General features: G+C 72.5%; 58 protein-coding genes, 3 tRNA genes and 2 pseudogenes (2 of these 63 running past the window's edge). 36 read left to right on the top strand and 27 right to left on the bottom strand.

The window, feature by feature from the left end; genetic code table 11:
* On the top strand, positions 1-700 hold the 3' portion of the coding sequence (locus ACZ8ZB_RS16530) for a nuclease-related domain-containing protein (protein ID WP_470738472.1). Its footprint begins 215 nt before the window's first position; 700 of the gene's 915 nt are visible here — the last part of the coding sequence; its start codon lies beyond the left edge, outside the window; its stop codon occupies positions 698-700.
* Here ACZ8ZB_RS16530 and ACZ8ZB_RS16525 read toward each other — a convergent pair.
* Positions 673-1,356 carry a YdcF family protein gene (locus ACZ8ZB_RS16525; protein WP_470738471.1) on the bottom strand — a complete coding sequence of 228 codons (684 nt, stop codon included), beginning with the start codon at positions 1,354-1,356 and terminating at the stop codon, positions 673-675. The two genes, ACZ8ZB_RS16530 and ACZ8ZB_RS16525, sit on opposite strands and share 28 nt — an antisense overlap.
* Positions 1,353-2,147 (bottom strand): GntR family transcriptional regulator, encoded by a 795-nt coding sequence (locus ACZ8ZB_RS16520; RefSeq protein WP_470738470.1) that lies wholly within the window; start codon positions 2,145-2,147, stop codon positions 1,353-1,355. Before ACZ8ZB_RS16520 ends, ACZ8ZB_RS16525 begins: the two co-directional genes overlap by 4 nt.
* Positions 2,148-2,306: 159 nt before the next feature.
* On the opposite strand from ACZ8ZB_RS16520, the gene ACZ8ZB_RS16515 reads away from it, so the two are divergent.
* From ACZ8ZB_RS16515 to ACZ8ZB_RS16450, 14 genes are all read left to right on the top strand, one after another.
* Entirely contained in the window at positions 2,307-2,636 is a 330-nt protein-coding gene (locus ACZ8ZB_RS16515; RefSeq protein WP_391141101.1) for an SCO3933 family regulatory protein, read from the top strand.
* Between the two features lie 2 nt (positions 2,637-2,638).
* A complete protein-coding gene (locus ACZ8ZB_RS16510) occupies positions 2,639-3,955 on the top strand; it encodes an FtsK/SpoIIIE domain-containing protein (RefSeq protein WP_470738469.1) in 1,317 nt (438 codons plus the stop codon).
* Between the two features lie 86 nt (positions 3,956-4,041).
* Complete coding sequence (locus ACZ8ZB_RS16505) at positions 4,042-4,194, top strand: hypothetical protein (protein ID WP_470738468.1); 153 nt, start codon at positions 4,042-4,044, stop codon at positions 4,192-4,194.
* A 5-nt stretch (positions 4,195-4,199) separates the two neighbouring features.
* Positions 4,200-4,379 (top strand): hypothetical protein, encoded by a 180-nt coding sequence (locus ACZ8ZB_RS16500; protein WP_470738467.1) that lies wholly within the window; start codon positions 4,200-4,202, stop codon positions 4,377-4,379.
* A gap of 68 nt (positions 4,380-4,447) precedes the next feature.
* The gene (locus ACZ8ZB_RS16495) at positions 4,448-5,086 is read left to right on the top strand and encodes a DUF2637 domain-containing protein (RefSeq protein ID WP_470738466.1); all 639 of its coding nucleotides are present in this window, start codon (positions 4,448-4,450) and stop codon (positions 5,084-5,086) included.
* Positions 5,087-5,102: 16 nt separating this feature from the next.
* Entirely contained in the window at positions 5,103-5,285 is a 183-nt protein-coding gene (locus ACZ8ZB_RS16490; protein WP_470738465.1) for a mobile element transfer protein, read from the top strand.
* A gap of 15 nt (positions 5,286-5,300) precedes the next feature.
* The gene (locus ACZ8ZB_RS16485) at positions 5,301-5,591 is read left to right on the top strand and encodes a hypothetical protein (protein WP_470738464.1); all 291 of its coding nucleotides are present in this window, start codon (positions 5,301-5,303) and stop codon (positions 5,589-5,591) included.
* Between the two features lies 1 nt (position 5,592).
* Positions 5,593-5,829, top strand: a complete 237-nt coding sequence (locus ACZ8ZB_RS16480) for a hypothetical protein (RefSeq protein ID WP_470738463.1) — start codon at positions 5,593-5,595, stop codon at positions 5,827-5,829.
* Between the two features lie 92 nt (positions 5,830-5,921).
* Positions 5,922-6,101: a hypothetical protein gene (locus ACZ8ZB_RS16475; RefSeq protein WP_470738462.1), complete on the top strand. Its 180-nt coding sequence runs from the start codon at positions 5,922-5,924 to the stop codon at positions 6,099-6,101.
* A 5-nt stretch (positions 6,102-6,106) separates the two neighbouring features.
* Positions 6,107-6,352, top strand: a complete 246-nt coding sequence (locus ACZ8ZB_RS16470) for a hypothetical protein (RefSeq protein WP_470738461.1) — start codon at positions 6,107-6,109, stop codon at positions 6,350-6,352.
* Positions 6,349-7,737, top strand: coding sequence for a replication initiator protein RepSA (repSA, locus tag ACZ8ZB_RS16465; protein WP_470738460.1), 1,389 nt, complete (start codon positions 6,349-6,351; stop codon positions 7,735-7,737). The genes ACZ8ZB_RS16470 and repSA overlap by 4 nt, the downstream gene beginning before the upstream one ends.
* Complete coding sequence (locus ACZ8ZB_RS16460) at positions 7,731-7,934, top strand: helix-turn-helix domain-containing protein (RefSeq protein WP_470741505.1); 204 nt, start codon at positions 7,731-7,733, stop codon at positions 7,932-7,934. The genes repSA and ACZ8ZB_RS16460 overlap by 7 nt, the downstream gene beginning before the upstream one ends.
* A complete protein-coding gene (locus ACZ8ZB_RS16455; protein ID WP_470738459.1) occupies positions 7,934-9,094 on the top strand; it encodes a tyrosine-type recombinase/integrase in 1,161 nt (386 codons plus the stop codon). Before ACZ8ZB_RS16460 ends, ACZ8ZB_RS16455 begins: the two co-directional genes overlap by 1 nt.
* A 267-nt stretch (positions 9,095-9,361) precedes the next feature.
* Positions 9,362-9,736: a hypothetical protein gene (locus tag ACZ8ZB_RS16450; RefSeq protein ID WP_470738458.1), complete on the top strand. Its 375-nt coding sequence runs from the start codon at positions 9,362-9,364 to the stop codon at positions 9,734-9,736.
* Positions 9,737-10,373: 637 nt separating this feature from the next.
* Here the strand turns inward: ACZ8ZB_RS16450 and ACZ8ZB_RS16445 are convergent.
* The gene (locus ACZ8ZB_RS16445) at positions 10,374-11,624 is read right to left on the bottom strand and encodes a hypothetical protein (protein WP_470738457.1); all 1,251 of its coding nucleotides are present in this window, start codon (positions 11,622-11,624) and stop codon (positions 10,374-10,376) included.
* Between the two features lie 767 nt (positions 11,625-12,391).
* Complete coding sequence (locus tag ACZ8ZB_RS16440) at positions 12,392-13,264, bottom strand: bifunctional DNA primase/polymerase (protein WP_470738456.1); 873 nt, start codon at positions 13,262-13,264, stop codon at positions 12,392-12,394.
* Between the two features lie 354 nt (positions 13,265-13,618).
* On the opposite strand from ACZ8ZB_RS16440, the gene ACZ8ZB_RS16435 reads away from it, so the two are divergent.
* From ACZ8ZB_RS16435 to ACZ8ZB_RS16420, 4 genes are all read left to right on the top strand, one after another.
* On the top strand, positions 13,619-13,942 hold the full coding sequence (locus ACZ8ZB_RS16435) for a hypothetical protein (RefSeq protein ID WP_470738455.1): 324 nt from the start codon (positions 13,619-13,621) through the stop codon (positions 13,940-13,942).
* A 277-nt stretch (positions 13,943-14,219) separates the two neighbouring features.
* Positions 14,220-14,786: a SigE family RNA polymerase sigma factor gene (locus ACZ8ZB_RS16430; RefSeq protein ID WP_470738454.1), complete on the top strand. Its 567-nt coding sequence runs from the start codon at positions 14,220-14,222 to the stop codon at positions 14,784-14,786.
* Between the two features lie 137 nt (positions 14,787-14,923).
* A complete protein-coding gene (locus ACZ8ZB_RS16425; protein WP_470741504.1) occupies positions 14,924-16,567 on the top strand; it encodes a long-chain fatty acid--CoA ligase in 1,644 nt (547 codons plus the stop codon).
* Between the two features lie 28 nt (positions 16,568-16,595).
* Positions 16,596-16,907, top strand: coding sequence for a hypothetical protein (locus ACZ8ZB_RS16420; RefSeq protein WP_470738453.1), 312 nt, complete (start codon positions 16,596-16,598; stop codon positions 16,905-16,907).
* A gap of 12 nt (positions 16,908-16,919) precedes the next feature.
* On the opposite strand, the gene ACZ8ZB_RS16415 is transcribed toward ACZ8ZB_RS16420, so the two are convergent.
* Positions 16,920-21,353: a hybrid sensor histidine kinase/response regulator gene (locus ACZ8ZB_RS16415; RefSeq protein WP_470738452.1), complete on the bottom strand. Its 4,434-nt coding sequence runs from the start codon at positions 21,351-21,353 to the stop codon at positions 16,920-16,922.
* Positions 21,354-21,627: 274 nt separating this feature from the next.
* Positions 21,628-22,113, bottom strand: coding sequence for an SSI family serine proteinase inhibitor (locus tag ACZ8ZB_RS16410; protein WP_470741503.1), 486 nt, complete (start codon positions 22,111-22,113; stop codon positions 21,628-21,630).
* A 206-nt stretch (positions 22,114-22,319) separates the two neighbouring features.
* On the opposite strand from ACZ8ZB_RS16410, the gene ACZ8ZB_RS16405 reads away from it, so the two are divergent.
* Positions 22,320-22,410, top strand: a tRNA-Ser gene (locus ACZ8ZB_RS16405).
* 189 nt (positions 22,411-22,599) lie between these two features.
* Positions 22,600-22,672: transfer RNA gene (locus ACZ8ZB_RS16400), tRNA-Arg, on the top strand.
* Between the two features lie 74 nt (positions 22,673-22,746).
* Here the strand turns inward: ACZ8ZB_RS16400 and ACZ8ZB_RS16395 are convergent.
* The 4 genes from ACZ8ZB_RS16395 to ACZ8ZB_RS16380 form a co-directional block, all read right to left on the bottom strand.
* Positions 22,747-24,135 (bottom strand): FAD-binding oxidoreductase, encoded by a 1,389-nt coding sequence (locus tag ACZ8ZB_RS16395; RefSeq protein ID WP_470741502.1) that lies wholly within the window; start codon positions 24,133-24,135, stop codon positions 22,747-22,749.
* A gap of 158 nt (positions 24,136-24,293) precedes the next feature.
* Positions 24,294-24,755 carry a potassium channel family protein gene (locus ACZ8ZB_RS16390; RefSeq protein WP_470741501.1) on the bottom strand — a complete coding sequence of 154 codons (462 nt, stop codon included), beginning with the start codon at positions 24,753-24,755 and terminating at the stop codon, positions 24,294-24,296.
* Positions 24,756-24,820: 65 nt separating this feature from the next.
* Positions 24,821-25,252: a DUF7144 family membrane protein gene (locus tag ACZ8ZB_RS16385; RefSeq protein ID WP_470738451.1), complete on the bottom strand. Its 432-nt coding sequence runs from the start codon at positions 25,250-25,252 to the stop codon at positions 24,821-24,823.
* 83 nt (positions 25,253-25,335) lie between these two features.
* Positions 25,336-25,812 (bottom strand): MarR family winged helix-turn-helix transcriptional regulator, encoded by a 477-nt coding sequence (locus ACZ8ZB_RS16380; protein WP_470738450.1) that lies wholly within the window; start codon positions 25,810-25,812, stop codon positions 25,336-25,338.
* Positions 25,813-25,909: 97 nt separating this feature from the next.
* Here ACZ8ZB_RS16380 and ACZ8ZB_RS16375 point away from each other — a divergent pair, with 97 nt between their 5' ends.
* The 6 genes and pseudogenes from ACZ8ZB_RS16375 (at position 25,910) to ACZ8ZB_RS16350 (ending at position 32,624) form a co-directional block, all read left to right on the top strand.
* Complete coding sequence (locus ACZ8ZB_RS16375) at positions 25,910-26,308, top strand: HGxxPAAW family protein (RefSeq protein WP_470738449.1); 399 nt, start codon at positions 25,910-25,912, stop codon at positions 26,306-26,308.
* A 143-nt stretch (positions 26,309-26,451) separates the two neighbouring features.
* Positions 26,452-26,601, top strand: a pseudogene (locus ACZ8ZB_RS16370) (amidohydrolase family protein); the annotation flags it as partial.
* Positions 26,602-26,775: 174 nt separating this feature from the next.
* The gene (locus ACZ8ZB_RS16365) at positions 26,776-27,516 is read left to right on the top strand and encodes a response regulator transcription factor (protein ID WP_470741500.1); all 741 of its coding nucleotides are present in this window, start codon (positions 26,776-26,778) and stop codon (positions 27,514-27,516) included.
* Complete coding sequence (locus tag ACZ8ZB_RS16360; protein ID WP_470738448.1) at positions 27,513-29,084, top strand: sensor histidine kinase; 1,572 nt, start codon at positions 27,513-27,515, stop codon at positions 29,082-29,084. The genes ACZ8ZB_RS16365 and ACZ8ZB_RS16360 overlap by 4 nt, the downstream gene beginning before the upstream one ends.
* Positions 29,085-29,098: 14 nt before the next feature.
* Positions 29,099-30,481, top strand: a complete 1,383-nt coding sequence (locus tag ACZ8ZB_RS16355) for a bifunctional glycosyltransferase family 2/GtrA family protein (protein ID WP_470738447.1) — start codon at positions 29,099-29,101, stop codon at positions 30,479-30,481.
* A pseudogene (locus ACZ8ZB_RS16350) lies at positions 30,478-32,624 on the top strand (glycosyltransferase family 39 protein). Before ACZ8ZB_RS16355 ends, ACZ8ZB_RS16350 begins: the two are co-directional and overlap by 4 nt.
* Before the next feature lie 52 nt (positions 32,625-32,676).
* On the opposite strand, the gene ACZ8ZB_RS16345 reads toward ACZ8ZB_RS16350, so the two are convergent.
* Both ACZ8ZB_RS16345 and ACZ8ZB_RS16340 read right to left on the bottom strand, forming a co-directional pair.
* Positions 32,677-33,147 (bottom strand): PPOX class F420-dependent oxidoreductase, encoded by a 471-nt coding sequence (locus ACZ8ZB_RS16345; RefSeq protein WP_470738446.1) that lies wholly within the window; start codon positions 33,145-33,147, stop codon positions 32,677-32,679.
* A gap of 9 nt (positions 33,148-33,156) precedes the next feature.
* Positions 33,157-33,513: an STAS domain-containing protein gene (locus ACZ8ZB_RS16340; RefSeq protein ID WP_470738445.1), complete on the bottom strand. Its 357-nt coding sequence runs from the start codon at positions 33,511-33,513 to the stop codon at positions 33,157-33,159.
* A gap of 203 nt (positions 33,514-33,716) precedes the next feature.
* On the opposite strand from ACZ8ZB_RS16340, the gene ACZ8ZB_RS16335 reads away from it, so the two are divergent.
* Positions 33,717-34,484 (top strand): ANTAR domain-containing protein, encoded by a 768-nt coding sequence (locus ACZ8ZB_RS16335; protein ID WP_470741499.1) that lies wholly within the window; start codon positions 33,717-33,719, stop codon positions 34,482-34,484.
* A gap of 8 nt (positions 34,485-34,492) precedes the next feature.
* Here the strand turns inward: ACZ8ZB_RS16335 and ACZ8ZB_RS16330 are convergent, their stop codons facing one another.
* The 3 genes from ACZ8ZB_RS16330 to ACZ8ZB_RS16320 form a co-directional block, all read right to left on the bottom strand.
* On the bottom strand, positions 34,493-35,314 hold the full coding sequence (locus ACZ8ZB_RS16330) for a YceI family protein (protein ID WP_470738444.1): 822 nt from the start codon (positions 35,312-35,314) through the stop codon (positions 34,493-34,495).
* A 108-nt stretch (positions 35,315-35,422) separates the two neighbouring features.
* Entirely contained in the window at positions 35,423-37,858 is a 2,436-nt protein-coding gene (locus tag ACZ8ZB_RS16325) for an MFS transporter (protein WP_470738443.1), read from the bottom strand.
* 85 nt (positions 37,859-37,943) lie between these two features.
* Positions 37,944-38,435 carry a MarR family winged helix-turn-helix transcriptional regulator gene (locus tag ACZ8ZB_RS16320; RefSeq protein WP_470738442.1) on the bottom strand — a complete coding sequence of 164 codons (492 nt, stop codon included), beginning with the start codon at positions 38,433-38,435 and terminating at the stop codon, positions 37,944-37,946.
* Between the two features lie 285 nt (positions 38,436-38,720).
* On the opposite strand from ACZ8ZB_RS16320, the gene ACZ8ZB_RS16315 reads away from it, so the two are divergent.
* Positions 38,721-38,915: a hypothetical protein gene (locus ACZ8ZB_RS16315; protein WP_381226741.1), complete on the top strand. Its 195-nt coding sequence runs from the start codon at positions 38,721-38,723 to the stop codon at positions 38,913-38,915.
* Between the two features lie 217 nt (positions 38,916-39,132).
* Here ACZ8ZB_RS16315 and ACZ8ZB_RS16310 read toward each other — a convergent pair whose 3' ends face one another.
* From ACZ8ZB_RS16310 to ACZ8ZB_RS16275, 8 genes are all read right to left on the bottom strand, one after another.
* Positions 39,133-40,035: an RNA polymerase sigma factor SigF gene (locus ACZ8ZB_RS16310; RefSeq protein ID WP_470738441.1), complete on the bottom strand. Its 903-nt coding sequence runs from the start codon at positions 40,033-40,035 to the stop codon at positions 39,133-39,135.
* 247 nt (positions 40,036-40,282) lie between these two features.
* Entirely contained in the window at positions 40,283-41,209 is a 927-nt protein-coding gene (locus ACZ8ZB_RS16305) for an RNA polymerase sigma factor SigF (RefSeq protein ID WP_470741498.1), read from the bottom strand.
* Positions 41,210-41,385: 176 nt separating this feature from the next.
* Positions 41,386-41,679, bottom strand: a complete 294-nt coding sequence (locus tag ACZ8ZB_RS16300) for a Dabb family protein (RefSeq protein WP_361746768.1) — start codon at positions 41,677-41,679, stop codon at positions 41,386-41,388.
* Complete coding sequence (locus ACZ8ZB_RS16295; protein WP_470738440.1) at positions 41,679-41,855, bottom strand: hypothetical protein; 177 nt, start codon at positions 41,853-41,855, stop codon at positions 41,679-41,681. Before ACZ8ZB_RS16295 ends, ACZ8ZB_RS16300 begins: the two co-directional genes overlap by 1 nt.
* Before the next feature lie 91 nt (positions 41,856-41,946).
* Positions 41,947-42,031: transfer RNA gene (locus ACZ8ZB_RS16290), tRNA-Ser, on the bottom strand.
* Positions 42,032-42,076: 45 nt separating this feature from the next.
* Complete coding sequence (gene tadA, locus ACZ8ZB_RS16285; RefSeq protein ID WP_470741497.1) at positions 42,077-42,508, bottom strand: tRNA adenosine(34) deaminase TadA; 432 nt, start codon at positions 42,506-42,508, stop codon at positions 42,077-42,079.
* A 56-nt stretch (positions 42,509-42,564) separates the two neighbouring features.
* Positions 42,565-43,101 carry a tRNA adenosine deaminase-associated protein gene (locus ACZ8ZB_RS16280; protein ID WP_470741496.1) on the bottom strand — a complete coding sequence of 179 codons (537 nt, stop codon included), beginning with the start codon at positions 43,099-43,101 and terminating at the stop codon, positions 42,565-42,567.
* A 320-nt stretch (positions 43,102-43,421) separates the two neighbouring features.
* The gene (locus tag ACZ8ZB_RS16275; RefSeq protein WP_470738439.1) at positions 43,422-43,625 is read right to left on the bottom strand and encodes a hypothetical protein; all 204 of its coding nucleotides are present in this window, start codon (positions 43,623-43,625) and stop codon (positions 43,422-43,424) included.
* 138 nt (positions 43,626-43,763) lie between these two features.
* On the opposite strand from ACZ8ZB_RS16275, the gene upp reads away from it, so the two are divergent.
* Complete coding sequence (gene upp, locus ACZ8ZB_RS16270) at positions 43,764-44,399, top strand: uracil phosphoribosyltransferase (protein WP_217128816.1); 636 nt, start codon at positions 43,764-43,766, stop codon at positions 44,397-44,399.
* A 37-nt stretch (positions 44,400-44,436) separates the two neighbouring features.
* On the opposite strand, the gene ACZ8ZB_RS16265 is transcribed toward upp, so the two are convergent.
* From ACZ8ZB_RS16265 to ACZ8ZB_RS16255, 3 genes are all read right to left on the bottom strand, one after another.
* Complete coding sequence (locus tag ACZ8ZB_RS16265) at positions 44,437-45,045, bottom strand: LytR C-terminal domain-containing protein (protein WP_470741495.1); 609 nt, start codon at positions 45,043-45,045, stop codon at positions 44,437-44,439.
* Positions 45,046-45,181: 136 nt separating this feature from the next.
* On the bottom strand, positions 45,182-45,478 hold the full coding sequence (locus tag ACZ8ZB_RS16260) for a type II toxin-antitoxin system VapB family antitoxin (protein WP_003986294.1): 297 nt from the start codon (positions 45,476-45,478) through the stop codon (positions 45,182-45,184).
* Between the two features lie 295 nt (positions 45,479-45,773).
* Positions 45,774-46,496, bottom strand: a complete 723-nt coding sequence (locus ACZ8ZB_RS16255; RefSeq protein WP_470738438.1) for a siderophore-interacting protein — start codon at positions 46,494-46,496, stop codon at positions 45,774-45,776.
* Positions 46,497-46,572: 76 nt separating this feature from the next.
* Between ACZ8ZB_RS16255 and ACZ8ZB_RS16250 the strand changes: the two genes are divergently transcribed.
* The 5 genes from ACZ8ZB_RS16250 (at position 46,573) to ACZ8ZB_RS16230 (ending at position 52,465) form a co-directional block, all read left to right on the top strand.
* Positions 46,573-48,711 carry a penicillin acylase family protein gene (locus ACZ8ZB_RS16250; protein WP_470738437.1) on the top strand — a complete coding sequence of 713 codons (2,139 nt, stop codon included), beginning with the start codon at positions 46,573-46,575 and terminating at the stop codon, positions 48,709-48,711.
* Positions 48,704-49,306, top strand: a complete 603-nt coding sequence (locus ACZ8ZB_RS16245; RefSeq protein ID WP_470738436.1) for a GNAT family N-acetyltransferase — start codon at positions 48,704-48,706, stop codon at positions 49,304-49,306. The genes ACZ8ZB_RS16250 and ACZ8ZB_RS16245 overlap by 8 nt, the downstream gene beginning before the upstream one ends.
* Entirely contained in the window at positions 49,303-49,782 is a 480-nt protein-coding gene (locus ACZ8ZB_RS16240) for a cupin domain-containing protein (RefSeq protein WP_470738435.1), read from the top strand. The genes ACZ8ZB_RS16245 and ACZ8ZB_RS16240 overlap by 4 nt, the downstream gene beginning before the upstream one ends.
* A complete protein-coding gene (locus ACZ8ZB_RS16235; protein WP_470738434.1) occupies positions 49,779-50,552 on the top strand; it encodes an SDR family NAD(P)-dependent oxidoreductase in 774 nt (257 codons plus the stop codon). Before ACZ8ZB_RS16240 ends, ACZ8ZB_RS16235 begins: the two co-directional genes overlap by 4 nt.
* A gap of 155 nt (positions 50,553-50,707) precedes the next feature.
* Positions 50,708-52,465 (top strand): copper resistance CopC/CopD family protein, encoded by a 1,758-nt coding sequence (locus ACZ8ZB_RS16230; protein ID WP_470741494.1) that lies wholly within the window; start codon positions 50,708-50,710, stop codon positions 52,463-52,465.
* A gap of 7 nt (positions 52,466-52,472) precedes the next feature.
* Here ACZ8ZB_RS16230 and ACZ8ZB_RS16225 read toward each other — a convergent pair whose 3' ends face one another.
* A complete protein-coding gene (locus ACZ8ZB_RS16225) occupies positions 52,473-53,138 on the bottom strand; it encodes a maleylpyruvate isomerase family mycothiol-dependent enzyme (protein ID WP_470738433.1) in 666 nt (221 codons plus the stop codon).
* Between ACZ8ZB_RS16225 and ACZ8ZB_RS16220 the strand changes: the two genes are divergently transcribed.
* A protein-coding gene (locus ACZ8ZB_RS16220) for an ATP-binding protein (protein WP_470738432.1) crosses the window boundary here: on the top strand, positions 53,137-53,810 show its 5' portion. Its footprint extends 247 nt past the window's final position; the window shows 674 of its 921 coding nt (coding positions 1-674); it begins with the start codon at positions 53,137-53,139; its stop codon lies beyond the right edge, outside the window. The genes ACZ8ZB_RS16225 and ACZ8ZB_RS16220 overlap by 2 nt on opposite strands.

Genomic DNA, 53,810 nt, shown 5'->3' with positions numbered 1-53,810 from the left:
GACCCCTCAGCCACCCGGTCGAGTGCCCGGTCCACCGGCCTCCGGACGCCGTGCGGAGCGGCTGACTCCCCTCCCGCCCCTCTCTCCCAGTGATGACCTGGCAAGGAACCGCCCCGGTGCCGCTCTTCTGGGGATGATGGCTGAGCGGGGACCATCAACTGCGCAAAGGCTGCGAGCGAAGCTGCTGCGGCAGTCCTCGGAATGGGATAACTGGTACACGGGGCTTGAGGGGGAGCGCCGGGTCGGCCGGGAGTTGGAACGCCTGACTGTCTTGGGCTGGCGGGTCCTTCACGGTGTCGAGAAGAGCAACGGTGGCGACATCGATCACTTACTGATCGGTCCTGGGGGAGTGTTCACCATCAACACCAAGACCCACCGAGGTGCCTCGGTCTGGGTTGGCGACACCATGGCCAAAGTCAACGGCGGGCAGCCGCACCCCTACGCTGCTGCGAGCAAGGCCGAGGCCGACTATGTGCGAGGGGTGCTGGGACGGTACTGCGACTTCACCGTGGCTGTTGAACCAGTCCTCGTTTTCGTCGGTGTCGCGTCTCTCGATCGCGCTGCTACTCAGTACGCGGTGCGCATCTACCAGGAGCGAGAAGTCGCGGCTCTCGGTCCGCTGGTCGGCAAGCTCACCCCTGAGCAGGTGGAGAGAGCGTACGCCGTGGCGCGTCACCGCCGTGTCTGGCTCAAGGCCTGAGCTTGCCTATCCTGGAGTAGACGGCTTGTAAAGCCTGCTCGGCGCAGGCGCTCGTATGCCTCGGCCACGTCGGCGGGGATCGGTTGGCTGATCATGAATCCCTGATCTGGGTAGACCATCAATCGCTGAAGTGCACCGACCAGCATGTCGATCACTAGGTGGGCGTCGCCGATGGAGTCGACGTACTGGTCGAGCGTCATCGGAGTGGAAGCACTGACGACCTCGACTTCGGGCCAGAGCTTGCGTGCGGTGGCGTACGCTCGCCGCTCCTCGTAGGGCTTGCTGATCAGTAGTACCGAGGACACTTCGATGCCGGCCTCTTCCAACACCTCTCGTGAGAAGCGGATGTTCTCGCCCGTGTTGCGGGCGCGCGGTTCGACGAGAACGGCCGTGCTGGGGACACCAAGCTCTAGTGCCCGTTCCTGGTAGTGGACGGCTTCACCGCGGGGCATGCGTTCCCGTGTTGTGGGACTGGTGGCGCCGGTGAACAGGAGCAGGGGGGCCATGCCGCGCTTGTACAGGTTCACTGCCGTGTCGGCCACGCCTAGGTCGTGGCTGCCGAGTCCGATGGCAACCGAGCATGGCCGGGGTGAGTGGCCCATCTGGTGGTAGTCCCACACGCGCCGGGCGTCTGCCCAATCCTGTGTCGAGATCACTGCTGACCTTCCCTGTCCTTCGCCGAGTCGGGCACCTTAAAGTCGTACTCCCACGCAAAGCGCGATGCCGCGTGTACCCCGATGGCGAACTCCACGATGGTGCCGTCGGCGGTGTAGGTCGTCCGATGCAACTCGACGACCGGTTCACCCGGCGGTAGCTGGAGCTGCTTCACCTCGTCCGGGGTGGCGGCACGGGCGAACAGTCGCTCCCTCATGTGATCGATCTCGTAACCCGCGTCGTACAGCACGCGAAATCCACCGCCTCGGCCGGCGGGTCCCGGCGTGGGGTCCACCAGCCGCGTGCCTTCGACGTGCTCGGGCCGGTAGTAGCTGGTCAGCGTGTGCGTCGGCTGATCGCCTTCCTTGACCAGACGCGCGCGGGCGTAGACCTCGGCGCCCTCCGGTAGCCCGTGTGCGGCTGCCACCTCCGGTGGTGCCACGACGCGACTGACCGTTTGGGTCTGCTCGTTCCGGCGGTACCCCCGCCCGGAAGCCACGCGGTCCGCGATGAAGGCGACCTCGTCGCCGTCCCGCCACTTGGCTTTGTCGTAGCGGGCGATGCCCAAGCGCTTGAGGGGAACTTGCTGGCGCACGACGGTGCCGTGGCCGCGCGACGAAGTGACCAGACCTTCGGCTTCCAGTGCCTTGTAGGCGGCATGCACGGTGGCCTTGGAGCCTTCGCCTGCCTCGACAAGCGTTCTGATGTGCGGAAGCTGCTGGCCAGGGGCGTATTCACCCCTTCTGATCTGCTCGGCCAGCTTGTCTGCCAGCTCTCGCCACTTGGGCGCCATCTAGAACCCCTCTCGACGAGGACTAGTGAAACATAGTCCTAGGACTGTTGACAGTCCTAGGACTGCGATGCACTATCTCTCTTAGCGGCTCGCAGTCCTAGGACAGCGAGCATCAAGCGGCCCTGTTGGGCTGCTCCAACATCAACGCTGGGAGTACTGATGCCGTCCTTCAAGATCGACACTTCGACCGCTGTGGTGTTCGTGGCGACTGCGCCGGAACCCAAGATGGCGAACAAGAAGACCGGTGAGCGGGCCGTGGACCGGGACACCGGTGCGGCGCTGTCGACGGTGGGCCTGCTGGTCTCGGACGAGGGAGAAGGGAACCTGTACCAGGTGACCATCCCGGAGACGGGTTACCCGGAGGGTCTGGCGCCGGGTATGCCGGTGCGGGTCGTCGGGCTGAGGGCGCGGGACTGGGAGAACGAGTTCAACGGCCAGAAGCGGCACGGGATCTCGTTCCGCGCGGTCGCGATCACCTCGGTGGCCTGACCATGGCTGACCTGCCGACGTGGCTGGAGGCCACGGGAGCCTTAGCAGGGGCCAGCGGCCTCGGCTACGCGAAGGTCCGCGCTCCGCGCGTGTACTGGTCGCTGGTCGGGATGCCGGTCACCTGGGGCCGGTTCACCTTCTCCTACGCCTCGACGATGGACGTGTGCGGTCTGACGGTTCAGCCGTCCGCCCTGCGGGCGTTCATGACGCGCAACGTGGCCCGCCGTGAGGTGCGGCCCGTTCCGCCGAAGGTGCGCCGGGTGCGTCCGACCTCGACCGGGCTGCGGGTCTCGCTGCGGCTGCCCGCGGGGCTGGAGCCGGCCGACATCGCCGCTTCCTCGCAGCGCCTGCGGCACGCCTGGGGTGTGCAGTCGGTGACCGTGATGGAGTCCAAGCCCGGCTATGTCGAACTGCGCATGACCGGCTATGACGTCCTTGGCCGGGTCCGGATGCCACGCCGGGCCGTGTCCCGTGACCTGGTGGTCCCGGTGGCGCTGCGGGAGGACGGCACGGTCTTCGAGCGGGACTACCGCAAGATCCCGCACGCCCTGACCCTGGGCGCGAACCAGTCCGGCAAGTCGATGTATCAGCGCAACCTGATCCAGGGCCTGGCTCGGCTGCCGGTGGGCCTGGTCGGCATCGACTGCAAGCGCGGAGTCGAGCAATCCCGGTACGCGCCGCGGCTGTCGGCGCTGGCCACCGACCGCGAGAGTGCCGGGCACCTGGTCGACGCGCTGGTGGCGGAGATGGAAGAGCGCTTCGATCTGCTCGCCCTGCGTGGCGTCTCGGACCTGTGGGAGCTGCCGGCGAAGGTGCGGCCGGCGCCGCTGGTCGTGCTGATCGACGAGGTGGCGGAGTTGTTCCTGGTGACCTCCAAGAAGGAGGAGGCTGCCCGCGATCACACGGTCATGCAACTGGTGCGGCTCGGCCAGATGGCCCGCGCGGTCGGGATCTATCTGGAGGCGTGCGGGCAGCGCTTCGGCTCCGACCTGGGCAAGGGCGCCACCGCCCTGCGGGCCCAGCTCACCGGGCGCGTGGTCCACCGCGTCAACGACAAACAGACCGCCGAGATGGGCTTGGGCGACATCGCCCCGGACGCCGTGGTCTCCGTGACCGGCATCCGGGCAGACCGTCCCGGTGTCGCGGTCGCCGGCGACGCCTCCGGCTACTGGTCCCGCATCCGCACCCCCGAGACCACCCCGGCACAAGCGGAGGCAGTCTGCCGGGAGTTCGCCCACCTGGCCCCGGACCTGCCGTTCCTGGCCCCGTTCCGCCCGGCCCTCTGCGCCGATGCGGCTGCCGAGCCCGCCGGCATCTAGCCCTCACTTGCTCGCCCCGGTCGGCGTGACCGCCTCACGCCATGCCCCTACCCGAGCCATGCCGAAAACCGAAAGGAGAGATCGCAATGACGGTCATTCCGTTCCCGCCGCCCGACCCGCGGCCGGTGGATCCGTTGGAGTCGGCCTTGCTGTCCGCCTGGAACAACTCGCCGGACGTCATGGACGACTACCAGGACGACGAGCCGGAGGACACCTCCGACTCGCCTTGGGCCTGGTGACTGCCATGGCCGCACGCAAGTCGACCGCCCGCCGAACGCCGCCGGCCAAGCCGTGCCCGGCCTGCGAGGGCACCGGCGAGGTTTCCCGGTCCGTCCACGTCGGCCGCAAGCGCCGGGTCGCCGGACAGCAGACCGGCATCTGCCTGTCCTGCCTGGGTGCCGGAGAGGTCCCCGCCGACGAGTGACCCGCCCGAGCTGAGGGCCGGACCTCGGCCCCCGCCCCAGCCCGATTTCCCGAACGGAGGTGAAGACCGTGTTCCGCTCGATCCGTATCGACGCCGTGCTCATTCAGGCCGTGATCGCCGGTGCCCTGTCCTTCGCCCACCTGCACGACCTTGCCGAAGCGGCCGGACAGACCGGCTGGAAGGCATGGGCCTATCCCGTCTCCGTCGATCTGCTCCTGGTCGCGGCCTGGCGCCGGCTGCGCACCGCCCGCCGCGACCGCTCGGCCTGGACGTGGTTCGTCATCGCCCTGGTCGCCTCGCTCGGCGCGAACGTGGCGACCGCCGGGCTCCTCGACCTCGACCACGTTCCGGCCTGGCTGCGCATCCTCGTCGCCGGCTGGCCCGCGCTGGCCTTCCTCGGCGGCACCCTCCTCGTCCACCAACCCACCGACCCCGCGCCGGAACCGGCCCCTGTGCCCGCTCCCGTGCCGGTCGTCGACCGCCCCGAGGAACCCGAACCGGCCCCGGAGATCACCACACCGGAGCCTGCTCCGGCCCTGCCCGAAGCACCGGCCCCCGCGGTGCCGCCCGCGCTGGTCGACCACGCACGCAAGGTCGCCACCGAGCACCGCACCCGCACCGGAACCGACATCGACACCGCCACCCTGCGCGCTCGCCTCGGCATCCCGGAAGACCTCGCCAGCGCGATCGTCGCCCAACTCGCCTGAAAGGAGGTGACCCCTCGTGCGCCCGAACCGCTTCTACGACGTGATCCGCATCGGCCCCGTCAAGGTCGGCACGTTCCACAACGGACGCGGCCAGACCCGGCACACCGCCGCCTGCACCGCCCCGAACTGCGGCTTCTCCACCGAGCACCGCGACCGCTCCGCGGCCGAACTCGCCGCCCGTACCCACCGCTGCACCTGAGAGGAGGACACCACCATGCAGCTCCCCGAGGACCAGCTTCGCGCCGGTCACATCCCCGCCGACCTCTACCGGCAGATCCCGCCCGGTACCGACGTGCGCCGCGTCGTGATCGTCCAGGAAGCACCCCGCTCCTACACCGGCCCGATCGTCCTGACGCTAGTCGTCGTCACCGGGTCCGTCGCGGTGCTGCTGGTGATCGCCTTCGTCGTCCAGGTCGTCGCCGGCGCCGCCGTCGCGGTCCTGTCGGCCACCGGCGGACTCAGCTACGCGATCAACCGCACATCCAAGACACGAAAGGGCATCTGACATGGGCTTCTTTAGCCGCAAGAGCAACGACACCCCGGCTAACCCGGAGATGACCGAACTCGGCCGTGAGTACGCCATCGCCAAGCGCCACGGCGACCGCAAGACCGTCAAGCGCATCACCCGGCAGATCGGCGCCTCCGGCCTGAACGAGGGTGACCGCACCTCGTTCGAGCAGGGCCGCGCCTCCTACGACGCCATCCCGCCGGCCTACTCCAAGCGCCGCAACCGCCGCCGCTAACGCCCCCCGGGGCGGCCTCAACCGCCAAGTATCCGCCGCCCCGGACGGCCCTCACCTTCCAGATCCAACGGACCCGAAAGGGAAGCCTCATCATGCCCCAGCACGCCCCGAACACGCGCGTCTGCCGCGACTGCAACGGCTTCGCCACCGCCGCGATCACCACCGGCATCTGCCACGCCGACGGCACCCGCGCCACCCTCCGCGTCACCTGCCCCGCCTGCAAGGGCACCGGCCACACCGCCCCCGCCGGCGTCGTCCGGGCCGGGAGGTGACCGCGGTGGGACTCCTGAACTGGACCTCCAGCCAGCACTACGACCACGGCGGAGACTGCCCCTGCACCCAGTGCGGCAAGCCCACCCCACTGCGCTCACACTCCGGGGAACCGGTCCACAAGGTGTGCGCGGAGGACTGGAACGACCGCAACCCCAACGCCCCCCGTCACGAACACGAGGGCCGCGACCTCGGCACCCAGCGCTTCCACTCCGACCCCCCGCGCAAGCGCCGCAAGGACGGTGCTCGATGACCGATGCCGCCACCGCGGCGGGCCTGGACCCGGCCACCCTCGCCGATGTGCTGAGGCTGGCCGGGTCCACCGGCTTCGACCGCGTCCAGGACCAGATCCGCCGTACCGGCGGCTGCTCCGACCCGATCCACCTGATGGGCTCGACCGTCACCCGCGACGCCGCGACCGGGCACGTGCTGCACGCGTACTCGACCGACACCGAACCGGGCGGGCGGCTCCGCGTCGCCTGCGGCAACCGCCGTGCCTCGCGCTGCCCGGCCTGCGCCTGGACGTACGCGGGCGACACCTACCACCTGATCCGCGCCGGCCTCGTCGGCGACCCCGGCAAGGGCACGCCGGAGACGATCCGGGACCACCCGCGGGTGTTCGCCACCCTCACCGCGCCCTCGTTCGGCCCGGTCCACAACCGGCCCGGAAACCGGCCCTGCCGCTGCGGCGTCCGCCACGGCGAGGACGCTCCCGAGCTGGGCACCCCGCTCGACCCCGACACCTACGACTACGCGGGCGCGGTGCTGTGGAACAACCATGCCTCCGAGCTGTGGCGCTACTTCACGATCTACCTGCGCCGTGAGATCGCCAAGCGCGCCGGACTCACACAGAAGGACGCCAAGGAACAGTCCCGCGTCGCCTTCGGCAAGGTCGCCGAGTACCAGAAGCGCGGGGCTGTGCACTTCCATGCCGTGATCCGTTTCGACGGACCCGACGGGCCCGACGACCCCCCGCCCGCGTGGGCCACCCTTGACCTCCTCACCGACGCGATCCAGGCCGCCGCCGCCCGCGTGGAAGTCGACGTGCCTGCCTCCGGGGAGCAGCCGGCCCGCACCCTGCGGTGGGGCACCCAGCTCGACGTACGGCCCATCCGGGCCTTCGGCGACGGCGAGGAGATCAGCGAACAAGCGGTCGCCTCCTACGTGGCCAAGTACGCCACCAAGGCAGCCGAGACCACCGGCACCGTCGACCGCCGCATCGGCAACAAGGAAGCGCTCGTGCTGCTCGGCGTGCCCGACCACCCGGCCCGGCTCATCGCCGCATGCCTCGACCTGCACGCGCTCTACCCGGACCGCAAGCTCCGCGACTGGGCCCACATGCTCGGTTTCCGCGGCCACTTCTCCACCAAGTCCCGCCGCTACTCCACCACTCTCGGCGCCCTGCGCCAGGTCCGCGCCGACTACCGCGCCGCCCAGCAACGCGCCGCCCTCGGCCTGCCCGACCCCGACGACGAGGAGGCAACCACCCTGACCCTCGCCCACTGGACCTACGCCGGCCACGGCCACACCCCCGGCGAATCCTGGCTCGCCGCGAACATCCGCCGGGACCTGCAAGCAAGCCGCGAACTCGCACGCGAAGCGCTCACAGACATGCGCTCGGAAGGGGAGGACTGGTGACCGTGGACCGACTGCTCACCGTGCAGGAAGTCGCCGAACGCCTCGGTACGGGCGTGCGGTTCCCTCGTCGGCTCATCGAGGAGCGGCGGATCACCTTCGTAAAGGTCGGCCGTCACGTCCGTATCCCTGAGAGCGCGGTGAACGCCTTCGTGGCTGCCCACACCGTGCAGCCGGTCGCCCTGCGGGGTGCTGCCTGATGGCGTCGAAGCGTAGATCCCGCCGACCGTTCGGCCGGGTCCGTAAGCTCCCATCCGGCCGCTTCCAGGCTCGCTATCCGGGCCCGGACGGCGTGTTGCGGCCTGCGGATCGAACCTTCGCCACGTCGACGGACGCCGACCGGTGGCTCATGCGGAAGCGCATCGAGATTGAAGAGGGTCGTTGGCTCGACCCCGCTGAGGGGCGGACGACCGTGCGGGACTGGTCTGCTCGCTGGCTGGCTGCCGTTGCCCCACAGCTGAAGCACAAGACGCAAGCGACGTACCGCTCGCTGATCAACTCACGCATCAACCCGGCGCTCGGCGACCGGGAGTTGTCGAGTCTGCGGCCGATCACGGTTACTGAGTGGGTGGCCGCGATGCGTACCGAGGGTCTGAGTGCTTCGCGTATCCGCCAGGCGTACCGGGTGCTGTCGCAGATCATGGCGTCGGCCGTGGACAACGACCTGATCCCGCAGACTCCGTGCCGTGGTGTCCGGCTTCCGCGCATGCCGCAGACCGAACCGCACATCGTCACGCCGCTGGAGGCTTCGGGCATCGTCCGCGCTGCTGAGAAACCGCACGACCTGCTGATCGCGCTGCTCGCCTTCGCCGGTCTGCGGGTGGGGGAGGCGTTCGCGCTTCGGCGCTCGGACGTCGACGTCGCCGGCGGCTTCCTCCTGATCGACGAGAACCTTGCCGAGGCGAACGGCGCCCTCGTCTTCGACACCCCCAAATCTCATCAGAAGCGGCTCTTGCGGCTGGCACCCTCCCTGGCGAAGCGGCTCGGGGCCTACCTCGAGGAGCTGCCCGGCGGGGAAGACGCGCTGCTGTTCACCACGCCCGCGGGCAAGCCGCTGCGCTACAACCAGTGGCGCAAGGCGTACTTCGACCCTGCGGTCTCGGCGGCCGGCCTCACCGACGTGACTCCACATGACCTCCGGGCCTCCCACGGAACGTGGGTCGCCGACCAGTACGGCGTGATGACCGCCGCTCACCGCCTTGGCCATTCGAACGCAAGCGTCACCACCCGTCACTATGCCCGCCCCATGGTTGGTCGCGATGATCAGGTGGCTGCTGCAACGGATGCTTGGTTCAGGGGGCATGAACACATGTCGGCGACTGGCAGTGCGTATGACGAAGAGGACGGGCCTACCGAGTAACTCGCGCCCGTAGGACCTGCGGCTTGATCGCATCCTTCACCGAACGCTCGGCCACCACGGAACTTAACAGCCTCTGACCAGGATTCATGGTCAGAGGCTGTTCGGCTTCAGCTCCATCTCGCACAAAACCGAAATGTTTACGTGGTCGCGCCCGTCAATAGATTACCTGATTATGGCGATTTCGATCAAATGTGATTGTTGGGCCAGCTGGGGCGGTTGTGTGTGCTATTACTTTTCCAACATCATCACGAGGACTTAGGAGTGAGTGTGAGCTACGCTGATGCGTTCAATGAGTTGAGGCAGGATCGGGCAGAGGTTCTGAAGGATTTGCATTCCCGGGTCATGCGCCTTCATAGGGAGGCGGACGTTGCGTTGGCCAAGATCTCTTTGAAAGCAGCCAAGGTGGCGAGGGAAAGTGAAGAAATCCCCTGCTTGGTGCGTTGGACGCCGGGGCCGGAGCTGACCATCTATCACTCGGCTGATGCTCCCTGTGGACGTGTTCGGGACCGTCAGAACTTCAGGCAGTTGAGCGAGAAGGCGGCAAAGGATGCCTCGCCGCATAGGTGGCTTGAGCGCTGTAGCGCTTGTTCGTGGTCTCAAGCCGCCATGATTTATGGCAAGGGAAAACTGGGTCAGGAGTAGGGTTGCGTAAATCCGTTTGCAGTCTTGGCGGGCAGTAGTGGTGGAACGATGCTTGCAAGTGATCGTGGCTCGCTCGCGCGGACGTGCCGCCCGTGGTGGTACTGCTGTCCCTTCGAACCGTCCAGGGCGCCCGTTGATGGGGCACGTAGCGGGCACGGCGAGGATGAGGACGGGTGTGACTAGGTAGGTTTCAGCGCCTGACCTGCGAAAGAGCTGAGTGATCGTCTCGCTCTCGAAAGGTCTTGAAAACCGTCGTGGCAGCGATGTCACCGTGGGTTCAAATCCCACCGCCTCCGCGCTGAGAACAGCGCGAACGGCCTCCGACCGGGAAACCCGGTCGGAGGCCGTTCGCGTGCCGGTTCGCCGGCATCGACGGCCCCGGCCGGGGGAGACGTGCGCAAGGGCCGACCCGGGCGTTGGTGGACGACGGCTCTCGTGGCCGTGGCGCCGACCGGCGTCGTGTCCTGCGGCGTCCGGCGGGGCACGGAGATCCTCGCGGAGCCGGTCGTGGAACGGTGGGAGCTTCTCGGGCCGTGCCCGGGGGAACTTGGCTCGCCTTCCTGACGCCGGCGACCGCCCGTCGCGCGATCGTCCTCCGCAGGAGCGCACGAGCCCGGCCGGCCGGACCGTCCGTGGGTCAGGAGCGCTCGCGTGCGGCCGGGTTGTTCAGGCAGAGCGCGATGTTGCGGACCGCGGCGGTGAGTTCCTCGATCACCCGGGCCGCCTGCTCGGCGTTGTGGAAGGACGGGCCGCCCGCCAGCGCCAGGTCCAGTTCCCGTGCGGACCGGAGGGCCGGCTCGAGGACTTCGGCGGAGGCGGGTGCGGACGCCTCGGCCGCGGCGGCGGGCACGCTCGTGACCGCCGGGGGAAGAGGACCCGGCGGCACCGGGGCCGTCACGGGTGTGCCGGTGACCGCGGGCGCCGGCTCGGGCGCGACCGGTGGTGCCGACGGACCGGTCGGCGGCGTGCCGGCCCCCGGTTCTCCCCGGCGCCCGTCGGACGGGGCGGGGAGGACGCCGGAGTCACCGGTCACGGAGGCGCATTCCTCCTTTCCCGGCCGCGACGGCACGGCCGGCACGGGACGCGGGTCCTGGGAGGTGTGCCGGTCGTGCCGGGGGACGTCCGGCGCATGACGTGTCCGGGGGAGCACGAAGTGCTCGAAACCCGGGAACGAGGGAGTGGCGGAGTGCGTGGAGGGGCGCGGGCTGTACTCGGCCTGCCACTGCATGCGGTAGCGGTCGACCTGGTCGGCGCAGGCGGTGCGGGCGTGGAAGACGGCCGTGTCCTCCCCCAGGTCCGGGTACCAGAGGTTCGGGCCCGGGAAGCGAACGGTCCGCACCCGCGGCCTGATCGGCTCGGCGCACCCCATGCAGCAGCCCTCCGGCACCATGAGCGGGATGCCGCCGTCCTGCTCCGGCCAGCGGGGGCCGCCCTCCCAGCGGTACTCCCCGTGGCGGCAGGGCGGCAGCTCACCGCAGGCGCGGCAGACGGCGTAGTGCTCGGGGAGGACCCGCCAGTCGTGGCTGGCGGGAGCGCACCAGTGCTTCGGCGTGGAGCGGGGCAGGTTCTCGTTGCGCAGCACCAGCACCACCGGGCGCTTGTAGAACTCGGACCGCTCGGGGGCCGGTTTGACCGCCTGGTTGTTGGCACGCCGCAGTTCGTTGGCGTGCCACCACAGTTCCACGTGGTCGCGCCACGCCTTCTCGTAGGATTCCGGCCACCAGTCGTTCGGGTAGCCGTTGATCTCCAGGATCCGCCACCCCTGCCGGTCCAATACCACGATGGAGCCGGCCCGCAGTCGCATGTGCGTTCCGTTGTCCCCCTCGTCCGGCCAGTCGTGGCGGCCGATACGGGTGGGCTGGTCTGGGAGCCACCTGCGAACCTGCATGTCATGCTCCTCGGCAATGAAACTTCATAGTTTCAACTGGGGCAGTGGACAACATTCTGAACAATCAGGACGTTTAGGGTGGCGTAGACACGCGCACGCTGCTGACAGCAGATGATCGAAAGCGCCTTCCGCGTCATCGTTTTCTTTCGTGCGACCCCTTGCCACCAGGCTTTCTCACATCCGGAGCCTTCATCGGGCCCGGTCTCCGCGGGGCCCGGGGCAGCGGCTCCTTACCCCGGCGACGGCATCCGACACTCACCCGTACGTGTGGTGACGCTCGGATTGCGGCCCCTCCGTACGTGTGCATCGCCCCGCGGGACCGCCATCCCGCGCGCCCGGAGTGATCCGGACGCCGGTCCCCGGAGTTCTTCGTCCTCGGTCGGCCGCTCCCGGGACAGGATCCCGCGGCGAGGGCTCCGCGTCGCAGCCGGACGGTACGCGCGGGGAGGGCCGGGACCGGACGACGGTGAGGCGGGAGCGGTGCGGGGAACGGTCGCGGGCCGGATCGAGCGCCTCGGACCGGAAGCCGCCGACGCACGCCGCGGCGGGCAGCACCTCCACGGGGCCGAAGGCGCCGCGTACTGGTCGGGGTGCTCGCGCGGAGGCGGGACCAGGTGGACCGGCGCGTCGGGGAAGGAGCGCTCGGCGGACCGGAGCCGAGGAGGACACGGGAGAGCGACATGGCCGGCACTTCGGCACGGTGGTGCGTCGGGGTCTTTCGGTTTTCGCGGGGGAACGCGGGCAGCGGGTGAGGGGGGAAGAGGGGGTCAGGGGCGGTGCCCCGTCATCCGCGCCGCCGACGCGATCGTCGCGCGGGCTTCGCGTTCGGACAGACCGGTGCTGAGGGCCGCGCCGACCAAGGGGTCCACCAGGGCCGGGCCGATCCCGTCCTCGTAGGCACGGCAGGCCGCCCAGAACAGGCGGGTGTTGCGCTGGCCCTCGTGTGCCGCGAGCACGAATTGGACGAGTCCCTGGCCGTGCCCGCCGGTCGACGGGGGCGTCGGGTGGTGCGCGCGGGGCGGCGGGAGGAGCAGGCGCAGGAGGGTGGGCGGGCAGGGCGCCGGGGCCAGGCGCGCGGTGCCCGAAGCGGTGGTGTACGGGCCCCGGTCGGTGTGGGAACCGGGGCCGACGAGGTAGCCGCCGGCGCCCCGGATGTCGATGCCGGGGGCCAGGCGGCCCGCGGAGTTGGGGACGACGACGTCCGGCGGTCCGCTCAGCCACAGGTGGCGGCCGCCGCTCGGGGTCAGGACGATCACCGTGGCGGGGATCGTGAACAGGTGGCGCCGAGCCAGTTCGCGCAGGGCGGTGAACGGGTCCGTACCGGTCTTGGTGTCCAGGTCGACGCCGATGAGGTGGTGCGGGGGCAGTCCGCAGGCGATGCCGTAACCGGTGGCACGGGGTGCGGCGGCGAACAGTTCGCGGATGCGGGCGGGGTCGCTGGAGGCGTCGTGGATGCCGTGGCCGAGACGGCCGCACTCGCCGTGACAGGGCGGACCCGCCGGCTCCGTGGTGTCGCGGTGCGGTGAGCGCAGGGCCGGGAGCTTCGTCCGGGACAAGGGGATGACGGCCAGACCGCGCTCGGCGGCTGACAGGGCGTGCGCGAGGGCCGGCGTCGTGGCCTGCCGGTCGGTGGTGGCCATACCTCCATGCTCGGACACACGTTCGAAGAAGGGAAGGGGGTGTGCTGCGACGCACCGGGGCGGGGGTGTCGGCGGGAGAAGTGGCGGAACGCTTCCTCCCTTGCGAGGGCGGGGCGAGGGCTTCCTTCTCGGAGGGGAGGGGATTCCAGGGGCGCACGGGGGTTTATCGCCTTGTCGTCACGCTTGCGTGCGAATGACGGCGTCCGGGGTGGTTCGCCGGGGATCCCCTGGGCAACCCTGATCTCGCGACGTCGTGCACAGCACCGGGGCGGGGGGCAACTTCCCCGGTGGCAGCCGTAGTTCACGCGCACACGGCCATGAGCCGGTGCGTCCTTGTTCTGGAGGGAACACAACATGGCAAGCATCCGTACCGCCCGTCTCGTCGCCGCTGTCTCCGCCCTTCCGCTCGCGGCCGCCCTCTTCACCGGCGTCGCGGCGGCGGACAGCGGTGCCCTGGCGGACGACGGATCGAACGCGACGGCCACCAGTGCCGAGGTCGACGCCCTCGGCACCGGCGTCGGCGGCGACAACTTCGGCAACTCGGCCACCTCGCAGCAGCAGGCCACCGGACCCGGCGCCACGAACCAGAACAACACCGCCCAGGTCAACGGATCCGCCTTCACGGCCGTCAATCAGGGCAACGACAACGTGGCCATCAGCTTCAGCCCGCTGTGGTGAGGCCGGCCTCCTGACCGTACGGGTGCGCTTCGTGGGGTGCGGGGCGTCCGGGCGGCGGTGCTCCGGCGCCGCCGCCCGGACGCCCCGGGACGCGGACTTCGGCGGTCCGGGCGGTCCGGGCGGTCCGGGCTTTCCTCAGGGGCCGACCCGCAGTGTCCCTCATCCGCTCGTCCACCTCCAGGAGGTGGAGCGGGCCCCGCCCCTACAACCTGAGGGGGACGTGCCTTCGGGACCTGCGGGCGATCCGCCGGGCCGGCCCCGCTCATAGCGTTGAGCCATGACCACACCCGTCTGCACCAGCGCTTCGAAAGCCGCCACTCCAGCGACAGCGGCGCAGACCCTCCCGTACCCCTCGTTCTCGTCGTACATGAGGGCTCGCCAGCCGGTGCTCCTGCGTACCGCCCGGTCGTTGACCGGGAATCCGAGCGACGCGGAGGATCTGCTGCAGACCGCGCTCGCCAAGACGTACGTCGCCTGGGAGCGCATAGAGGACCACCGGGCGCTCGACGGCTATGTGCGCCGGGCGCTGCTGAACACGCGCACCTCGCAGTGGCGCAAGCGCAAGGTCGACGAGTTCGTCTGCGACGAGCTGCCCGAGCCCGACCCGGTGCACGGCGGCGACGACCCGGCCGAGCGGCAGGCGCTGCGCGACGCGATGTGGCGGGCGATCATGCGGCTGCCCGCGCGGCAGCGGGCGATGGTCGTGCTGCGGTACTACGAGGACCTCAGCGAGGCCCAGACGGCCGAGGTGCTCGGCGTCTCGGTGGGCACGGTGAAGTCGGCCGTGTCGAGGGCGCTCGGCAAGCTCCGCGAGGACGCCGAACTGGGGCTCGTCCGCAGCTGAGACGCGCCGGTCCCCCGGCACGGAGTGATCGATCATCCGCTCCCCTAGTGACATACCGCGCGGTATGTGCGCAGAATCAGCGCAACCCGTACCGCCGCGCAGGCAATGTCGCCCAGGAGGACGCCGTGCTGAGCACCATGCAGGACGTACCACTGCTGATCTCGAGGATCCTGACCCACGGGTCGACGATCCACGGCACCTCACAGGTGACCACCTGGACCGGCGAGGGCGGACCGCACCGCCGTTCCTACGCGGAGATCGGCGCCCGGGCGGCCCAGCTGGCCCACGCCCTGCGCGACGACCTCGGCGTCACCGGCGACGACCGGGTCGCCACGCTCATGTGGAACAACGCCGAGCACGTCGAGGCGTACTTCGCGATCCCCTCCATGGGCGCCGTCCTGCACACCCTGAACCTCCGCCTCCCGGCCGAGCAGCTCGCGTGGATCGTCAGCCACGCCGCGGACCGGGTGATCATCGTCAACGGTTCGCTGATCCCCCTGCTGGCCCCGCTGCTGCCGCACCTGAAGACGGTCGAGCACGTGGTCGTCTCCGGACCCGGCGACCGCTCCGCCCTGGCGGACACCACCGCGCGGGTGCACGAGTACGAGGACCTGCTCGCCGGACACCCCGTCGCCTACGACTGGCCGGAGCTGGACGAGCGTGCCGCCGCCGCCATGTGCTACACCTCCGGCACCACCGGCGACCCCAAGGGCGTGGTCTACAGCCACCGCTCGATCTACCTGCACTCCATGCAGGTCAACATGGCGCAGTCGATGGGCCTGACCGACCAGGACACCTCGCTGGTCGTCGTCCCGCAGTTCCACGTCAACGCCTGGGGTCTGCCGCACGCCACCTTCATGACCGGCGTCAACATGCTGATGCCGGACCGCTTCCTGCAGCCCGCCCCGCTCGCCGAGATGATCCAGGGTGAGAGGCCGACCCACGCCGCCGCCGTCCCCACCATCTGGCAGGGCCTGCTCGCCGAGCTGACCGCCAAGCCCCGGGACGTCTCCTCCCTCACCCAGGTCACCATCGGCGGCTCCGCCTGTCCCCCCTCCCTGATGGAGGCGTTCGACAAGCTGGGCATGCGGGTCTGCCACGCCTGGGGCATGACGGAGACCTCCCCGCTCGGCACCGTCGCCCGCCCGCCGGCCCACGCCGTGGGCACCGAGGAGGAGTTCGCCTACCGGCTGACCCAGGGCCGCTTCCCGGCCGGCGTCGAGGCCCGCCTCACCGGCCCCGGCGGCGAACGCCTCCCCTGGGACGGCGAGTCCGCCGGTGAGCTGGAGGTCCGCGGCAACTGGATCGCCGGCGCCTATTACAACGGTCCCGAGGCGGAGCCCCTGCGCCCGGCCGACAAGTTCAGCGAGGACGGCTGGCTGAAGACGGGCGACGTCGGGACGATCTCCCCCGACGGCTTCCTCACCCTCACCGACCGCGCCAAGGACGTCATCAAGTCCGGCGGCGAGTGGATCTCCTCGGTCGAGCTGGAGAACGCGCTGATGGCCCACCCGGACGTCGCCGAGGCCGCCGTCGTCGCCGTCCCGGACGACAAGTGGGGCGAGCGCCCGCTGGCCACGGTCGTCCTCAAGGAGGGCTCCACCGCCGACTTCACCACCCTGCGCGCCTTCCTCCAGGAGGAGGGGAGGATCGCCAAGTGGCAGCTCCCGGAGCGCTGGACGGTGATCGCGTCGGTGCCGAAGACCAGCGTCGGGAAGTTCGACAAGAAGGTGCTGCGCAGGCAGTACGCCGAGGGGGAGCTGGACGTCACCCGGCTCTGACGCCGGCGTACGCCGGACGCGCCGGGCGGTGGGCGGACCTCGCCGCACGCCGTCCGGCGGCGTGCGGCTCCGGTACCGGGTGCGCGGGCGGCGGGTGCCCAGGCCGTACGCGGCGACGGCCGGGCTGGAGGTGGTGGTCGGGGCCAGGGCCGCGTGGATCGTGACCGCGGTGACGAACAGCGCCCGGACGACCTGCCCGCCCCGCCGGAACAGCGGCACGGAGACGGCCGCGAGCGGATGCGCCCCGGTACGGCCCGGGCGAGCGGCGCACCGGGCCGGGCAGCGCGGTGAGGCCGCCGAACGGCGATTCGAGGCGGCGGTCACCGGACCCGCCCGCTGACGGCGGCGCGGGTCAGTTGGTCCCGATCCGCGACAGCAGGTCGACGATCCCTTCCTGCACCTCTTCGCTGGTGGACCGCTCCGCCAGGAACAGCACCGTCTCGCCGGAGGCCAGCCGCGGCAGGTCCGCCTGGCCGACGGCGGCCGTGTAGACGACGAGCGGGGTGCGGTTGAGCTGCCCGTTCGCCCGCAGCCAGTCGACGATCCCGGCGGCCCCGGCCCGGCGCCGGTGCACCTGCATCAGGTCCATCACCACCAGGTTCGGCCGGAACTGCCCCGCCAGCGCCACCGCGTCGGCGTCGCTCGCGGCCCGCGCGACCTGCATCCCGCGCCGCTCCAGCGTCCCGGTCAGCGCCAGCGCGATCTCCGCGTGCTCCTCGATCAGCAGCACGCGCGGGGGGTGCTGTTCGCTGTCGCGCGGCGCGAGCGCCTTCAGCAGTACGGCGGGGTCGGCGCCGTACGCGGCATCGCGCGAGGCCTGTCCGAGCCCGGCGGTGACCAGCACCGGCACCTCGGCGGCCACCGCCGCCTGCCGCAGCGACTGCAGGGCCGTACGGGTGATCGGCCCGGTCAGCGGGTCCACGAACAACGCGGCGGGGAACGCCGCGATCTGCGCGTCGACCTCCTCGCGCGAGTGCACGATCACCGGTCGGTAGCCGCGGTCGCTCAGCGCCTGCTGCGTGGTGACGTCCGGCGCGGGCCACACCAGCAGTCGGCGCGGGTTGTCCAGCGGCTCCGGCGGCAGCTCGTCGTCCATGGGCTGCGGACGCGGCGGGTCCGCCACCTCGACGGCTCCGCCCGGACCGTCCAGCGGCTCGGGTCCCTCGGCGGCGTCCGCGTCGGGCGCCCCTATGGCGTACGACCGCCCGGTGCCCTCGGTCCCCGGCGCGAGCCGGGACTGCGCCGGCGCGTGCGCATGGGCGGGTACGGGCTCGGCCGACGGGTGCGGGCGCGCGTTCTGCTCCTTGCCCGCGGCCGGGTCGGGGCGTGTGCCGAGCTTGCGGCGGCGGCCGGAACCGCCCGGCTGGTGCGGGGGAGGCGTGGCCGACGGCAGCGGCTGCTGCACCTGGACGGCCTGCCGGTTGAACGGCACGCCCTGCCCCAGCGTCCGCACGCTGATCGCCCGCCCCTGTGTGGAGTCAGGATCGACCGGCGCCGCGGCCTCCGCGGGCAACGGCTGGGCGGCCCGCTGCACCGGCGCGCCCTCGGGCGGCAACGGGGTACCGGCGGCGGGCGTCGGCTGCGCCGGGCTCGCGGCCGTACCGGCGGCGGGCCACTGCTGCGGAGCGGGGGCGCCCTCGGCCGCGGCCTCGGCGGGAAGCGGCTGCGCGACGGGAAGCGGCTGCGCCGCCGTTCCCCGCGCGGGTACGGGAGCGGGGGGTGCGGTGCTTTGCGGCGGTACGGGGGCCCCCTGCGGGGGGACGGTCGCAGCCTGTGCGGGTGCGGGGGCGCCGTGTGCCGGTACGGGGGCCCCTTGCGGGGGGACGGTCGCAGCTTGTGCGGGTACGGGGGCCCCTTGCGGGGGGACGGTCGCAGCCTGTGCGGGTGCGGGGGCGCCGTGTGCGGGGGGTGCGGTGTTCTGCGGCGGTACGGGGGCCCCCTGCGGGGGGACGGCCGCAGCCTGTGCGGGCACGGGAGCCCCCTGCGGCGCAGGGGAAGTGCCCTGCGCCGGGATCGCGGCACCCTGAACCGGACCGACCGCACCCTGAGCGGGCACGGGGGTCCCCTGCGGCGGAACCGGAGCCCCCTGCGCGGGCGCCGCTCCCCACGGTGCCGAAGCCCCTGGAGCCTGGGCGGTCGCCGCCTGCGCGGCCGGAGCGGAGACCTCGGCGGGGGAGCCGTCGGGCTCCGCCGGCTGGGCGACGGCCCGCCGTCGGCGGCCCGTCGGGGCACTGGTGGGGTGCGGCTGCGGCGGAGTGTGGTCGTCGGCCTGGTCGAGCGGAACGGCGTCATGACGGCCGTTGTCGACCCCGTCCTCCCGGACGATCCCGGCCTGTCCGATCGCCCCGGCCTGCCCGATCGCCTCGGCCTGTGCCGTCTCTCCGGTCTGCTGTCCCTGGTCCGCCCCGGCCGGCGGCAGGGCGAACACCGTACGGGGCGCGACCTCCTGCGCGGCCGCCCGCTCGGTGGCGGCGGCCAGCGCCCGCCGACGCCGTCCCGTCGGCTGCGACTGCCCCGACGCCTGAGCCGGAACGTGCACCGCGACCCCGGCCTGGGGCGCGCCGGCCGCCTCGTCCCCGCCGGACGGCGCGGGCAGCGCCGGCGGCAACGCGTGCTGTTCGCCCTCTTCGCCGGACCCGTGCCGGGCACGCCGCCCGGACGGCGCCGGCACCCCCTGCGGCGGTACGGTCCCGCCCAGCCCCGTGTTCGACGCGGCGGCTCCCGCCGCGTGCTCGGCGGCGGTGACGACGGCCCCCTCGGACACCCCGGTCGCTCCGGCGAGCTCGACCTCGGCCCCCACCACGGCCGGCGCGTCCTCGGCCGGCCGGCCGCGCCGGCGCCCGGTACCGCTGGACTCCGCCTGCGTCGCCTGGGCCGGAAGCTGTGCCTGCGCGGGCTCGTCGTCGGCGGTGGCCGCCCGGCGCCTGCGCCGGCCGGTGGGCGTGGCCTCCGTACCGGAGTCGTCGCTCGCGCCCGGCACCTCGCTCTCCAGGAAGGCGTCCACGGACGCCCGCCGCGCCCGGCGCCGCCCACCACCGGAGGCCGCGGGCTCGGCGGGAGCGGGCTCGGCGGGAGCGGCCTCCTCGGCCGGAACCGCCGTGCCCGGGGCGGCCGCCACGGACCCCGCCCCACCCCCGATCGGCACCTCGAGGACGAACGCGCCGCCGCTCGTCCCGGGCACCTCGTGGGTCTGCAGCACACCGCCGTGCGCCCGGACGATCCCGCGCACGATCGGCTCGTGCACCGGGTCGCCGCCGCCGTACGGTCCGCGCACCTCGATGCGGACGACCTCGCCGCGCTGCGCCGCCGCGACCACGACCGTGTTGTCCAGGTAACCGCCGGCCGCCACGGGCGTGTTGCCGGTCGCGTCGACGCCCGCGACGTCCGCGACGAGGTGCGCGAGGGCGGTCGCGAGCAGCCGCGGGTCGACCTCGGCCTCGATGGGCGGCGCGTGCACGGCGAACTGCACCCGCCCGGGGCCGACGAGCTCCACGGCACCGTCCACCCCGGCGCCGACGACGGCGTCGAGCATCACCTTCGTACGGGCGACCTGCTCGCTCCCGGCGTCGAGCCGCTGGTAGCCGAGGACGTTGTCGATGAGGGTGGTGATCCGGGCGTAGCCGGCCGACAGGTGGTGGAGCACCTGGTTGGCCTCGGGCCACAGCTGCCCGGCGTCGTCGGCGGCCAGCGCGGACAGCTCGCGGCGCAGTTCGTCCAGCGGGCCCCGCAGGGACCGCCCGAGCAGGGTGAGCAGCTGGTCGTGCCGCGCGGCGAGGGCCTCGTAGCGGTCCTTCTCCCGCTCGCCGAGCGCGGCGTACCGCTCCTCGTTCGCGGCGAGTTCCTCCGCGTGCCGCTCGCGCAGCTCCTCCAGCTCGGTGACGTGGCCCTGGCGCAGGGCGGTGAGTTCGGAGGCGTGTTCCTCGGCGAGCCGTTCCAGCTCCTCGGCGTGCTCCCGCTCGGCCTTCTCCTTCTCCTCGACGAGCGCGTCGTAGGGGCGGCGGTCGAGGAACGTCATGACGGCGCCGACGAGCTGGTCGCCGTCGCGCACCGGCGCGGTCGTCAGGTCGACCGGCAGCTGGTCGCCGTTCTTGGCGTACAGCACCTGACCGCGCACCCGGTGCTTGCGCCCGGAGCGCAGGGTGTCGGCGAGCGGGGACTCGTCGTACGGGAAGGGGGAACCGTCGGCGCGCGAGTGCAGGACGAGCGTGTGCAGTTCGCGTCCGCCGAGTTCGCCGGCCCGGTAGCCCAGTATCTGGGCGGCGGCCGGGTTGACGAGGACGATCCGCCCGTCGGTGTCGGTCCCGACGACGCCTTCGGAGGCGGCGCGCAGGATCATCTCGGTCTGCCGCTGCGAACGCGCGAGCTCGGCCTCGGTGTCGACGGTGCCGGAGAGGTCGCGGACGACGAGCATCAGCAGCTCGTCGCCGGTGTAGCCGGAGCTGTCGTAGGCCTGCTGGCCGTTCTCCAGATTCGCACTGGTGACCTCGACCGGGAACTCGGTCCCGTCGGTCCGCCGGGCGACCATCCGCGTCGGCTTGGTGCGTGCCCGGGGATCGATGTGGTCGGGCCGCCGCATGGACCCCGGGATGAGCTTGGAGTCGAACTGCGGCAGCAGGTCCAGCAGCCCCCGGCCCACCAGCGCCGTGCCCGGGGTCTCGAAGGCCTCCAGGGCGATGGCGTTGGCGTTGACGACCGTCCCGTTGGCGTTGACCAGCACCAAGGCGTCAGGAAGGGCGTCCAGTATGGCTGCGAGGCGAGCAGTGCCCCGGGATGGCCTGCTGCTCACGAGACGCTTCCTCCCTGTTACCGCGACGTGCCGACCGCTCGGGCCATCTTGCCAACCTGCCCGCAGCGTGTCACGCGAGGGAGTCTAAGGGCTGGGATTGCGCTCGCGACGCCGGATGGGACGGACGTCGCACCGGGAGGCTACGGCGGTGTGACGTCCGGTACGTCCGGAACCCGTGACTGCCTGCGCCGACGCGCCGTGAACCTTCGCGGGACCTCCACGCCTCCTGTGCCCCGACTCGCCACCGCGCGCCCCCCGACGCTCCCGGTCGCCCTCACGCGCGCCCCGCGGCGCGTACTTCGGGCAGCAGCGGCACCAGCCGGTCCCAGCGGGCGATCTCGCACCCGTTCGTGCGGGTGTAGGTCGCGTCGACGGGGCGGCCGGCCCAGGTGCCGGTGACGCGGGCGGTGGCGGGCCCGCCGTACCGCAGGGTGCAGACGGCGTCCCGCGGCGCCGGGGCGAAGACGTCCCGCCCCCACCGGGTGTTCCGCTCGACGGCCGCACAGGCCCCGGCGGGATCGGGGTGACTGCCGCCGTGGGGCCGGCACCGCACCTCGTACGTCCCGTCCGCCCCGCCGCCCGCGTCGCGCACGGTGACGGTGAGGCGGTCACCGGGCGGCGGCGCGTCCTGCGCGTACGCCGCCGGGGGCGCGGTGGACAGCGAGGTGAGCGCGGCGGCGGCGGAGACGGCGGCGCCGGCCACGAGCCGCCGCGGCCCGGGACGGGCGGGGCCGGAAGCCTGGGGGACGGCCCCCGGCATGACCTTGGACGTGACCTTCGACATGACCTGACCAACGCGCCACCGCGCGGGACGTTGCGCCACGCTGACGCGATGACGGGAAGTGCTTTGCCCTGCGGGCTCCCCGCCTAGTACCGTGGGTGGCGATTGGTGACACCCCACGCGGATGTGTCATCATCGGCACGCACCGAATCCGCTCGCGCTCACGCGCGGAAGGTTCTGTGCATGGAGGCGTCGCCTAGTCCGGTCTATGGCGCCGCACTGCTAATGCGGTTTGGGTCTTAAAGCCCATCGAGGGTTCAAATCCCTCCGCCTCCGCCCCATCACGAAGCCCCGGCCCCTGTGGCCGGGGCTTCGTCGTTGTCGCCTCGCCGATCCCGCGTTTGCGCAGGTCACAAGGGGTGGGCCAAACGGATTTCACATGACGGCGGCAGTCATGTAATGTTCTTCCTGTCGCCGCGAGCGGGCCGAAAGGGCCGGGGAGCGGCGAGAAAACTGAAGAGACAAGCACTCGTAGCTTAACGGATAGAGCATCTGACTACGGATCAGAAGGTTGCAGGTTCGAATCCTGCCGAGTGCACAGTGAGTCGAAGGCCCCGTGGAGTGATCCACGGGGCCTTCGGCGTTCGACGTGTCGGCGGCGTACCGGCCGGCTCAGGCCGCGGTCGGCGGGACGTTCTGGTTGGCGTGGAAGAAGTTGTCCGGGTCGTAGGCGCGTTTGACCGCGGTCAGCCGGTCGTAGTTGTCGCGGTAGGTGGAGCGGACGCGCTCGGGGCCCTCCGCCTCGCCGAGGAAGTTGACGTAGGAGCCGCCCATGGAGTGCGGGTGCAGGTCGGTCCAGTAGTCGACGCACCACTGCCGGACCAGATCGGCGTTGGCCGGGTCGGGGTCGATGCCCGCGATGACGCCGGACCACGTCGCGTCCCGGTAGGCCCAGGCCGTCTCGCCGGGGGCGACCCGGTGGGCCGCTCCGTCCACGGGGTACAGGTGCATCGTCGACAGGGCGGTGGGGAGGGCCTGGCCGTACCTCTCGTGCACCGCGACGGCGTCGTCGGAGATGCCGTCGAAGAAGTCGCCGCGCCAGTACCACTGCAGCCCCTTGGGGACCAGTTCGTCGAACATGGTCTGCAGGGCGGGGTAGGGCATCGGCGTGGCGAAGTGGAAGGCCGGCGGGGCCGGGTCGTTGACCACCGACAGGGTGTCCTCCAGCCGGCCGGCCCCCAGATCACCGGTGTAGCACCAGATCACGGCGCACATCCTCTGCCCGTGGACCGGTTCCGGGAAGGGCGGCCCGGGCGGGACGGTCATGAGGGCGAAGAACCCGTTGAGCTCCTCCGGCGCGGCGGGCAGGAACTCCCGGTACCAGCGCAGCACCTCCGGCGTGCGGTCGACCGGCCACACGGTCACCGCGACCCCGACCGTGTCCACCGGGTGCAGCCGGTAGGTGAACGACGTGACCACGCCGAAGTTGCCGCCGCCGCCGCGCAGCGCCCACAGCAGGTCCGGGTGCTCCTCCTCGGAGACGGTGACGGCGCTGCCGTCGGCCAGGACGACGTCCGCGGCGACCAGGCTGTCGGCCGTCAGCCCGTACGCGCGGGTCAGGTGGCCGTGTCCGCCGCCCAGGGTGAGACCGCCGATCCCCGTGGTCGAGTTGATCCCGGAGGGCACGCCGAGCCCGAAGGCGTGGGTCTCGTGGTCCAGGTCGCCCAGCTGACCGCCCCCGCCCACCTGCGCGGTCCCGGCCTCCGGGTCGACCCGCGCCCAGCGCATGGGGGAGAGGTCCAGGGTGAGCCCGTCGTCGACCAGGCACAGGCCCGGTCCGCTGTGCCCGCCGCCGCGCACCGCGAGGTCGACCCCGGTCTCCCGGGCGAAGGCGACGGTGGTCCGCACGTCCGCCGTGCCCGTGCACCGGGCGATGGCGGCCGGACGCCGGTCGATCATGGCGTTGTAGATGCTGCGGACCTCGTCGTAGTCCGGGTCCTGCGGTGTGACGACACGTCCTCGCAGGGCCGCGCGGAAGGTGTCGAGAGCAGTCGCGTCCATGCCGCTCATGAGCGGACACCCCTAGGTGAGGATTGCGGAGCCGGATGGCCGCGGCGGACGGAACCTGCGGAGCGGCCGGCTCTCGTCCGGGGCCCGGGGAGCGAATCCCCGCTCCGTCCAGTGTGGTGCACGTCACGGATCTGCGCGACGCGGGGAAGTCAGCCCGGAGGGCGGGGGTCTCCGCGACGGCGGAGCACGGTGCGGAGGTAACTGGTCAGGGAGGTGGCCGCCGCGGTGAGGAAGACGAAGCTGTAGAGGATCTGCAGGACGGTCACCAGACGGGCCGCCTGCCCGTGCGGGGTGATGTCGCCGTAACCGATGGTCGCGAGGGTGACCAGCGTGAAGTACAGGGCGTCGAGGCGGGTGTCGAGACCGACGAGCTCGCCGGGGCGCCGGGCCAGGGCCAGGTAGGTGGTCGCGAAGACCAGGATGGACAGGGTCATCAGCAGGGGGATGACCAGTCCCGGGCGGATGTTCGGGAGCCCGAGCAGGACGTGGACCACCTGCCTCAGCAGCAGGACGGCCACCAGCACCAGGGCGAGGGCGAAGAGGGTCCAGCTCAAGGCCGGCCGGTGCGGGCCCAGACCGTCCAGGGGCAGGAGGAAGTAGGCGGTGACCATCGCCACCACGCCCGCCACCCCGACCAGTCCGGGCCAGAAGGTCCTCCAGCCCGCGAGCGGGCGCTCTACGCCCGGGACTCGCGGCGTGGTGCGCACAGGGCCCAGATGATGAAACCGTCGATGACGATGAGGGCGACCGACCAGACCGGGGCGTGGGGCAGCCACACGAAGTTGGCGATCATGCTGAGTCCGGCCAGCGCGACGCCCACCGCGCGGGCCCAGGTGGCCCCGGTGAACAGGGCGAGACCGGCGACGGTCACCAGGGCGCCGAGGATCAGGTGGATCCATCCCCAGCCGGTCAGGCTGAACTCGTAGGTGAAGTTCTGGGTGGTGACGAAGATGTCGTCCTGGGCGATGGCGGCGATGCCCTGGAAGATCGCCATGATGCCGCCGAACGTCATCAGGACCGCCGCCGCCGCCGTCCAGCTCGTCGCCCAAGGGCTCTTCGCCTCCCACCCGGCCTGGTGGTGGCGCGTGCCGCTGACATTGCTCGCCATGTGTCCGACCTTTCGGCTGTCCCGAGCGTTGCGGCCCCCCCGACCAGGTTTGCACTCCGGTTCCCGCTCGGCACCTCGGCGTCTCAGCCGGTGCGGCAGTACTCCTCCAGGTAGTCGGCCGCGACCGTGTTCGCGCGACGGAACCAGTCGTGGAGCACGGCGATCTCCTCCGGGGTGTAGTCGGCGAAGAGCTCGTTGACGCGGGCGTAGTAGGGGCCGTAGATCTCGCGCGTGCGGGCCAGGGCGTCCGGCAGTGCTTCCACGCGGACGCGGCGGCGGTCCGCGGGGTCGGGGCGGCGGGTGATGTAGCCCGCGCGTTCCAGACGGTTGAGGATCCCGGTCATCGCCCCCGTCGTGACATGGACGCGGTCCGCCAGCTCGCCGGCCGTGAGCAGGTCCTCGCCGGCCTCGATGACGAAGCCGAAACAGGTCAGGTCGGTGACGTTCAGGCCCACCTGCTGGGCGATCTCGTGCTGGCCCACCAGGTGGGTCGCGACGAGCCGGTCCATCGCCCACAGCGCCTGCTCCGGCGTGGCGGGCTGGCGCGGCTTGGCTTGCATTCCGGGTTTCCTCTTTTCTCTTAGATCGTGAGGGGTTTCGTGGTAAATCTCTTATGGCGTGAGAGATTCTGGCGTCGTCGACGGAGGGGGCGGGTACGTGAGCGCACATTCATATGACCACGGGCACACGGTCGCGGGGTGGACGGGTTTCGGGATCGCCGGGACCGGTACCGCGGTCGTGGGGTTCGGGATCGTCACGGTGTCCGCACCGCTGCTGGTGGGTGGGGTGTCGATCGCGCTCGCGGGCCTCGTCGTCACCTGGGTGCTGCACCTCGCCGGGTGGGGCAAGCAGCCGGGCCCCCGGCCGAGGGAGCAATGGGGGTGGCGGGTACGGGACCTGGGCGCCCGGCAGGGGCACGCGCGGTGCCTGGGCTGCCGGCTGGCCGGCCGGGGGCGGGCCGCGGCGCGGGCGGCTGGGCCGGTCACCGTACCCGCGGCCCGCGGCGGCGCACCGGACGTGCGGCCTCCGGTGGGGGCGGGGCGGACCGACGGCTGAACCGCGGCCGTTGATGCTCCTCTTGGTCGTCAAGCGGTCTGGAGCCGGTCGCGGTAGTCGTGGGCGAGGTCGTCGTCGCGGCGGATGCCGCGTTCGAGGGTGGAGATCACGGCGGGCCAGACTCCGAAGTGGTGGACAGCACGATGGCGTTCACCGACTTCAGCGAGCGCCTGGCGCCGTTCCCCCGGCGGGCCCTGCCCCGGCTGGCCGCCCTCGGCGACCGCGTCCTGCTCGGCTCGGACTTCCCCGACATCCCGTACCCCTGCCTCCACCGGCTCCACGCGCTGGAGCGGCTGGGGCTCGGGGACGCCTGGCCGCGGGCGGTGTGCCACGACAACACGGCCCGGCTCTTCGCGGCCCGCCCGGCTGAGCGGGGCCGCCCCGGCCGAGCGGAACCTGTGCGTTTCTCAGGCAAAACACAGGTTCCCGAAAGGGTGCTCTCAGAGGCCCCGGACATCGTGTGCGGTATGACCACGATCTCGCCCCGGGGGCGCACCGAACTGCTGAGGCCGGACGGGAGCCCCGTCCGCGTGCTTGTGGTGGACGACGAGCAGTCGATCACCGAGCTGCTGTCCATGGCCCTGCGGTACGAGGGCTGGCAGATCCGCAGCGCGGGGGACGGCCAGGGAGCCCTCCGCACCGCGCGCGAGTTCCGGCCCGACGCCGTCGTGCTGGACATGATGCTGCCGGACATGGACGGACTGGCCATCCTCGGCCGACTGCGCCGCGAGCTGCCGGACGTGCCCGTGCTGTTCCTCACCGCCAAGGACGCCGTCGAGGACCGCATCGCCGGACTGACCGCCGGCGGGGACGACTACGTCACCAAGCCGTTCAGCCTGGAGGAGGTCGTCGCCCGGCTGCGCGGGCTGATCCGCCGTTCCGGCGCGGCCGACCGCCGCTCCGAGTCGATGCTGGTCGTCGGCGACCTCACCCTCGACGAGGACAGCCACGAGGTCACCCGCGGCGGCGACGACATCCACCTCACCGCCACCGAGTTCGAGCTGCTGCGCTTCCTCATGCGCAATCCGCGGCGCGTGCTCAGCAAGGCCCAGATCCTCGACCGGGTCTGGTCGTACGACTTCGGCGGACAGGCGAACGTCGTCGAGCTGTACATCTCCTACCTGCGCAGGAAGATCGACGCGGGCCGGGAGCCGATGATCCACACCCGGCGCGGCGCCGGCTACCTGATCAAGCCCGCCGTCTCATGAGCGGACGACGACGGCCGCGTCCGCAGCCGCGGGCGCGCACCCCGCGCACCCTGCGGACGCGGCTCGTCGTCGCGTCCGTGGTGCTGATCGCGGTGGTGTGCGCGGTGATCGGCACCGTGACCACGCTGGCGCTGCGGTCCCATCTGTACGAGCAGCTCGACGGCCAGGTGGGCGAGGTGGCCAAGCGCGCGGCGGGCGGCCCCGGGAAGGACGGACCGTCGCCTCAGCCGCTGAGGGACGGGAACCCTCTCGACTTCGTCACCCTGGGCCCACAGCGCATCGGCACCATCGGCGTCACCGTCGAGGACGGCCGGGTCACCGACGGGATCGTCAGCAAGAGCAGGACGCGGAACGGCGTTCCGACGTCCGAGGCGACGCGGCTCACCGAAGCCCAGCTCGCGGCCGTCGCCGGCGTCCCGCGCGACCTCCACCGGCACACCGTGCACCTGCCGGGCCTGGGCGAGTACCGGGTGCAGTACGAGAGCGGCCGGAACGGCGAGTTCTACGTCGCGCTGCCGACCGACGACACGAACGACACCATCAGGACCCTCATCCTGGTCGAGGTCAGCGTCACCGGCGCCGGGCTGGTCGCCGCCGGGATCGCCGGGTACGTCCTGGTCGGCGTCGCCACCCGTCCCCTCCGCAAGGTCGCCGCCACCGCCACCCGCGTCTCCGAACTTCCCCTGCACACCGGCGAGGTGCACCTCAAGGAGCGCGTGCCCGAGTCCGAGTGCGACCCGCACAGCGAGGTCGGCCGGGTCGGCGCCGCCCTCAACCGGATGCTCGACCACGTCCACGGGGCGCTGCACGCCCGCCAGGAGAGCGAGACCCGGGTACGGCAGTTCGTCGCGGACGCCAGCCACGAGCTGCGCACCCCGCTGGCCTCCATCCGGGGCTACGCCGAACTCACCCGGCGCGGCCGGGAACAGGTCGGCCCCGACACCCGGCACGCGCTCCGGCGGATCGAGTCCGAGGCGAGCCGGATGAGCCTGCTCGTCGAGGACCTGCTGCTGCTCGCCCGGCTGGACGCGGGGCGTCCCCTGCGGTTCGAGGAGACCGACCTCGTCCCGCTCGTCGTGGACACCGTCAGCGACGCCCGTGCCGCCGGCCAGGACCACGTCTGGCGGCTCGAACTGCCCGACGAGCCCGCGCCGGTGCGGGCCGACGCCGCCCGGCTCCAGCAGGTCCTCGTCAACCTGCTCGGCAACGCCCGCAACCACACCCCGCCGGGCACCACCGTCACCGCCCGGGTGCGCCGCGACGGGCCCCGGCTCCGCGTCGACGTGGCCGACAACGGTCCGGGCATCCCGCCCGCGCTGCTCCCGCGCGTCTTCGAGCGGTTCGCGCGCGGCGACTCGGCACGCACCCGTGCCACCGGCTCGACCGGTCTGGGCCTGGCCATCGTGCAGGCCGTGGCGACCGCGCACGGCGGTGCCGTGACCGTCGACAGCGTGCCGGGACGGACCGTGTTCACGCTTCGTCTCCCCGCCGCGGAACCGCAGTCGCTGTCCGAGCCGTACTCAAAGCCACAGCACAGCCTCACCACACGGGCACGACAGGACGCCTGAGCAGAGTCGGTTCCATGCGAACCGATTCTTCTCCCGGCGCCCTGCCGGCGCGGGAGCACCTCCCGGCCGCCGGAGCGGGCACGCCGGTCCTGGATGTCGTGATCCCCGTCCACAACGAGGAGAAGGACCTCGAGCCGTGCGTCCGCGGGCTGCACGAGCACCTGACCCGCACCTTCCCCTACGCCTTCCGCATCACGATCGCCGACAACGCCTCCACGGACAGCACCCCGCACGCGGCCGGCCGGCTGGCGGAACGGTTCCCCCGGGTGCGGTCGGTGCGTCTGGAGCAGAAGGGACGCGGTCGGGCGCTGCGGACCGTCTGGTCCGCCTCGGACGCCCCCGTCCTCGCCTACATGGACGTGGACCTGTCCACCGACCTCAACGCGCTGCTCCCGCTGGTCGCCCCGCTGATCTCCGGCCACTCCGACCTCGCCATCGGCTCCCGGCTGAGCCGCAGCTCACGCGTGGTGCGGGGGGCCAAGCGGGAGTTCATCAGCCGCTCGTACAACCTGATCCTGCGCGGTTCGCTGCAGGCCCGCTTCTCCGACGCGCAGTGCGGGTTCAAGGCGATCCGCGGTGACGTGGCCCAGGTGCTGCTGCCGCTGGTGGAGGACAGCGGCTGGTTCTTCGACACCGAGCTGCTGGTCCTCTCCGAGCGCGCGGGGCTGCGCATCCACGAGGTGCCGGTCGACTGGGTCGACGATCCCGACTCCACCGTGCACATCGTGAGGACGGCGACCGACGACCTCAAGGGCGTCTGGCGGGTCGGCAGGGCGCTGGTCACCGGCTCGCTGCCGCTGGACCGGCTCGCCCGGCCCTTCGGCGACGACCCGCGCGACCGGAACATCGAGGACGTACCGCAGGGGCTGGCCCGCCAGCTGGTCGGCTTCTGCGCCGTCGGCGTCCTGTCCACCCTCTGCTACCTGCTGCTCTACAGCGGCTTCCGCGCCTTCACCGGCTCCCAGGTCGCCAACGGGCTCGCCCTGCTGGTCTCCGCGGTCGCCAACACCGCCGCCAACCGACGGCTCACCTTCGGGGTGCGGGGGCGCGGCGGGGCCGTACGGCACCAGGCGCAGGGCCTGGTCGTCTTCGGCATCGGTCTCGCCCTGACCAGCGGCTCGCTCGCCGCGCTGAACGCCGCCGCCGACGCCCCCGCCCGCTCCACCGAGCTGGCGGTCCTCGTCGCGGCCAACCTCGCGGCGACCGTGCTGCGGTTCCTGCTCTTCCGCGCGTGGGTGTTCCCGGACCGCGACCACGGGAACGCACCGGCACCCGTGCCCGCCCACGAGGACGAGGGGTCCCGGCAGGACGCGACCCTGCCGCTCCAGCCGGTCCGCCCGCCGCTGCCCGCCCGTCCGTCCCGGCCTTCCGGCCACGAACCGAGGGACTTCCGATGACCACGCAGTACGACCGGACGAGTCCCCCGGCGGACCCCGCCGGCTGGGGACCCCCGCAGGGACCCCGGCACGCGGCCCCCGGTACGGGCGAACCCCGCGGGTCCCTCGCCCGCAGAGCGTGGCGCGGCCGGCCCGAGGACCCCCGCTGGGCACGCCCCGCCCTCCTCGGCCTGCTGCTGGCGACCGGACTGCTCTACCTCCACGGCCTGAGCGCCTCCGGCTACGCCAACTCCTTCTACTCGGCGGCCGTCCAGGCGGGCAGCGAGTCCTGGAAGGCGTTCTTCTTCGGCTCGCTGGACGCGGCGAACGCCATCACCGTGGACAAGCCCCCGGCCTCGCTGTGGCCGATGGAGCTGTCGGTCAGGATCTTCGGCCTGAACTCCTGGGCGATCCTGGTGCCCGAGGTGCTCATGGGCGTCGGCACGGTCGCCGTCGTGTACGCGGCCGTCCGCCGCAGCTCCGGCCCGGCGGCCGGCCTGATCGCGGGCGCGGTCCTCGCGCTCACCCCGGTCGCGGCGCTGATGTTCCGGTTCAACAACCCGGACGCGATGCTGGCGCTGCTGATGTCCGTCGCCTGCTGCCTCGTCGTCCGCGCCCTGGAGGACGGCCGTACGAAGTGGCTGGTGTGGGCCGGGGCCGCGATCGGCCTCGCGTTCCTCGCCAAGACCCTCCAGGCCTTCCTGATCCTCCCGGCCCTCGCACTGGTCTACGGCGTCTGCGCGCCGGTGCGGCTGAGGAAGAGGCTGGGCCAGCTGGCGCTGGCGACCGTCGCACTGGTCGTCTCCGGCGGCTGGTGGGTGGCGGTCGTCGAGCTGTGGCCGGCGTCGTCGCGCCCGTACGTCGGCGGCTCGCAGAACAACAGCTTCCTGGAGCTGACCTTCGGCTACAACGGTCTCGGCCGCCTCAACGGCGAGGAGACCGGCAGCGTCGGCGGCGGTGGCGGCGGCATGGGCGGCGGACGGTGGGGCGAGACCGGCTGGGACCGGATGTTCGACTCCGAGACCGGCGGCCAGATCTCCTGGCTGCTGCCCGCCGCGCTGATCCTGCTCGTCGCCGGCCTGGTCCTCACCCGGAAGGCCGCGCGGACCGACCTCGCCCGCGCCTCGTTCCTGGTGTGGGGCGGCTCGCTGCTGACGACCATGGTCGTCTTCAGCTACATGGCCGGCATCTTCCACCAGTACTACACGGTGGCCCTCGCTCCCTACCTCGCCGCCGTGGTCGGCATGGGCGCGGAGGTCCTGTGGGAGAAACGGCGGGAGCGTGGGCCTCGCCCGTCCTGGCGGCCGCCGCCACGGCCACGGCGGCCTGGGGGTACGTGCTGCTCGACCGCACGCCCGACTACCTGCCGTGGCTGAAGTGGCTGGTCCTGGTCGGCGGGCTGGTCGCCGCCCTCGGGCTGGTCTTCGCGGGCAGGGTGGGGCGGCGGGTGGCGCTCGCGGCGGCGGGGCTGGGCCTGGTGGCCGCGCTTGCCGGTCCGACGGCTTACACGCTGAGCACCGTGCGGGAGGGACACACCGGTTCGATCGTCACCGCCGGTCCGGCCGGGGCGAGCATGGGCGGCGGTTCCGGCGGGGGCGGCGGTTTCCCCGGCGGGGGCGGACCCGGCGGGCAGAACCCGCAGGGCGGCCAGGGCCGGACCCCGCCCGGCGGAGGCGCCGGCGGCTTTCCCGGCGGCGGTCCCACGGGCCAGGACGGCCAGACCGGTCAAGGCGGCCAGGGCGCCCCGCGGGACGGCACCGGCGACAACGCCGAGGGCCGTACGGGTGGCGGCGGCATGGGCGGTCTGCTCGGCGGCGCGGACGTCGGCTCCGAGGCGAAGGAACTGCTGGAGGCCGACGCCGACGACTACACCTGGGTCGCCGCGGCCATCGGCGCCCAGAACGCCGCGAGCCACCAGCTCTCCACCGGCGAACCCGTGATGGCGATCGGCGGCTTCAACGGCACCGACCCGTCCCCGACGCTCGCCCGGTTCAAGGAGTACGTGGCCGAAGGGAGGATCCACTACTTCGTCGCCGGCGGCGGCATGGGCGCGGGCTCCGGCGGCTCCGGGCAGATCTCCGCCTGGGTGCGGGAGAACTTCAAGGAGGTGACGGCCGGCTCGGCCACCTTCTACGACCTCACGCAGAGGACGACCGACGGCTGACGGTCCCCCGACAGGGGTCGAGGGCGGTGACATCCCGTGTCACCGCCCTCACCTACTCCTCCTCGACCAGCCGCGCCGGGAAACCGCCGGTCGCCACCGGGCCCCAGCGCTCCGGAGTGATCCGGATGATCGACTTGCCCTGCTTGACCATGGCGGCGCGGTACTCGTCCCAGTCCGGGTGCTCGCCGGCGATGTTCCGGTAGTACTCCACCAGCGGCTCCACGGACTCGGGCGAGTCGATCACCTCGGCGGTGCCGTCGATCTGCACCCACGGCCCGTTCCACTCGTCGCTGAGGACGATCAGGCTCACCCGGCCGTCCCGCTTGGCGTTGCGGGTCTTGGCGCGCTCGGGGTACGTGGAGACCACGATCCGCCCCGAGTCGTCGACCCCGCAGGTCAGCGGCGAGCCCTGGGGTCCGCCGTCGGCCCGCCGGGTGAGCAGGATCGCCCGGTGCCGGGGCCGTACGAAGTCCAGCAGTTCGTCGAGGGAGACACGGGTGTTCGTCGCGATGTCGGGTGCCATGGCGTCAGCCTAGGCCGCCATGGCCTCCGGGAGGTTGTCGTACACGGGGACGTCGCGGCGCAGGCCGGTCAGTTCCAGCACACGGCCCGCCGCGCTGTCCGGGCAAGCCACCACGTACACGCGGGTGGCGGGACGCAGCAGCCGGCGTACGTCGTTGATGAGGCGGACGCCCTGGGAATCCATGAACAGGGTCGCGGTGAGGTCGAGGACCAGGACCCGGGGCTGCCGGCCGTCGCCGGTACGCGTCCCGGAGACGATGACGCCGAGGAGGTCCCCGGCGTTGGAGGCGTCGATCTCCGGAGGGAGCCGGAGCAGGGCGTGCGCGGACAGGCCACGCGGCTCGGAGGGGTTCGGCGGGAAGGGCACGGCGCTCACCTGGCAGACGTGTGTCGTCCGGGATTTCGGTAAGGCCGCTTCCTGACCCGCCCGCCCATTGCACCACGCCGGAGGGCGCCGGTGGAAGCGGACCGGGGAGGCGACCGGCCCGGATGTCGGCACCGCAGGTCCGGACGTCACCTCATCGCAACCGAACGGATAGAGTTCTGTGCGTCCTTTGCTCGCAGTCGGGAATGTGCTGCGGAGCTCTCCTGCGCACGGCCGCGGTGCCGTGCACGCCGAAGAGGTTCGTGGTGGCTACGTCCCGGTTTTCTGATTTGCCCCGTTTCCCGGCTGGGTTGGAGCTGGCGGAAGCGCTCACGGAAGCGGCACGGCGACTGCACGAGACCTCCACTCCGGAGAGCGCCCTGGAGACCGCGGTCCGTCTCGCGGTCGACCTCGTGCCGGGCGCCGACCACGCGGGCATCTCCGTCGTGGAACGGGACAACCGGCGCTCCACGCTCGCCTGGACCGACGACGTCGTGCGCACCGCCGAGGAGGGCGGCGACCCCGAGGCCGGGCACCGGCCGTACTGGCACCGTCTGTGGACCGCCCCCGTGGCCGAGGTCGAGGACAGCGAGAACGGCGAGGGCGACGGCGCGCTGGCCGGACTCGGCCTGCGGTCCGTGCTGTCGCTGCGGCTGCGGGCCGACCGCCGCCGGCTGACCGTGCTCACCGCCTACGCCCGCAAACCGCGCGCCTTCGACGAGACCGCGCTGCGGATCGGCCGGCTGTTCACCGCGCACGTCGGCATCGCCCTCGACTCCGCCACCGTGCGCGAGCAGCTCACCGAGGCCATGCGCACCCGGGACCTGATCGGCCAGGCCACCGGCATCCTCATGGAGCGCATGGACATCGACGCGGCCGGCGCCTTCGACAGCCTGGTGCGGGCCTCGCAGCGGGAGAACGTCAAACTGCGCGACCTCGCCCGCCGCATCGTCGACCCGCACGGCGCCCCCTGACGGGAGCCTCACGCGGCCGGGAGCGACGCCCCCTGGACGGCCTGGACGTCCAGCTCCACCCGGAGGGTGGCGCCGATGGCCGCGATGCCGGCCTGGACGACCTGGTTGTAGTTCATCGCGAAGTCCTCGCGCCGCAGTTCGGCCGTGGCGCGGAAGGCCGCCCGGGTGCCGCCCCAGGGGTCCGCCCCGGTGCCGAGGTAGGCCAGGTCCAGGTCGACGGGCCGGACCACCCCCCGCATGGACAGTTCGCCGTGGACCGTCCAGCGGTCGGAACCCGCCTCGGACAGACCGGTGGACCGGTACGTGATCTCCGGGTACCGCTCGACGTCCAGGAAGTCCGGGGACCGCAGGTGGGCGTCGCGCATCCCGTTGCCGGTGTCGATGGACGCCGCCCGGATCACCGCCTCGACCCGCGACGTGGTGACGTCCTCCGGCGCGATCTCCACCATGGCCGCGAACTCGGTGAACCGGCCCCGCACGCTGGAGATGCCCAGGTGCTGGGCGACGGCCGCCACGCTCGAGTGCGCCGGGTCCACGGTCCACGGTCCCGGCGGCGGCAGCTCGGTGCCGCCCTGCCGGGCCAGCGTCACCGTCCCCACCTCGGCCCGCCCGCTCGCGGTGACGATCGCGCTGGCGGCGGCGGGCGCGTACCCGACCGCGGTGACGATCACGGTGTACGCCCCCGGCGCCAGCGCGGTGGTGTCCCGCACCGTGCCCTCGGGGTCCGCCTCGGCGCGCAGCACCTGCGTGCCGGTCCCGTCGGCCACGGTGACGACCGCGTGCGACACGGCCCATCCGTCCCGGGTACGGATCCTCGCGGTCAGTGACATCCCGTTCTCTCCCTGCAAACACGTACAGAACGACCTGATGGGACCGGCCCGTGGCGGGGGCGCGTCTCCGCTACAGGACGCGCCCGCCCGCCACGGGCCGGGGTTTCGCTACTCGCCCGGGTGGGCGAGCTCGATGTCGTGGTCGTCGACACCGGTGCCGGTGACCGTCAGCGCCGTCGCCACCGGCGGGTAGCCCGTGGCGATCACGGTGTACTCGCCGCCGTCCAGATCGGCGAAGGCGTACGCCCCGTCCGCGCCGGTCGTCGCGGTGCCGGCCACGTTGCCGGCCGCGTCGACCAGGGTGACCCGGGCGTCGGCCAGCGGCCCGTGCGGGGCGCGGACCACCCCGCGCACCCGGGCGCCGGTCTCCAGGCCGACCTCGACCCGGGTGACCCCGGCGCCGCCCACCTCGACGGGCAGGGCGCGCGGCCGGTACCCGGCGGCGTTCACCGCCACGGTCACCGCGCCCGGCACCAGCTCGGCGAACGAGAACTCGCCCTGCTCACCGGTGCTCCCGGTGGCCAGCAGATCCCCGCGCACATCGGTGACGATCACCATGGCGTCCGGCACCGGCAGCCCGGTGCCGGCCGTGCGGACCAGTCCGGCCAGCCCACTGGTGCCGCTGAGCAGGATGTCGTAGGCGACCGGCTCGCCGTTCACCACGACCGTGGACGCCTGCGGCTGGTGGCCGTCGGCGGCGGCGATCAGCACGTACGACCCGGCCCCGGGCGCGTCCACCGCGTACGCGCCGTCGGCCTGCGCCACCGAACGGCCCAGCTGACGCCCGCCCAGCGAGATCAGCGTGACGGCCGCCCGCGGCACGGGCGCGCTGTCGGCGCCCCGCACGAAGCCGCGCACCGGGATGCCGCCGGAGGCGGGCGCCCCCGGCTCACCGGGGCCGGTCGCCGTGGCGACGGCGGTGGGCCGCTGCGTCGCCGCGGCCCCGGCGAGCGGGGCGTCCGAGGCGGCGGAGGGCGCCGGCGCCGTCGGGGCGGCCCCGTCCGGGGCCTCCGCGTCCGGGGCCTGCGCGGCCTGGGCCTGCGCGCCCGAGGTCCGCAGCGGGACCTCCTTGATGAACAGCGTCACCAGGAAGGCGAGCAGGGCGACCGGCGTGACGTACAGGAAGATGTCGGCGATGCCGTGCCCGTAGGCGCTCTCCAGCCAGGTGCGGATGGACGGGGGCAGCAGGTCCATGTCGGGGATCATGCCGCTGCCGGAGGTCTTGGCGGCCGCCGCCTGCTCCTGCGGTTTGAGCTGTCCGATGGTGTCCTGGGCGTAGCCGCTGATCCGGCTGGACATGACCGAGCCGAGCACGGAGACGCCCACCGCGCCGCCGAGGGACCGGAAGAAGGTCACGACGGAGGAGGCCGCGCCCAGGTCGCCGGGGTCCACCTGGTTCTGCGTGCACAGGACCAGGTTCTGCATCATCATGCCGACGCCGAGACCCATGAGCGCCATGAAGACGCCGATGTGCCAGTAGGGGGTGTCGTAGCGCATGGTGCCGAGCAGGCCCAGGCCCGCCGTCAGCAGGACGCCGCCGGCCAGCAGCCAGCTCTTCCACTTGCCGGTCCTGGTGATGATGATGCCGGAGACCGTGGACGATATGAACAGGCCGCCGATCATCGGGATGGTCATGACGCCCGACATCGTCGGGGACTTGTCCCGGGCCAGCTGGAAGTACTGGCTGAAGTAGACGGTGCCCGCGAACATCGCGATGCCGACGAACAGCGAGGCCAGCGAGGCCAGGGTGATGGTGCGGTTCCTGAACAGGCGCAGCGGGATGATCGGCTCGCTCGCCCGCGACTCGACGAAGAGGAAGATCAGCGTCAGCACGATCGAGCCGCCGACCATGACGCCCGTCTGCCAGGACATCCAGTCGTACTTGTCGTCGGCGAAGGTGACCCAGACGAGGAGCAGGCAGACGGCCGCGGTGACGAAGAAGGCGCCGGCCCAGTCGACCTTGACCTTCCGCTTGACCACGGGCAGGTTCAGCGTCTTCTGCAGCACGATCAGCGCGATGATCGCGAAGGGCACGCCGACGTAGAGGCACCAGCGCCAGCCGAGCCAGCTGGTGTCGGTGATGACGCCGCCGAGCAGCGGGCCGCCGACGGTCGCGACGGCGAAGGTGGCGCCCAGGTAGCCGGAGTAGCGCCCGCGTTCACGCGGGGAGATCATCGCGGCCATGATGATCTGCGCCAGGGCGGACAGACCACCGCCGCCGAGGCCCTGGATGGCGCGGGCGGTGATCAGCATCGCCGGGTTCTGTGCCAGGCCGGCCACGACGGAGCCGATGACGAAGACGACCAGTGCTGACTGGACCAGGACCTTCTTGCTGGTGAGGTCGGCGAGCTTGCCCCACAGGGGGGTGGAGGCGGTCATCGTCAGCAGCGAGGCGGTGACGACCCAGGTGTAGGCGCTCTGGCCGCCGCCGAGGTCGGAGACGATCTCGGGCAGGGCGTTGGTGACGATGGTCGACGACAGGATGGCGCAGAACATGCCGAGCAACAGCCCGGAGAGCGCCTCCATGATCTGCCGATGGGTCATCGGAGCGTCTGTGGAGGAGCCTCCCCCGTGCTTGGCATGAGCCCGCACACCGTTCGGTGTGGTCGTTGCCATGGACTTCCTTCTCTTACGCGCTTGCGGGTGTACGGGTGGTCCGTTCGAGAGCGGGAGGCGCCGGACGGGGCACCGTGCGGCAGTCGCTGAAGCTGTCCCTGAGCCGGGCCATCAGCTGGGTGAGCCGGCCGACCTCGTCGTCGGACCAGTCGTCCAGGCGTTCCGCGAGGAGCTGGGTGGTCCGCCGGAACAGCTCGTCGAGCCGGGTCTGGCCGGCGGCGGTGAGGCGCAGGATGCGGGACCGCTTGTCGGTGGGGTCGGGGAACCGCTCGATCCAGCCGCGCTCGGCCAGATGGGCGGCGTGGCGGCTGGTGACCGACATGTCCACGGACAGCAGTTCGGCGAGCTTGCTCATGCGCATGTCGCCGTGGCGGCCGAGCAGCGCCAGCACGGCGGCGGAGCCGCTGGGGCAGTCGGCCGGCATGATCCGGTTCATTTCCCGTTTGACGGCGCCGAAGGCGCTGAACTGTCGTACCAGCTCCTCGTACCGCGCCTGCTCGGCCATGACACCTCCCGCTTGATTGCTTAGGGCAACGATAGAAATGGATGGTTGCTGCAGGCAAATAAAAATGGGCCTCCCGGCTCAAAAACTTGGCAAAGGCAAGTAATAGCGAAAGTAAACCCGCAGGTCCGGGTTCTGTCCGCCCCCTCCGGGCCGTTCACCGGTCTCCGGGGGCCGTCCTCCGGACCCTGTCGGGAAGCCGCTCCCCGGCACCGGCCCGCACCGTACGGCGCCCGGTCCGCGCCCCCGCTTGGGCGCCTCACCGGGCATTCGCTAGGGTCTCGGGACATGGCTAACTCCCAGGGCCCGCAGGGCAACTACGACCCCGCCGGCAGCACCCAGATGTTCCGCGCGTTCGTCGACGAGGAACCCCAGGGCCGGCAGGCCGCCGCGACCGGCGGCGGCCCGCGGATCGGCCTGATCGTCGGCATCGTCGTCGCCGTGGCGGTCGTCGCCGCGGTGGCCTGGCTCGCGCTGAAGTAGCACGTCCCGGGGGCCGCGCCGACGCGGGCCCGGCGCCGCGGTTCACGCCGGCACACCGCCGCCGCGGTCCGCGCCGGCGTGACGGCGGCGGCCCGGCGCGTGCGCGGGCACCGGGGAACGCGGCGGCCGCCGTTGCGCCCGTACGGGGCGCCCCGGCGGCCACGAAACCGATGTCACGCGCGGAACGTCCCTCGGGCGCTCCGCCTGCTGTCGTGCCTCAGTCCGCGATGAGGCCCTCCCGCAGCTGGGCGAGCGTGCGGGTGAGCAGCCGAGAGACGTGCATCTGGGAGATGCCGACCTCCTCGCCGATCTGCGACTGGGTCATGTTGGCGAAGAAGCGCAGCATGATGATCCGCCGCTCCCGGGGCGGCAGCTTGGCCAGCAGCGGCTTGAGCGACTCCCGGTACTCCACGCCCTCCAGCGCCGTGTCCTCGTAGCCGAGGCGGTCGGCGAGCGAGCCCTCGCCGCCGTCGTCCTCGGGGGCGGGGGAGTCCAGCGAGGACGCCGTGTACGCGTTGCCGACCGCGAGGCCGTCGACGACGTCCTCCTCCGACACGCCCAGCACGGCGGCGAGTTCGGGAACCGTCGGGGAGCGGTCCAGTTTCTGGGAGAGCTCGTCGCCGGCCTTCGTCAGCGCCAGGCGCAGCTCCTGCAGCCGGCGCGGCACCCGCACCGACCACGAGGTGTCGCGGAAGAACCGCTTGATCTCGCCGACCACCGTCGGCATCGCGAACGTCGGGAACTCCACGCCCCGTTCGCAGTCGAAGCGGTCGATCGCCTTGATCAGCCCGATGGTGCCGACCTGGACGATGTCCTCCATCGGCTCGTTGCGCGAGCGGAACCGCGCCGCCGCGTACCGCACCAGCGGCAGGTTGAGCTCGATCAGGGTGTCCCGGACGTAGGCACGCTCCGGGCTGTCCTCGTCCAGCGCGGCCAGCCGCAGGAACAGGGAGCGGGACAGGGTGCGGGTGTCGAGGGCCGCCGTGTCCGGGAGCTCCGGAGCGGGCGTGGTCGGGAGGGCCGGGCCCTCGTCGATGGGGCCGAGTGCGTCGAGAGCATGGGGAGCTGTCTCGCTCTCCGCGAGCGTGAGCACCTTCGAGCTGCCCTGTTCTGCGGACATGCCACCCCCTTTGGGTCGCGGGACGGTCGCGGCGGACGCTCCCCGATCGAGGAACGCAGCCATCACCTGGAATACCGGCGCCGAGGCTCCGGCAAACGCGCTTCCCGCAGAATGTCACATGTCGGCAACGCGCTGTAGTGACATGTCGACATCTGAGATGTGAATCAGCCCTGGAAACAAGGGGTCTGACAGGCTTTCGGCTCAGAAACGCACAGAACGGCACCGTTGGGCGATTCGCTCTTCACGGTTACGCCTCGATCCTGTTTGCGGATCGCAGCCGCTGGAAGCTACGCGCCAGTAGACGGGACACGTGCATCTGCGAGACGCCGAGTTCCGCACTGATCTGCGACTGGGTGAGATTGCTGTAGTAACGCAGCAGCAGGATGCGCTGCTCCCGCTCGGGCAGCTGGACCAGCAGGTGCCGGACGAGGTCGCGGTGCTCGACGCCGTCCAGGGCGGGATCCTCGTATCCCAGCCGGTCCAGCAGTCCGGGCATCCCGTCACCCTCCTGCGCGGCCTCCAGCGAGGTGGCGTGGTACGACCGTCCGGCCTCGATGCAGGACAGCACCTCCTCCTCGGTGATGCGCAGCCGCTGGGCGATCTCGGAGGTCGACGGGGAGCGCCCGAAGGCGGTCGTCAGGTCCTCGGTCGCGCTGTTGACCTGCACCCACAGCTCGTGCAGCCGGCGCGGTACGTGGACGGTGCGGACGTTGTCCCGGAAGTACCGCTTGATCTCGCCGACCACCGTCGGCATCGCGAACGTCGGGAACTGCACGCCCCGGTCCGGATCGAAGCGGTCGATGGCGTTGATCAGCCCGATGGTGCCGACCTGGACGACGTCCTCCATCGGCTCGTTGCGGGAGCGGAAGCGGGCGGCGGCGTAGCGCACCAGAGGCAGATTGGCCTCGATGAGCGCGGCGCGCACCCGGGTGTGCTCCGGCGCGCCCGGCTCCAGCTCCTTGAGCTGGGCGAAGAGCAGCTGCGTCAGGGCCCGGGTGTCGGCGCCGCGCCGCTTGGCGGGGCTCACCGGCTGGTCGGCGGTCGCGTCCGGATCGGGGGAGGAGGGGCCGGGGGAGGAGGGGCCGGGAGGGGAGGGATCGGGGGAGGACGGGGCCTGGACCGCGTCGGGGGACACCTCGTCCTGGGGCGGCGCAGTACTGGCCGGCACGGTCAACGCCACCTCTTCATCGCTCACATCGCTCGTCAACCCATCCGTCAAAAGCGGTCATAGCATCACAAGACTGACTCACTGTGCGCAAGCACCGCATATTCCGTGTTGGGTGATGGAAGCGGACGTACCGCACGACGGAACCCCCCGCCGTCGTGGCGAGGGGTTCCCGGGGCGGAGTGTCAGAACTCGTAGTCGGCGATCACCCACGTGGCGAACTCGCGCCACAGCCCGACGCCCGCCTGGTGCTCGGGGTGCTCCACGTACCGGCGCAGCGCTTCCGCGTCCTCGAACGCCGAGTTGATGGCGAAGTCGTAGGCGATGGGACGGTCGCTGATGTTCCAGGCGCACTCCCAGAAGCGGATCTCCGGGATCCTGCCGCCCAGGGAACGGAAGGCCTCCACGCCCTCCACGACCCTCGGGTCGTCGCGCTCGACGCCCTCGTTCAGCCGGAAGAGCACCAGGTGGCGGATCATCACTTTCCTCCGTTGGCCAACCAGGTCATGAAGTCGCCGACGGCCTTCGCGGCGTCCGATATGCCCTCGAACCCTATCTGGACGTAGTCGGCGGCCTTGGCCGGGTCCGTGATGATCAGGTACAGCACGAAGACCACGAGGATGTAGACGGCGATCTTCTTCGCGTTCACCGCCATCGCGGCCCCCTCTGTCGCTGGTGTCACATCAGTATCGAGCGGGCCCATGATCGCACGAAGGGCCCCGTCTGACGACGGGGCCCTTCACCGGCGGTAGCGGAGGGATTTGAACCCTCGGTGACTTGCGCCACACTCGCTTTCGAGGCGAGCTCCTTCGGCCGCTCGGACACGCTACCGAGGGAGACCTTACAGCAAGGCGGGGCGTGGTTTGAAATCGGTATTCAGCGGTTCCGGAAGAACTCCGTGAGACGCCGGGCGCACTCGTCGGCGAGTACGCCCTCGATCACTTCGGGACGGTGGTTGAGCCGCCGGTCGCGGACGAGGTCCCACAGCGAGCCGACCGCGCCCGCCTTCTCGTCCCGGGCGCCGTAGACCACCCGGTCCACCCGCGACTGCTGGACCGCGCCCGCGCACATCGTGCACGGCTCCAGCGTCACCACCAGGGTGCAGCCGGACAGCCGCCACTCCCCGAGTCGCGCGGCGGCCCGCCGGACGGCGAGGACCTCCGCGTGAGCCGTGGGGTCGGCGGCGGCCTCGCGCTCGTTGTGGGCGGCGGCCAGCACGGTGGCGCCGTCCGGGGCCAGCACGACGGCGCCGACGGGGACGTCCCCGCCCCGGACGGCCCGTTCGGCCTCGTCCAGGGCGAGCCGCATCGCGGGCCGCCAGGGGTCGCGCACCGGGTCCGGCGGTCCCGGTGCGTCCCGCACGGTCAGCGGACGGTCTCCAGGACCTCCGAGGCGCCCAGGGCGTCGGCGATCTCGGTGACGGCGTCCTCGGTCAGCGAACGCAACTCCTTCTCGCTCACGCCCAGGTCCTCCAGGATCTGCGCGTCACCGACCGGGCCGTGCGGCACGGCGTCGGCGCCGCCGGCGGACGCGGCGCCGACGCCGGTGTCGTCGTCCGGGTCACCGTCCTCGGTGCCGTCGAGGTCGAGGGCGTCCAGGTCGGGGCCGCCGTCCCCGGGTTCCCGGCCGAGCAGCTCGTCGGTGAGCAGGATCTCGCCGTAGCCGCTGCGGGCGGCGGCCGCGGCGTCGGAGACGTAGACCCGGGGGTCCTCCTCGCCGTCCACGCGGACGACGCCGAACCAGCCGCCCTCCTGCTCGATCAGCACGAGCACCGTGTCCTCGTCGGGAGAGGCCTCCCGGGCGAGGTCGGCCAGATCCGGCAGGGTTTCCACATCATCGAGCTCCGTGTCGCTCGCTTCCCACCCGTCTTCGGTGCGCGCGAGCAGTGCGGCGAAGTACACCGTGACTCTCCCACTGTTCATAGGCGTGCCGGTTGGGGGTCCCCCCGGCGGAGGTGTCGCGGGCGGGGGACGGTGCTTCGAGCCCCACCCACTCGGAATCGTGGCAGAAACAAGGCCATCAGGGGACGTCTTCGGCTCCCTGTGTCCGGCATTTCGATCGTAGTGAGCCGAGTGCGCCCGCGCAGGACCCACCAGCGCACTCCTTGCCGCCACGTGCGGATCGTACGCGGACTCACGCGCCTTCCCCGCACGGGCACTTCGGCAAACGTGTGGGTGTGGCGCGATCTTCCCGCGGCCGGGTGGGATTTTCCCGCTGCCGGCTACCAGCGGAAGGTGCGCATGCGCATCGCGTGGCGCAGCCGGGCGGCCTTGGCGCGGCGCGGCTGGACCCGGTCGCGCAGTGCCCGGGCCTCGGCGAGTTCGCGCAGGAACCGGGCGCGGCGGCGCCGCCGCTCGGCCTCCGTCTCCGCCGGATCGGGTGTCCCGCGCGGTGACGGAACGTCTCGGTCGTCCTGCTCAGGCATTGGTTCACCACCCCAGTCCGTCCTTCCCACCTTCCCCCGGTCGGGCGGTTTGACGCCAACGAAGGAGCGACGGGGGTGGAGAGCGCTTGCCGTGTGCGGGGGACGCCGGGCCCACCGGGCCCGGTTAATGTTGACGCCATGCGTCTCCACGTCGTCGACCACCCCCTGGTCGCCCACAAGCTCACCACGCTGCGCGACCAGCGCACCGACTCCGCGACCTTCCGCCGTCTCGCCGACGAACTGGTCACCCTGCTCGCCTACGAGGCCACGCGCGACGTGCGCACCGAACAGGTCGACATCCAGACGCCGGTCGAGCGGACCACGGGTGTCAAGCTCTCCCACCCGCGCCCGCTGGTGGTGCCGATCCTGCGGGCCGGCCTCGGCATGCTGGACGGCATGGTGCGGCTGCTGCCGACCGCCGAGGTGGGCTTCCTCGGCATGATCCGCAACGAGGAGACGCTGCAGGCCTCGACGTACGCCACCCGGATGCCGGAGGACCTCTCCGGGCGCCAGGTCTACGTCCTGGACCCGATGCTCGCCACCGGCGGCACGCTGGTCGCGGCGATCCAGGAGCTGATCCGGCGCGGCGCGGACGACGTGACCGCCGTGGTGCTGCTGGCCGCGCCCGAGGGCGTCGAGGTCATGGAGCGCGAGCTGGCCGGCACCCCGGTGACGGTGGTGACGGCGTCGGTCGACGAGCGGCTCAACGAGCACGGTTACATCGTGCCGGGCCTCGGCGACGCCGGGGACCGGATGTACGGGGCGGCGGAGTAGGTCCCGCGCTCCCGCGGCCCGGCGGTCCTCCTCCGGTTCAGCAGTTCTTCTTCGGGGCGGGCGTCGCCTCGGGCTCGGCCAGTGCGGTCAGGGCCCGGTCGGCGTCCGCCTTCTTCGTCAGGTCCTTGAACCCGTCGCCGATGACCAGGTCGACCTCGGCGCCCTTGCGGGCGGGGTCGGTACGGTGTTCGGCGCCGGCGAGCTGGGCGCCGAGCACCGGCAGCGTGGTGTCGAGGGCGGTGGCGGGCCCGAGGAGCACGCCGGTGCCCTTGACCTTCTTGTCGTACTGCTCGGTCGCGTTGCCGACCTCGCCGATCCTGAAGCCGCGCTTCTTCAGCTCGTCGGCGGTCTTCTGGGCGAGTCCGCCGCGGGTCGTGGCGTTGAGGACGTTGACCGTGATGGTCCCGGGAGCGGGCAGCGCCTTCGGCGCGGCCGTGCGGCTCACCGTGTCGGCGCAGGCCGCCTTGGTGCCGCTCGCGGGAGCGGAGTCGTCGCCGGTGAACACGTCGATGAGCTGGAGCGTGCCCCAGCCGCCCACACCGAGCACGGCCGCGGAGGCGACGGTGAGGCCGACGAGCCTGCCGCGCCGCCGGGGGCGGCGCATCCGCGGGTACTTGTCACCCGTGATCCGGTACTGGCCGCCCATGCCGGGTGGAGTGAGCATGCTCATGAGCGCAGCGTAGTGCGCTCGGGCGGTAATGCATACCAGATGATCATCCGACCGTGTGCAGTCCAACCCGAAAGGGGCACGCCGAGCCGTGCGGGAGGACGCGGGGCGGGCGTCAGCCCAGTTCGAGCACGCGGGCGTGCAGCACCTGGCGCTGCTGGAGCGCGGCCCGCACCGCGCGGTGCAGCCCGTCCTCCAGGTACAGATCGCCCTGCCACTTCACGACGTGCGCGAAGAGGTCGCCGTAGAAGGTCGAGTCCTCGGCGAGGAGGGTCTCGAGGTCGAGCTGCTGCTTGGTCGTCACGAGCTGATCGAGGCGGACCGGGCGCGGCGCGACGTCCGCCCACTGCCGGGTGCTTTCCCGGCCGTGGTCGGGGTACGGCCGGCCGTTTCCGATGCGCTTGAAGATCACACGGAAAGCCTACCGGTCAACGTGTTCCGGGCGCAGCCATGGCGACGCAGTGCGACCCCGGAAAAGACGCCCGAATACCGGACGAAACGGGATGGTGGTCTGATACGACCGGTCGTGAGGCCGGGCCGCCGGACACCGATTCCGGGGCTCCCCGCCGGTCGTCCGTCCTCCCCGAGGGGGCTTCCGGTCCGCTTCCCGGCCCCCTCCGCGGCCCTCATGCCCCGCGCACGCGCCCGGATCCCGGCCGACGGCCCCGGCCCCCTGCCGTCGGCGACGTCCCGCCGAGCGTCCCGGCTCAGCCCGCGCGCCAGTACCCCAGCGCGTTCACCCGCTGCTTGGGCACGCCCAGCTCCTTGCGCACGAACGCCGACAGCGCGCGGGTGGTCGCGGTGTCGCAGGCGATCCACACATACGGATCGGGGGTGGACCTCAGCAGCTCGGGCAGCTCGGCCCGGACCCGTTCGAGCAGCGCCGCCCCGGCCCCCGACCTGGGCACCTCGCGCACCTCGATCCGGCCGGGGTCGGCCCGGAAGGGCAGCCCGTCGAGGGCGCCCTCGAACCAGACGGTCGCCGGGGTCGCGCACAACGCGCCGAGCAGCGAGTTGACCGCCGGCAGCGAGGCCGGGTCGCCGATCGCGAAGAGGCGGGAGGGGCTGGGGTCCGGCTCCTCGAAACCCGTGCCCTGCACGGTCGCCTCGATGGTGTCGCCGGGCTTCGCCGCCCTGGCCCAGTCGCTGGCGCACCCCTCGTGCAGTGCGAACTCCAGGCTGAAGGTACCGGCCGCCGGGTCGGGGTCGACCAGGGTGTACGCCCGCTGGTGCGGCCTGCCCGCGTTGTCGAACCACAGCCGCACCCACATCGTCGGGTGGTCGCCGGTCGCCGCCAGCATCCCTCCGTCGGTGAAGCGCACCCGCCGGTAGTCGGCGGTGACGTCCTCCGTGCCGGTCACGGTGAACTCGAAGTCCTTCGCGCGCAACAACTTGAGGACCGCGCCCTCCCAGCCCCGCCCCTGCCCCATCGTGTCCTCACCCTTCGCGTACGATTTCGCCACGATTTACTTAGGGGAGCCTAACCTAATGGGAAATGAGGGCACAGTGGGTGGCGAGATCTTCCGGGATCCCTGGGGCATCCCCCATCTGCGCGCGGAGAGCGCGAACGGGCTCGCGTACGCCCAGGGCCGGGTCACCGCCCTCGACCGGGCCTGGCAGCTCGAGGTCGAACGGCACCGCGCGCAGGGCACCTCGGCCTCCTTCCTCGGCTCCGAGGCGCTCGGCTGGGACCGTTTCGTCCGCCGCGCCCGCCTGGCCGACACGGCCCGTCGCTGCTGGACCGGACTGCGGCGGACGGACCCGGAGACGGCGGAGTGGGTACGGGCGTACGTGTCCGGGGTGAACGACGGCCTGGCAGCCGCCGGGTCCCCGGCGTCCGGGGCCGCTCCCGAGTTCGCCCGCGCGGGGCTCCGTCCCGGTCGCTGGGAGCCCTGGACCCCGCTCGCGGTCTGGCTCTCCACCCACATCCTGTTCGCCGGCTTCCCCGCCAAGCTCTGGCGCACGCACATCGCCGCCCACCTCGGCGCGGACGCCGTCGGCCTGTTCGCCACCGACGGGCCCGGCACCTCCGGCAGCAACGGCTGGCTGGTCGCCGGGCAGCGCACGGTCACCGGGCACGCGGTGATCGCCGGGGACCCGCACCGCTTCATCGAGGACCCCGGCGTCTACCAGCAGATCCGCCTGTCCTGCCCGGAGTTCGACGTCGTCGGCCTCGCCGTGCCCGGCGTTCCCGGCATCGCCCACTTCGGTCACACCGGCACGGTCGCCTGGGCCATCACCAACGCCATGGCCGACTACCAGGACCTCTACCGCGAGCAGCTGCGGCGCACCGGCGCGGGCGTGGAGGCGCTCGGCCCGGACGGGACGTGGCGGCGGGCCGCCCGGCACACCGAGACCGTCGAGGTGGCGGGCGAGGAGCCGGTCGAGGTCGAGGTCATCGAGACCGACCGGGGCCCCGTCGTCATCGGCGGCCCCGAGGGCCTCGACGACGGCGTTCCCGAGCCCGGCGGGCCCCCGCTCGCCGTCGCCCTGCGCCACCCGCCCCGCGTCACCGGCGACCTCGGCTTCTCCGCCCTGCTGCCGCTGCTGCGGGCCCGCCGGACCGCCGACGTGGACCGCGCCGTCGACCTGTGGGCCGAGCCGGTCAACGTGGTCATGGCCGCCGACGCCGAGGGCGGCACCCTGCACCGGGTGGCCGGCCGGGTCCCGGTCCGCTCCGAGGCCAACCGGACCCGTCTGGTGCCGGCGTGGGAACCCGGCCACGAGTGGCGGGGCTGGCACGAGCCGCCGCGCGCCGGACTGACCGACGGCGTCGCCGTGATGGCGAACCAGCGCGGCCCGGCCGGCCCGCTGGGCGTCGAGTTCGCCCCGCCGCACCGCGCCGACCGCATCACCGCACTGCTGGCGCGGCGGACCCGCTGGTCCGCCGCCGACATGTCCGCCCTCCACATGGACACCCACCTCGCCTCCGCCGCCCCCCTGTTGGACCTCCTCGCCGCCCTCGACGGCCCCGCCGCCGCGGTCGGCACCCCCGCCGCGGGCTTGAGCGCCCCCGCCGCCGCCCTGCGCGACCGCCTCCTGCGCTGGGACCGCCGGATGGACGCGGACAGCACCGACGCGGCCGTCTTCGCGGCCGTGCGGAGCGCGGTCGTACGCCGGCTCGCCGCGCAGCCCGCCTTCGCCGCGGCGGCCACGCCGCCCCCGTACCCCGAAGTCTTCCTCCCCTGGCTCGCCCTCGTCCCGCGCATCGGCCACGCCCTCGAACACCTCCTCTCCGCCGAGGACCTGTTCGGCGTCGACCGCCCCGCGGTGGTCCGCGCGGCCCTGGAGGAGGTGGCCGCCCGGCCGCCCGCCGGCACCTGGGGCGACACCCACCGCCTGGCCCCCTGGCGGGCGCTGCCGCCGACCGGGCCGTACGACGAACCCGGCCTCTCCGGCGACCACGACTGCGTGCTGTGCACCTCCCCCGTGCCCGGCCTCACCGACCTCGCCGCACGCGGCCCCGCCGCCCGCTACGTCTGGGACCTGGCCGACCGGGAGAACAGCCGCTGGGTGGTGCCGCTGGGCGCCTCCGGCGTGCCCGGCTCACCCCACCACCGCGACCAGCAGCCCCTGTGGCTCGCCGGAGACCTGGCCCCGGTCCTCACCGACTGGGCGCAACTGACGAAGGAGACCGATGTCTGACCCGTACGCCTCCCGCACCGCCGTCCACGAGCAGACGGTCGACGGCTTCGGCGCCGTGCGCGTCCTGCCGCTGGACCCGGCCGCCGACGCGCCCCTCCTGCACCGCTGGGTGAGCGAGGAACGCGCCGTCTTCTGGGGCATGAACGGCCTCACCGTCCAGCGGGTCGCCGAGATCTACGCCCACATGGACACGCTCGACACCCACCACGCGTACCTCGTCCTCAAGGACGGCGAACCCGCCGCGCTGCTCCAGACGTACGAACCGGAGGCCGACCGCGTCGGCGAGTGCTACCCCGTCGAACCCGGTGACATCGGCGTCCACCTGCTGCTCGCGCCCACCGGGAGCCCGCACACCGGCTGGACCGCCGCCCTGGTGAGCGCCATCGCCGCGTACGTCCTGCTGGGCCTGGACCGCAAGCGCGTGGTCGTCGACCCGGACGTGGCCAACGTGAAGGCCGTCGCCCGCTTCCTCCGGCAGGGCTTCACCGCCGGCCCCCGGGTCGTCCTGCCGGAGATCGACCTCCCGGACGTGTACCTGCCGGAGAAGAAGGCGCAACTCGCCTTCCTCACCCGCGAGGTAGCCTTCGGAGGGTGACCCCCGACGACCTCGTCGCCCACTACGGACTGGAGCCGATCCCCCGTGAGGGCGGCCGGTTCCGGCGGACCTGGGCCGGTCCCGCCCGCTCCGACGGCCGCCCCGAGGGCACCGCGATCGTCGCCCTGCTCACCGACGCCCCCGGCGACTTCTCCGCCCTGCACCGGCTGCCCGCGGACGAGATCTGGCACCACTACCTCGGCGACCCCCTCCGCCTGCTGCTCCTCGCCCCCGACGGCGCCACCCGCACCCCCGTGCTCGGCCCGGACGTCCTCGGCGGCCAGCACGTCCAGCTCGTCGTCCCCGCCGGCACCTGGATGGGCGCACGGGTGGCGGAGGGCGGCGCCTGGACGCTGTTCGGCTGCACCATGGCGCCCGGCTTCACCTACGAGGACTACGAGCACGGCGACGCGGCGGAACTGACGGCGCGTTACCCCGACCGGGCGGCGCTCGTCGTGGAACTCTGCCGTCCATGAGCCACAGAGGACTGCTCGACGGCCAGGTCGCCCTGATCACGGGCGCGGGCGGCGGCATCGGCCGGGGCATCGCGCGGAGGTTCGCCGAGGAGGGCGCGGCCGTCGCACTGCACTGCCGTACGGCGGTGGAGTCCGCGCGGGAGACCGCCGACCGCATCCGGGAGGCGGGCGGTGCGGCCGTCGTCCTGCGGGCCGACCTCACCGACGAGGACGCCTGCCGCGGGGTGGTGGCCGAGGCGGCCGACCGGTTCGGCGGCCGGCTGACCGCGCTCGTCAACAACGCCGGCGTCCAGACGCTGCGGGAGCTCGCCGGGATGTCGGCGGCCGAGTGGCGGGAGGTCGTGGACGCCAACCTCACCAGCGTCTTCGCCTGCACCCAGGCGGCGGCACAGCTCATGCGCGGCCAGGACGGCGGCGGCTCCGTCACCCACATCGCCTCGGTCGAGGCCCGCAGCCCCGCCCCGGCCCACGCCCACTACTCCGCCTCCAAGGCGGCGGTGGTGACGCACGCCCGCGCGGCGGCCCGGGAGTACGGCCCGTGGGGCGTGCGCGTCAACACCGTCTCGCCCGGCCTGATCGACCGGGAGGGCCTGGCGGAGGAGTGGCCGGAGGGCGTGCGGCGCTGGCGGCAGGCGTCCGCCGTGGGCCGGATCGGCCGCCCGGAGGACATCGGCGACGCCTGCGCGTTCCTGGCCTCCCCGCTCGCGTCCTGGGTGACCGGCCACGACCTGGTGGTGGACGGAGGGGTCTCGGCCCGGCCCTCCTGGTGAACCGGTGAGCAGACCGCGCCCGCCGTCCGTACGTAACCCGTAGCCGGATGGCCGGGAGGCGGGACGACGTGCAGCGACGCGGGAGCGGGGCGACGGGCGGGGGCGGACGGGAGGGAACCCCGGACGGCCGCGGCCCCCGGCGGCTCCGGGGGCTGGTGCTGCTGGGCGCCGTGCTGGTCCTGCTCCTCCTCGGGAGCGCGGCCCCGGCGCGCGCCCACGCCGCCCTCCGCGGCAGCGACCCCGAGGACGGAAGCGTCGTCAGGACCGCGCCCGGCCGCATCACCCTGGCCTTCACGGAGTCCGTCGGCCTGCTCGAGGACTCCTTCCACGTCTACGGCCCCGACAACCGCCGCGTCCACCTGGGCGAGCCGCAGCACGCGGACGGAGCCTCGGACACCGCCCGCGCGGACCTGCCCGGCGGTCTCGCCGACGGCACGTACACGGTGGCCTGGCGGGTCGTCTCCGCCGACAGCCACCCGGTCTCCGGCGCCTTCACCTTCTCCGTCGGCAAGCCCTCGCCCACCCCGCCCGCGGCCCCCGCGGACCACGCCGAGCACCCGGTCACCAAGAGCCTCTACGACACCGGCCGCTACCTCGCGTACATCGCCGCCGCGCTGTTCATCGGCACGGCGGCCTTCGCGGCGCTGTGCCGGCCGCCGGACCCCGCCCCGCTGCGGGCGCCGCTGCTCACCGGCTGGTGGACCCTGCTGACGGCCACGGCCGCCCTGCTCGTCCTGCGCGCCCCCTACGAGAACGGCGCCTCCCCCGCGGCCGCCCTGGGCCTCTCCGCTTTCACCGACGCCCTCACCGGCCGTCCCGGCCTCGCCCTGCTGACCCGCCTCACCTTGCTCCTGGCGGCGGCGCTCCTCGTCCCGCCCCTCCGGCGCCGCTCCCCTCGCACCCGCCTGGCGGCCGGTGCGGCCCTCTCCGTCGCCCTGGCCCTGACCTGGGCGGCGGCCGAGCACGCCTCCGCCGGGATCCAGGTCCCGCTCGCCATGACGTCGTCCGTGCTCCACCTGCTGGCGACGGCGTGCTGGCTCGGCGGCCTGACGGCCCTCCTCCTCACCCTGCACCGCGCGAAGACCCCGCCGCCGGCCGTCACGGTCACGCGCTTCTCCCGCCTGGCCTTCACCTCGGTGACCGTTCTCGTCGTCACCGGCGTCTACCAGTCCTGGCGCGGCCTGGGCTCCTGGTCCGCCCTCACGCAGACGTCGTACGGCCGGACCCTGACCGTCAAACTCGCCGCGGCGCTCTTCCTGCTGGCGGCGGCGGCCCTGTCCCGCCGCTGGACGGCCCTGCCGGCACGGCCGGCGGCGGTCGAGGAGCGCGTACCGGAACCGGCGGGCGCGTCCGGACCCCTTCCGGAGCCGGAGCCCGGGCCGAGGCCGGCGCCCTCCCCGGCGGAGGGACCGGACGACCGCGGGCGCCGTGCCCTGCGCCGCTCCGTGCTGGCCGAGGTCGTCGTGGCGGTGGTCGTCCTGCTGATCACCACGGTGCTGACCGGCACCCTCCCCGCCCGCGCGGAGGCCGAGGCGGCCAGGGCCCCCGAGCCGCAGGTGGCGGGCCTGCCCGGGGCGGAGGCGTTCACGGTCCCCTACGACGCGGGCACCCCCGGCGGCCGGGGCACGGTCCAGCTCACGATGGACCCGGGCCGGGTCGGCGAGAACGGCCTCCAGGCGGTGGTCTTCGGCCCCCGGGGCGCCCTGACCTTCGTCCCGGAACTCCGCGTCTCCTTCACCCTCGCGGCGAAGGACGTCGGCCCCATCGACGCCGGGCTGACCGACCGCGGCGGCTACTGGGCCACCAACGACCTCGCCCTCCCCCTCGAAGGCACCTGGACGATGAAACTGACGATCCGGGTCTCCGAGGTGGACCAGGTGAGCGAGGTGCGGCAGGTGGAGATCACCCGCTGACCACGCGTCATGCCGGCCCGCAGCGGCCGCGGAGGATTTCCACGCCGTCGCCCTCGAGGTCGTCGCAGTACGCCGCGCGCCCGGTCATCGCCATCACCAGGGCCAGGGTGCGGCCGGACACGAGGGGGCCGGAACCGGTCGTGAACGGGCCGTCGTCCGCCACGAGCCTCAGACCGCCGATGCGTCCCTTGGCGACGACCACGAGGTCCGAGCCCCGGTAGTACTCGGCCGCCCGGGTGACGACGTCGATCGGGTGCTCGCGGCGGATGTCCAGCGGGCGCCGGATGTCCTCTCCGTGCACGATCGTCTCGCCCAGCATGGCGATGGCGGGCAGGGGAGGCTTGGTCGTGCTCGGGACGACGCTCCGGAAGCGTTCGAGGGTCTCGCCCGGGGACGCGCCGAGCTGCTCGGCCAGCCGCACGGCCACCTGCCGGTCGAAGTCGAACCGGCAGCGGATCACCCCCGCCAGCCAGCGCACGGTGTCGAGGCTCGCGCCCGCGGTCAGATGCGCCAGCACTTCACGCACCGTCAGTCCCGCGCAGAGCGAGGGAGTCTCCCACTGCTCGTCCGTCAGCCCCGCGAGATCGGCCGCCAGCGTCGCTCGCTCGGCGTGGATCAAGGGCCATGTCCCGGCCCCGCGGTGGTGGTCCGCTGTCAGTGCCTGATCGGTCATGCGGGCTGGACTCCTGTCAGGGGCTGTGATCTGCGGTGCCCCCCGGCCCGGACGGCGGACGTCCGGCGAGGGCGGTCCTGAAGGGGACTCCCGCTCCGGGGCGAAGTCATCGCCGGAGAACGGTCTTTCACCGCAGGGCGGTGGTCGGTCGCCGGTGGTCGCGGGCGGCGAGCACGGCTTCGCGGGCGAGGACGGCGGCGGGGCGCGGGACGACGGCCCGCGCCCCGTGACCCGGCGAGGTGGGACGGCAGCCGCGAGCCGGGACGGTGATCCCGCCAACCGCGAAACACCGGCGCAAGGGACGAACCGCACATGCGGAGCCCACGGCTTCCGCTGCCCACGACCGCCCCGAGGGACGTCGAGCGGCGGCTCCCCCCGTCACGCCCGCAGCGTCGGCCGGACACGCCTCCTGTTCCGCGCGCAGGCGACCTCCTGGGGGCTGCCGCAGGAGGTGGCGGGCACGGCGGAACTCCTCCTGAGCGAGCTGACGACGAACGCGCACCGTCACGCGGAGGTCCCGGCCGGCCGTGGGATCCGGGCCCGCTGCGTCCTCACGGACGACCGCCCCCGCGTCACGGTGACGGACGCCGACGCCACGCTCCCGACCCCGGCCACGGCTCACCCGGACGACGAGTCGGGCCGGGTCCTCGCCCTCGTGACCACGCCGGCGGA

The organism is Streptomyces sp. 12E (genome assembly GCF_055633275.1).
Note: the sequence above shows the minus strand (reverse complement) of the source record. Positions and strands in the feature narration are given on the sequence as shown.

What these genes read in the sequence shown, in the direction of transcription:
- ACZ8ZB_RS16510 (WP_470738469.1), top strand. Translation starts at nt 2,639, where the DNA reads ATGGCTGACCTGCCGACGTGGCTGGAGGCCACGGGAGCCTTAGCAGGG.
- ACZ8ZB_RS16475 (WP_470738462.1), top strand. Translation starts at nt 5,922, where the DNA reads ATGCCCCAGCACGCCCCGAACACGCGCGTCTGCCGCGACTGCAACGGC.
- ACZ8ZB_RS16425 (WP_470741504.1), top strand. Translation starts at nt 14,924, where the DNA reads ATGCAGGACGTACCACTGCTGATCTCGAGGATCCTGACCCACGGGTCG.
- ACZ8ZB_RS16245 (WP_470738436.1), top strand. Translation starts at nt 48,704, where the DNA reads ATGTCTGACCCGTACGCCTCCCGCACCGCCGTCCACGAGCAGACGGTC.
- ACZ8ZB_RS16235 (WP_470738434.1), top strand. Translation starts at nt 49,779, where the DNA reads ATGAGCCACAGAGGACTGCTCGACGGCCAGGTCGCCCTGATCACGGGC.
- ACZ8ZB_RS16320 (WP_470738442.1), bottom strand. Translation starts at nt 38,435, where the DNA reads ATGGCCGAGCAGGCGCGGTACGAGGAGCTGGTACGACAGTTCAGCGCC.
- ACZ8ZB_RS16255 (WP_470738438.1), bottom strand. Translation starts at nt 46,496, where the DNA reads ATGGGGCAGGGGCGGGGCTGGGAGGGCGCGGTCCTCAAGTTGTTGCGC.
- ACZ8ZB_RS16355 (WP_470738447.1), top strand. Translation starts at nt 29,099, where the DNA reads ATGCGAACCGATTCTTCTCCCGGCGCCCTGCCGGCGCGGGAGCACCTC.
- ACZ8ZB_RS16515 (WP_391141101.1), top strand. Translation starts at nt 2,307, where the DNA reads ATGCCGTCCTTCAAGATCGACACTTCGACCGCTGTGGTGTTCGTGGCG.
- ACZ8ZB_RS16265 (WP_470741495.1), bottom strand. Translation starts at nt 45,045, where the DNA reads ATGGGCGGCCAGTACCGGATCACGGGTGACAAGTACCCGCGGATGCGC.
- ACZ8ZB_RS16500 (WP_470738467.1), top strand. Translation starts at nt 4,200, where the DNA reads ATGGCCGCACGCAAGTCGACCGCCCGCCGAACGCCGCCGGCCAAGCCG.
- ACZ8ZB_RS16310 (WP_470738441.1), bottom strand. Translation starts at nt 40,035, where the DNA reads ATGTCCGCAGAACAGGGCAGCTCGAAGGTGCTCACGCTCGCGGAGAGC.
- ACZ8ZB_RS16440 (WP_470738456.1), bottom strand. Translation starts at nt 13,264, where the DNA reads ATGGCCACCACCGACCGGCAGGCCACGACGCCGGCCCTCGCGCACGCC.
- ACZ8ZB_RS16385 (WP_470738451.1), bottom strand. Translation starts at nt 25,252, where the DNA reads ATGGCGAGCAATGTCAGCGGCACGCGCCACCACCAGGCCGGGTGGGAG.
- ACZ8ZB_RS16365 (WP_470741500.1), top strand. Translation starts at nt 26,776, where the DNA reads ATGACCACGATCTCGCCCCGGGGGCGCACCGAACTGCTGAGGCCGGAC.
- ACZ8ZB_RS16485 (WP_470738464.1), top strand. Translation starts at nt 5,301, where the DNA reads ATGCAGCTCCCCGAGGACCAGCTTCGCGCCGGTCACATCCCCGCCGAC.
- ACZ8ZB_RS16335 (WP_470741499.1), top strand. Translation starts at nt 33,717, where the DNA reads ATGTGCTGCGGAGCTCTCCTGCGCACGGCCGCGGTGCCGTGCACGCCG.
- ACZ8ZB_RS16325 (WP_470738443.1), bottom strand. Translation starts at nt 37,858, where the DNA reads ATGACCCATCGGCAGATCATGGAGGCGCTCTCCGGGCTGTTGCTCGGC.
- ACZ8ZB_RS16480 (WP_470738463.1), top strand. Translation starts at nt 5,593, where the DNA reads ATGGGCTTCTTTAGCCGCAAGAGCAACGACACCCCGGCTAACCCGGAG.
- repSA (WP_470738460.1), top strand. Translation starts at nt 6,349, where the DNA reads ATGACCGATGCCGCCACCGCGGCGGGCCTGGACCCGGCCACCCTCGCC.
- upp (WP_217128816.1), top strand. Translation starts at nt 43,764, where the DNA reads ATGCGTCTCCACGTCGTCGACCACCCCCTGGTCGCCCACAAGCTCACC.
- ACZ8ZB_RS16520 (WP_470738470.1), bottom strand. Translation starts at nt 2,147, where the DNA reads ATGGCGCCCAAGTGGCGAGAGCTGGCAGACAAGCTGGCCGAGCAGATC.
- ACZ8ZB_RS16275 (WP_470738439.1), bottom strand. Translation starts at nt 43,625, where the DNA reads ATGCCTGAGCAGGACGACCGAGACGTTCCGTCACCGCGCGGGACACCC.
- ACZ8ZB_RS16225 (WP_470738433.1), bottom strand. Translation starts at nt 53,138, where the DNA reads ATGACCGATCAGGCACTGACAGCGGACCACCACCGCGGGGCCGGGACA.
- ACZ8ZB_RS16330 (WP_470738444.1), bottom strand. Translation starts at nt 35,314, where the DNA reads ATGTCACTGACCGCGAGGATCCGTACCCGGGACGGATGGGCCGTGTCG.
- ACZ8ZB_RS16455 (WP_470738459.1), top strand. Translation starts at nt 7,934, where the DNA reads ATGGCGTCGAAGCGTAGATCCCGCCGACCGTTCGGCCGGGTCCGTAAG.
- ACZ8ZB_RS16505 (WP_470738468.1), top strand. Translation starts at nt 4,042, where the DNA reads ATGACGGTCATTCCGTTCCCGCCGCCCGACCCGCGGCCGGTGGATCCG.
- ACZ8ZB_RS16410 (WP_470741503.1), bottom strand. Translation starts at nt 22,113, where the DNA reads ATGCCGGGGGCCGTCCCCCAGGCTTCCGGCCCCGCCCGTCCCGGGCCG.
- ACZ8ZB_RS16380 (WP_470738450.1), bottom strand. Translation starts at nt 25,812, where the DNA reads ATGCAAGCCAAGCCGCGCCAGCCCGCCACGCCGGAGCAGGCGCTGTGG.
- ACZ8ZB_RS16345 (WP_470738446.1), bottom strand. Translation starts at nt 33,147, where the DNA reads ATGGCACCCGACATCGCGACGAACACCCGTGTCTCCCTCGACGAACTG.
- tadA (WP_470741497.1), bottom strand. Translation starts at nt 42,508, where the DNA reads ATGCGGCTCGCCCTGGACGAGGCCGAACGGGCCGTCCGGGGCGGGGAC.
- ACZ8ZB_RS16395 (WP_470741502.1), bottom strand. Translation starts at nt 24,135, where the DNA reads ATGGACGCGACTGCTCTCGACACCTTCCGCGCGGCCCTGCGAGGACGT.
- ACZ8ZB_RS16360 (WP_470738448.1), top strand. Translation starts at nt 27,513, where the DNA reads ATGAGCGGACGACGACGGCCGCGTCCGCAGCCGCGGGCGCGCACCCCG.
- ACZ8ZB_RS16295 (WP_470738440.1), bottom strand. Translation starts at nt 41,855, where the DNA reads ATGGCGGTGAACGCGAAGAAGATCGCCGTCTACATCCTCGTGGTCTTC.
- ACZ8ZB_RS16390 (WP_470741501.1), bottom strand. Translation starts at nt 24,755, where the DNA reads ATGGTCACCGCCTACTTCCTCCTGCCCCTGGACGGTCTGGGCCCGCAC.
- ACZ8ZB_RS16430 (WP_470738454.1), top strand. Translation starts at nt 14,220, where the DNA reads ATGACCACACCCGTCTGCACCAGCGCTTCGAAAGCCGCCACTCCAGCG.
- ACZ8ZB_RS16300 (WP_361746768.1), bottom strand. Translation starts at nt 41,679, where the DNA reads ATGATCCGCCACCTGGTGCTCTTCCGGCTGAACGAGGGCGTCGAGCGC.
- ACZ8ZB_RS16315 (WP_381226741.1), top strand. Translation starts at nt 38,721, where the DNA reads ATGGCTAACTCCCAGGGCCCGCAGGGCAACTACGACCCCGCCGGCAGC.
- ACZ8ZB_RS16445 (WP_470738457.1), bottom strand. Translation starts at nt 11,624, where the DNA reads ATGCAGGTTCGCAGGTGGCTCCCAGACCAGCCCACCCGTATCGGCCGC.
- ACZ8ZB_RS16435 (WP_470738455.1), top strand. Translation starts at nt 13,619, where the DNA reads ATGGCAAGCATCCGTACCGCCCGTCTCGTCGCCGCTGTCTCCGCCCTT.